Source organism: Rhodoflexus caldus, assembly GCF_021206925.1.
Lineage (GTDB): Bacteria > Bacteroidota > Bacteroidia > Cytophagales > Thermoflexibacteraceae > Rhodoflexus > Rhodoflexus caldus.
This window is the reverse complement of sequence record NZ_JAJPRF010000010.1, coordinates 1-57,671: the sequence shown is the minus strand read 5'-3', so window position 1 is coordinate 57,671 and position 57,671 is coordinate 1. Positions and strand designations below refer to the sequence as shown.

General features: G+C 47.7%; 41 protein-coding genes and 1 tRNA gene (1 of these 42 running past the window's edge). 10 read left to right on the top strand and 32 right to left on the bottom strand.

The window, feature by feature from the left end:
* The 3 genes from NDK19_RS11545 to NDK19_RS11535 form a co-directional block, all read right to left on the bottom strand.
* Positions 1 to 377, bottom strand: the 5' portion of a protein-coding gene (locus tag NDK19_RS11545; RefSeq protein ID WP_250632041.1) for a hypothetical protein. The gene continues 253 nt to the left of window position 1, outside the view; 377 of the gene's 630 nt are visible here — the first part of the coding sequence; its start codon is at positions 375 to 377; its stop codon lies beyond the left edge, outside the window.
* 12 nt (positions 378 to 389) lie between these two features.
* Complete coding sequence (locus NDK19_RS11540; RefSeq protein WP_250632040.1) at positions 390 to 1,562, bottom strand: site-specific integrase; 1,173 nt, start codon at positions 1,560 to 1,562, stop codon at positions 390 to 392.
* A 120-nt stretch (positions 1,563 to 1,682) separates the two neighbouring features.
* Positions 1,683 to 1,755, bottom strand: a tRNA-Met gene (locus tag NDK19_RS11535).
* Positions 1,756 to 1,859: 104 nt separating this feature from the next.
* On the opposite strand from NDK19_RS11535, the gene era reads away from it, so the two are divergent.
* Together era and NDK19_RS11525 are read left to right on the top strand one after the other, a co-directional pair.
* The gene (gene era, locus NDK19_RS11530) at positions 1,860 to 2,738 is read left to right on the top strand and encodes a GTPase Era (RefSeq protein ID WP_250632039.1); all 879 of its coding nucleotides are present in this window, start codon (positions 1,860 to 1,862) and stop codon (positions 2,736 to 2,738) included.
* A 56-nt stretch (positions 2,739 to 2,794) separates the two neighbouring features.
* On the top strand, positions 2,795 to 4,354 hold the full coding sequence (locus tag NDK19_RS11525; RefSeq protein ID WP_250632038.1) for a S8 family serine peptidase: 1,560 nt from the start codon (positions 2,795 to 2,797) through the stop codon (positions 4,352 to 4,354).
* Here NDK19_RS11525 and NDK19_RS11520 read toward each other — a convergent pair.
* Genes NDK19_RS11520 through NDK19_RS11510 form a run of 3 tightly spaced genes read right to left on the bottom strand, consistent with a single transcriptional unit; the run spans position 4,317 to position 6,963 of the window.
* The gene (locus tag NDK19_RS11520; RefSeq protein ID WP_250632037.1) at positions 4,317 to 5,318 is read right to left on the bottom strand and encodes a glycosyltransferase family 9 protein; all 1,002 of its coding nucleotides are present in this window, start codon (positions 5,316 to 5,318) and stop codon (positions 4,317 to 4,319) included. The two genes, NDK19_RS11525 and NDK19_RS11520, sit on opposite strands and share 38 nt — an antisense overlap.
* A gap of 2 nt (positions 5,319 to 5,320) precedes the next feature.
* Positions 5,321 to 5,629, bottom strand: coding sequence for a hypothetical protein (locus NDK19_RS11515; RefSeq protein WP_250632036.1), 309 nt, complete (start codon positions 5,627 to 5,629; stop codon positions 5,321 to 5,323).
* A complete protein-coding gene (locus NDK19_RS11510; protein WP_250632035.1) occupies positions 5,629 to 6,963 on the bottom strand; it encodes a TolC family protein in 1,335 nt (444 codons plus the stop codon). The genes NDK19_RS11515 and NDK19_RS11510 overlap by 1 nt, the downstream gene beginning before the upstream one ends.
* 140 nt (positions 6,964 to 7,103) lie before the next feature.
* Here NDK19_RS11510 and NDK19_RS11505 point away from each other — a divergent pair, with 140 nt between their 5' ends.
* On the top strand, positions 7,104 to 7,700 hold the full coding sequence (locus NDK19_RS11505; RefSeq protein ID WP_250632034.1) for a 2'-5' RNA ligase family protein: 597 nt from the start codon (positions 7,104 to 7,106) through the stop codon (positions 7,698 to 7,700).
* A gap of 13 nt (positions 7,701 to 7,713) precedes the next feature.
* Here NDK19_RS11505 and NDK19_RS11500 read toward each other — a convergent pair whose 3' ends face one another.
* The 15 genes from NDK19_RS11500 to NDK19_RS11430 form a co-directional block, all read right to left on the bottom strand.
* A complete protein-coding gene (locus NDK19_RS11500) occupies positions 7,714 to 8,208 on the bottom strand; it encodes a DUF2231 domain-containing protein (protein ID WP_250632033.1) in 495 nt (164 codons plus the stop codon).
* Between the two features lie 41 nt (positions 8,209 to 8,249).
* Complete coding sequence (locus NDK19_RS11495; protein ID WP_250632032.1) at positions 8,250 to 10,127, bottom strand: proton-conducting transporter transmembrane domain-containing protein; 1,878 nt, start codon at positions 10,125 to 10,127, stop codon at positions 8,250 to 8,252.
* Positions 10,128 to 10,131: 4 nt separating this feature from the next.
* Positions 10,132 to 12,627, bottom strand: coding sequence for a YbcC family protein (locus NDK19_RS11490; protein WP_250632031.1), 2,496 nt, complete (start codon positions 12,625 to 12,627; stop codon positions 10,132 to 10,134).
* A gap of 88 nt (positions 12,628 to 12,715) precedes the next feature.
* On the bottom strand, positions 12,716 to 13,087 hold the full coding sequence (locus NDK19_RS11485) for a hypothetical protein (RefSeq protein WP_250632030.1): 372 nt from the start codon (positions 13,085 to 13,087) through the stop codon (positions 12,716 to 12,718).
* Positions 13,088 to 13,216: 129 nt separating this feature from the next.
* On the bottom strand, positions 13,217 to 13,657 hold the full coding sequence (locus NDK19_RS11480; protein ID WP_250632029.1) for an Hsp20/alpha crystallin family protein: 441 nt from the start codon (positions 13,655 to 13,657) through the stop codon (positions 13,217 to 13,219).
* Between the two features lie 117 nt (positions 13,658 to 13,774).
* A complete protein-coding gene (locus tag NDK19_RS11475; protein WP_250632028.1) occupies positions 13,775 to 14,458 on the bottom strand; it encodes a DUF3592 domain-containing protein in 684 nt (227 codons plus the stop codon).
* A gap of 81 nt (positions 14,459 to 14,539) precedes the next feature.
* Positions 14,540 to 16,078: a 2-oxoglutarate dehydrogenase complex dihydrolipoyllysine-residue succinyltransferase gene (gene odhB, locus NDK19_RS11470; protein WP_250632027.1), complete on the bottom strand. Its 1,539-nt coding sequence runs from the start codon at positions 16,076 to 16,078 to the stop codon at positions 14,540 to 14,542.
* A 29-nt stretch (positions 16,079 to 16,107) separates the two neighbouring features.
* Positions 16,108 to 18,885, bottom strand: a complete 2,778-nt coding sequence (locus NDK19_RS11465) for a 2-oxoglutarate dehydrogenase E1 component (RefSeq protein WP_250632026.1) — start codon at positions 18,883 to 18,885, stop codon at positions 16,108 to 16,110.
* A 95-nt stretch (positions 18,886 to 18,980) separates the two neighbouring features.
* Entirely contained in the window at positions 18,981 to 19,127 is a 147-nt protein-coding gene (locus tag NDK19_RS11460) for a DUF2256 domain-containing protein (RefSeq protein ID WP_394801685.1), read from the bottom strand.
* A 51-nt stretch (positions 19,128 to 19,178) separates the two neighbouring features.
* Positions 19,179 to 20,132, bottom strand: coding sequence for a lytic transglycosylase domain-containing protein (locus tag NDK19_RS11455; protein ID WP_250632024.1), 954 nt, complete (start codon positions 20,130 to 20,132; stop codon positions 19,179 to 19,181).
* 66 nt (positions 20,133 to 20,198) lie between these two features.
* Positions 20,199 to 20,927 (bottom strand): LOG family protein, encoded by a 729-nt coding sequence (locus NDK19_RS11450; RefSeq protein ID WP_250632023.1) that lies wholly within the window; start codon positions 20,925 to 20,927, stop codon positions 20,199 to 20,201.
* Positions 20,928 to 21,036: 109 nt separating this feature from the next.
* The gene (locus tag NDK19_RS11445; RefSeq protein WP_250632022.1) at positions 21,037 to 22,023 is read right to left on the bottom strand and encodes a Smr/MutS family protein; all 987 of its coding nucleotides are present in this window, start codon (positions 22,021 to 22,023) and stop codon (positions 21,037 to 21,039) included.
* A 312-nt stretch (positions 22,024 to 22,335) separates the two neighbouring features.
* On the bottom strand, positions 22,336 to 22,530 hold the full coding sequence (locus NDK19_RS11440; protein ID WP_250632021.1) for a hypothetical protein: 195 nt from the start codon (positions 22,528 to 22,530) through the stop codon (positions 22,336 to 22,338).
* Between the two features lie 38 nt (positions 22,531 to 22,568).
* The gene (locus NDK19_RS11435; protein WP_250632020.1) at positions 22,569 to 23,519 is read right to left on the bottom strand and encodes a carboxypeptidase-like regulatory domain-containing protein; all 951 of its coding nucleotides are present in this window, start codon (positions 23,517 to 23,519) and stop codon (positions 22,569 to 22,571) included.
* 364 nt (positions 23,520 to 23,883) lie between these two features.
* Positions 23,884 to 24,972: an Ldh family oxidoreductase gene (locus NDK19_RS11430; protein ID WP_250632019.1), complete on the bottom strand. Its 1,089-nt coding sequence runs from the start codon at positions 24,970 to 24,972 to the stop codon at positions 23,884 to 23,886.
* 138 nt (positions 24,973 to 25,110) lie between these two features.
* Between NDK19_RS11430 and NDK19_RS11425 the strand changes: the two genes are divergently transcribed.
* From NDK19_RS11425 to NDK19_RS11415, 3 genes are read left to right on the top strand one after another with little or no spacing between them, the layout of a single operon-like run.
* A complete protein-coding gene (locus NDK19_RS11425; RefSeq protein WP_250632018.1) occupies positions 25,111 to 26,016 on the top strand; it encodes a DUF58 domain-containing protein in 906 nt (301 codons plus the stop codon).
* Positions 26,017 to 26,025: 9 nt separating this feature from the next.
* Positions 26,026 to 28,278: an APC family permease gene (locus tag NDK19_RS11420; protein ID WP_250632017.1), complete on the top strand. Its 2,253-nt coding sequence runs from the start codon at positions 26,026 to 26,028 to the stop codon at positions 28,276 to 28,278.
* Complete coding sequence (locus NDK19_RS11415; protein WP_250632016.1) at positions 28,278 to 29,039, top strand: SGNH/GDSL hydrolase family protein; 762 nt, start codon at positions 28,278 to 28,280, stop codon at positions 29,037 to 29,039. The genes NDK19_RS11420 and NDK19_RS11415 overlap by 1 nt, the downstream gene beginning before the upstream one ends.
* Here the strand turns inward: NDK19_RS11415 and NDK19_RS11410 are convergent.
* The 10 genes from NDK19_RS11410 to gcvP form a co-directional block, all read right to left on the bottom strand.
* A complete protein-coding gene (locus NDK19_RS11410; protein ID WP_250632015.1) occupies positions 29,029 to 30,270 on the bottom strand; it encodes a DUF4350 domain-containing protein in 1,242 nt (413 codons plus the stop codon). The genes NDK19_RS11415 and NDK19_RS11410 overlap by 11 nt on opposite strands.
* Positions 30,267 to 31,079 carry a DUF4129 domain-containing protein gene (locus NDK19_RS11405; protein WP_250632014.1) on the bottom strand — a complete coding sequence of 271 codons (813 nt, stop codon included), beginning with the start codon at positions 31,077 to 31,079 and terminating at the stop codon, positions 30,267 to 30,269. The genes NDK19_RS11410 and NDK19_RS11405 overlap by 4 nt, the downstream gene beginning before the upstream one ends.
* Positions 31,079 to 31,975, bottom strand: coding sequence for a hypothetical protein (locus tag NDK19_RS11400; protein WP_250632013.1), 897 nt, complete (start codon positions 31,973 to 31,975; stop codon positions 31,079 to 31,081). Before NDK19_RS11400 ends, NDK19_RS11405 begins: the two co-directional genes overlap by 1 nt.
* The gene (locus tag NDK19_RS11395; protein ID WP_317207169.1) at positions 31,972 to 32,982 is read right to left on the bottom strand and encodes a stage II sporulation protein M; all 1,011 of its coding nucleotides are present in this window, start codon (positions 32,980 to 32,982) and stop codon (positions 31,972 to 31,974) included. Before NDK19_RS11395 ends, NDK19_RS11400 begins: the two co-directional genes overlap by 4 nt.
* Positions 32,983 to 32,996: 14 nt before the next feature.
* Positions 32,997 to 33,533, bottom strand: coding sequence for a D-glycero-alpha-D-manno-heptose-1,7-bisphosphate 7-phosphatase (locus NDK19_RS11390; RefSeq protein ID WP_250632012.1), 537 nt, complete (start codon positions 33,531 to 33,533; stop codon positions 32,997 to 32,999).
* 35 nt (positions 33,534 to 33,568) lie between these two features.
* On the bottom strand, positions 33,569 to 34,348 hold the full coding sequence (locus tag NDK19_RS11385) for a PmeII family type II restriction endonuclease (protein ID WP_250632011.1): 780 nt from the start codon (positions 34,346 to 34,348) through the stop codon (positions 33,569 to 33,571).
* The gene (locus tag NDK19_RS11380) at positions 34,348 to 35,175 is read right to left on the bottom strand and encodes a DNA-methyltransferase (RefSeq protein WP_250632010.1); all 828 of its coding nucleotides are present in this window, start codon (positions 35,173 to 35,175) and stop codon (positions 34,348 to 34,350) included. Before NDK19_RS11380 ends, NDK19_RS11385 begins: the two co-directional genes overlap by 1 nt.
* A gap of 174 nt (positions 35,176 to 35,349) precedes the next feature.
* Entirely contained in the window at positions 35,350 to 38,166 is a 2,817-nt protein-coding gene (carB, locus tag NDK19_RS11375; protein ID WP_250632009.1) for a carbamoyl-phosphate synthase large subunit, read from the bottom strand.
* 217 nt (positions 38,167 to 38,383) lie between these two features.
* Positions 38,384 to 49,036 carry a beta strand repeat-containing protein gene (locus NDK19_RS11370; protein WP_250632008.1) on the bottom strand — a complete coding sequence of 3,551 codons (10,653 nt, stop codon included), beginning with the start codon at positions 49,034 to 49,036 and terminating at the stop codon, positions 38,384 to 38,386.
* A gap of 598 nt (positions 49,037 to 49,634) precedes the next feature.
* Positions 49,635 to 52,532 (bottom strand): aminomethyl-transferring glycine dehydrogenase, encoded by a 2,898-nt coding sequence (gcvP, locus tag NDK19_RS11365; RefSeq protein WP_250632007.1) that lies wholly within the window; start codon positions 52,530 to 52,532, stop codon positions 49,635 to 49,637.
* 174 nt (positions 52,533 to 52,706) lie between these two features.
* Here gcvP and NDK19_RS11360 point away from each other — a divergent pair, with 174 nt between their 5' ends.
* The 4 genes from NDK19_RS11360 to NDK19_RS11345 all read left to right on the top strand — a co-directional run bounded on the left by NDK19_RS11360 (position 52,707) and on the right by NDK19_RS11345 (position 57,446).
* Positions 52,707 to 54,611 carry a T9SS type B sorting domain-containing protein gene (locus NDK19_RS11360; protein WP_250632006.1) on the top strand — a complete coding sequence of 635 codons (1,905 nt, stop codon included), beginning with the start codon at positions 52,707 to 52,709 and terminating at the stop codon, positions 54,609 to 54,611.
* Positions 54,612 to 54,694: 83 nt separating this feature from the next.
* Positions 54,695 to 55,510 carry an energy transducer TonB gene (locus NDK19_RS11355; RefSeq protein ID WP_250632005.1) on the top strand — a complete coding sequence of 272 codons (816 nt, stop codon included), beginning with the start codon at positions 54,695 to 54,697 and terminating at the stop codon, positions 55,508 to 55,510.
* Between the two features lie 89 nt (positions 55,511 to 55,599).
* Entirely contained in the window at positions 55,600 to 56,481 is an 882-nt protein-coding gene (locus tag NDK19_RS11350; protein ID WP_250632004.1) for an alpha/beta fold hydrolase, read from the top strand.
* A gap of 2 nt (positions 56,482 to 56,483) precedes the next feature.
* Positions 56,484 to 57,446, top strand: coding sequence for an alpha/beta fold hydrolase (locus NDK19_RS11345; protein ID WP_250632003.1), 963 nt, complete (start codon positions 56,484 to 56,486; stop codon positions 57,444 to 57,446).
* Here the strand turns inward: NDK19_RS11345 and NDK19_RS11340 are convergent.
* Positions 57,447 to 57,671, bottom strand: a 225-nt coding sequence (locus tag NDK19_RS11340; protein WP_250632002.1) for a hypothetical protein, incomplete at its 5' end; no start/stop codon positions are given.

Here is a 57,671-nt window from a genome sequence, read left to right as displayed (position 1 = left end):
AATTCTTCCACATACGCTTTCCTCATTTTAGGCAACTCTCTTTTTTGCATGGCAACTGTTTTTTGTTCCATTACCTCTGCCAAGCTGTCTGTTTCCTGATTTTTAAACTTCTCAGCTTTATTAAATAGATCACCATAGCGTTTAAAAAGCTCAGTGCGCATCACTACGCTATTATGCGTATGCTTATAAATAGTTTGCTCGAGCAACTCATTCAATTTCTCATCTGCTATCGCCGCTTTCAACAGTTCATTAATTACCAATATTTCGTGTACACTGTCCTGTTGTATAGCATCAGCCTTCTTTTGTTGGCTTGGAGTTGAGCAGGAAAAAGCCGCCGCCACGCAGGCAACGCCAAAACTCCAGAGTACAATTTTCATATGTGAGAGGGTTTAAAAGGTTTCAAAGTTGGCAGCTTCGCGCCAGATAGTTTCAGGCGAAAGTTTAGCGTATCGCTTTTGTGTAATGAGTGTGCTTGCGTGGCCAAGCATGCGGCTGACTACTTCCAGCCTGATGCCTGAATTTAGCCACATCATAGCCGCGCTGCGTCGGGCAACGTGGCTGCTTAGTTTAATCCTGAAAGACAGTATCCCGCCAATTTCGCCGAGTAATCGGTTATAATACTGTTGCACCACTACTGGCAACTGCTGATTGTATTTATCCAGTATAGCCTTTGCCGTCGGGTAGAGCGGCACCATCGCCGGTACCTCTGTTTTTTGGCGCGGCTTGCAGATGAACAGCTTGTTGCCGTTGCGCAGAATGTGCTGCTTCGGGTCGAATGCAGCCATGTCCGCATAGGCAAACCCGGTATAGATTTGAAATAAAAACAAGTCTCTTGCTGTTGCAAGTGGCTGCGCCGCAAAGGCGTAATTGCGCAGCTTGTCTATTTCTGCTTTGTCCAGGTAGTCGAAGTGGCGGCGGTTGTTATAGTCAAAGCTGAGCCTGAATGCTTTGGTAGGATTACTTTTACAAAGCTCATTGAGCTGCCCAAAGCTGTACACCTGTCGCAAAAACTGAATATTCTTACATACATAATCATTGCTCAGTTTACAGGTGACAGCCATCCATTCATAATATTGCTGAATGTGCCTGTACCCTACCGCGTCAGCTCCGGTCTGTTCCAGTTTGTTAGCTGTCAGAAACTGCCGCAAACATGTAAAACGTGTCAGATAAGTTTCATAGGTACGCTTTACAATGCGACCCGCCATAAACTCCGCTTTTTTGTTGCTGATATACTGTTCTGCCAACGCCAGCAGGCTGATGTATGGAATACGGTTAAGGCTTGCCAGATATTCCTGCAAAACCGATTCTGGATGCAGCGCAATATTTTCAGACAAATGCCGCGCCGCTACCGCGCGAATGCGGTAAACAATATCATCAAGTGCTTGATTGACAAGTTCATTGTTTGTGCGCTGCGTCACAGGGTCCCAGTCGCGCACATAGATGCGCTGCCTGGTAGTTTGCGGGGTTTTGTTGCGTACACCGCCACAGGTAACGTAGTAATAAATCGTTGCCGTTTGCGGATTTTTCGGGTTTTTTCGTAACCAGAATGATACGTTTATCATACTGTTAGCAAGAGATTGAAAGTGTGAGCAGGATGTAATTGTTGTAATAAAAAAACGTGCAACTAATAATGAATCAGTTGCACGTCTCTGCTTGTTAGGGTGTACAAAACACCGTCTGAGTAGCGAGGGCAGGACTCGAACCTACGACCTTCGGGTTATGAGCCCGACGAGCTACCAACTGCTCCACCTCGCGATTTTTGTGGCACAAAGGTAGAACAATAAAAAACAACATCCAATACCCCTCGCCAAAAAAATTAAAAATTCCTTCGTTCGCCTTAAAAAAACTACCTTTGTGCCATGACTCATAAAGCAGGTTTTGTTAATATCATCGGGAAACCCAATGTGGGCAAATCAACCCTGATGAACGCTCTGGTGGGCGAACAATTATCCATCATCTCCTCCAAAGCCCAAACTACGCGCCAGCGCATCATGGGCATTATCAGCGGAGAGGACTTTCAAATTATCTATTCCGACACTCCGGGGATTCTGACACCTGCCTACGAGTTGCACAAGGTAATGATGCAGTATGTGCAAACTGCATTAGAAGATGCCGATATTGTGGTTTTTGTAACCGACCTTGCCGATACCTTAGACGACCATCCGCTACTAACGCGGCTGACACATCTGGAAATACCCTTGCTGGTAGCCATCAATAAAATAGACCTCTGCAAACAGGACGATATTATTGCCAAAATGCAATATTGGCAGGAAAAACTCCCCAAAGCCGAAATCATTCCTGTTTCGGCACTGGAAAAGTTCAATTTGGAACGCTTTTTCGCGGCTATTATGGAGCGCCTGCCCGAGCATCCCCCCTATTTTGACAAAGACGAACTCACCGATAAATCGGAGCGCTTTTTTGCAGCCGAAATCATTCGCGAAAAAATATTTTTGAACTACTCCCAAGAAATCCCCTACTGTTGCGATGTAGGCATCGTTTCGTTTAAAGAATCGGATGATATTATTCGCATCAGTGCGGAAATTTATGTGGAACGCGAGTCACAAAAGGGCATTATCATTGGCAAAGCCGGCAGTATGCTCAAAAAAGTAGGCACACAGGCGCGCACCGATATGGAGCAGTTTTTCCGCAAAAAAGTATTTCTCGAGCAGCACGTTAAAGTAGTTCCCGACTGGCGCAACCAAAAAAACAAACTGGAGAAGTTAGGCTACGTGGCGTAGCATTGCACGTTTTTTGAACAGGGTACGTTATCTTTAAACAAACTGTTTTTCGGATAATGTCTATGTTCAAACCATTGCTCGCTCTTCTGGCGCTTTCGTGGCTGATACAATCGGCCGATGCCCAAAGCAATAAATACTGGGTTTATTTCAAGGATAAGCCGCTGGCTGCAGTGCATGAGCCTGAAAAGGCACTCAGCCCTGCCGCCATTCAAAAACGCGACCTGCTGGCTGTCAGTCGCTGGCAATGGACAGATGTAGCCGTTTCGCCGGACTATTTGCAGGCACTCGCGGCAGCCGGTGCATCGGTGGAGGTAGCCTCCAAATGGCTCAATGCTGCCAGTTGCCATGCAGACGAGGCAACCATAGCACGCATCCGCGCTTTGCCCTTTGTTGCGCAGGTTACGCCTCTGGGTCAGCCGCTCGTAGCAGCCCGAAAACCAACCACTCCCGAAAACAATCGGAAAGAGTTTGGCTTGGCAGTTAAGCAAATGAATGCGACCACACTCATAGACCGCCAACTGACAGCCAAAGATGTGCTGATTGGTGTGATAGATGCGGGGTTTTACGGGGCTTCTTCCAATGAGTTTTTGAGATATCTTTTTGAGCAAAATCGCATTTTGGGCATTCGCGATATGGTTTCGCCCCGACGCCGCACCGATTTTTTCAATGTCAGTGAAACATCGTCGGACGACCACGGCACTACGGTTTTGCAGATGATTGCCGGACTTTCCCCCGATAAAAAACAATACGGGCTGGCAACGGAAGCCAAATTCTACCTCGCCCGCACCGACCACGGCGACCGCGAATTTCGCGCCGAAGAGGACTACTGGATTGCCTCTATGGAGTGGATGGACAGCCTCGGCGTGCGCATCATCAATACATCGCTTGGCTATGCACAAGGGTTTGACAATCCGAACGAAAACTACAGCCCCGAGCAAATGGATGGCAAAACAACCGCTATCAGCCGCGCTGCACACATTGCCACCGAAGAAAAAGGTCTGTTGCTTGTGGTTGCGGCAGGCAATGAAGGCAGCACTTACAACTGGAAAATAGTTTCTGCACCGGCAGACGTACAAGGCGTACTCTCAGTGGGTGCAACGACACCCAACGGCATCAAAACTTTTTACAGCAGCACAGGGCCTGATTTCCTGCCCTACCTGAAACCCAACGTATCTTGTGTGCCACAAGTTTCGGCGGGCACTTCCTTTTCAGCACCCATGATTACGGGCTTTGCTGCCTGCCTGATTCAGGCTGCCCCTGACAAATCCGCCAAAGAAATCATCAAAGCCATTGAGCAAAGTGGAAATTTATACCCGTTGGGCAATAATTTTATCGGATATGGTATTCCTAATGCAGCACATGCCCTCAAAATTTTACAGGGCGAAGCCGCAGGTAAAACACATCAAACCGTTAAAGCCAAAGAAAGCTATCTGATTGCAAAACAGGCAAAAAATGATGAACTCACCGCTGTTTTCCATAAAAGCAACGAAACCAAAGTTGTTGCACAAGAAGTACCATCGGGCAACAAAAACGGCTTTCTGATTAAAAAACACAAAGATGCCGCTCGCACAACGGTGCTCATTGGCGATGAATTATGGGAAATTCTGTGGGAATAGGCAGCTCGTTCATGCACTTGAAGTGCTTTTGGGGGCAGCTTTTCGCTCCTGATTTGGAACAAGGGCGACAGTCTAAGTTATTGTTTTCCAGCACAATGGAGTTGGCGCAATAAGGCTTGAATCCCATGGGCGTTGTTGTACCCCAAATGGAATAAACCGTCGGGTGGAATGCAGCGGCAATGTGCGTCAGTCCGGTATCATGACCGATGACCATTGCTGCCTGCGCTACTACGGAGGCCGAACGGCTAATGTTCATTTTTCCGCAAAGGTTGATAATTTTTTTATCGGATTGCCGAAATTCGTCAAGCAGTTGCTCGGCAGCGGTTGCATCTTCTTTGCCGCCAATCAGTACAATTTGCCGATAGGGCAACTTCTGACAAAGTTCAACCATTTTGTGCAGCGGCAGTTTTTTGGTTGGTTCGCTTCCTCCTATCACATAAGCACAGAAGGGCATATGATTTAACTCCGGCACATCCTGTTGTAAATCAATCTGATATTCAGGTGCTATAAAATAGTCTAAACCTTTGCCGTCGTTATGTATGCCAAGCGGCTCAACGGCCTTCATGTAGCGCTCAACTATGTGCAGCGGTTCGCCATCGGGTTTTCGGGGGAAAAGGTCTATTTGAAACCTTGTCAGCAGGAAACGCTGCCAAGTGAGTTTGTCATAGGTAAAACTCTTCTTGCGCAATGCCCAACGAATGCGAGTGCTGCGCAGATTTTTATGCAAATCAATTACGTAATCAAAATTTTCTTGTCGCAACTCGTCAATCAGTTTGCCCAAATTATCGTGGAGCAAGTGGATTTTGTCCACATAAGGATTGGCCTGCCACATTTCCGCATAGTTGCTTTTGGTACACATATGCAACTCGCAATCGGGCAATTGCTGTTTGAGACAGCGCACCACGGGGCTTACCCACACAATATCGCCAATGGCAGAAAAACGAATGACTAATACTTTGGGCACAATCAGGCAGTTTTGCGCAAAACAGGACGCAGCAGGCGCGTTATCCAATAGAACACAACAAAAGCCGTCATTTCGGCAGCACAAAACCCAAGCAGTGCTCTGCCAAAGTCGGGCACGCCGACTTCAATACCAAAAGGCATCATAATCAGCCAAATGGGGGTAAGAATGCAGCCGAAAACAGTAATTGCCATCAAATTGCCGGCCAAGCCTATCAATAGTGCTTTTCCGAAAGGCACATCGTCTGTTTTCAACCCGTAAAAAATACCGAATCCTACAAAGCAGATATAGCCGAAAATTTCTTCAATACCCATTATTTTTCCGTCAAAATAGTTCCCGTTAAACGCATCAGCAGCGTTTTGGCTTCCAGCAAATTAAAAATTGCCTGCACCTCGCCAAAGGCAATGTCTGCAAAAGTATTTTGTAAAATGCGATACTCAAAAGCATTGATACTGCCGGTTCGGTAGCGCTCGGCTGAGAGGTTCAAATTGGTTTCGGCAGCAATCTTGTTCTCGCGCGCAATTTTTACCTGTTGGCGGCGCAAGTTGTACAAATCATAAGCATCGGCAAGGTCGCGCTCTAAGCTCAATTTCAGGTTGTCTACGGCAAATTGTCCGGCCTGTTCTTGCATTTGTGCCGTTTCTACGGCGCGGCGCAGTTGTCCGCCATTAAAGATAGGCATGGTGAATGTGATACCTCCGTTCAGCGTGCGGGTAGAGGCCGTATTGCTGGGGCGCGGTCTGCCGTCAATAAATGTTGCCGATTCCAGATTCTGACGGTTGCGGTTGTAGGTAAAACCGGTAAAGAGGCTCAAATTGGGCAACAGTTCGGCTTTGGCAAGCCCTACGCTGTTGTGCAGCAGTTCCTGATTGCGCAATTGCGCCTCCAAATTGCTGTTAGAGGCCAACATCTTGTCTTTCAGCGCCTCATAGCCGTAGTCAATATCTTCAAACAGCAGCGAATCAGTCAGCGAATACTGTTTATTAATTTCAGGCACGGCCATTAGTACATTCAGGTTGCGAATCGCATTTTTGAACTGTACCTGCTGGGTAAGCAACGCGCTGCTGTCGGCTAAGTAGTTGTTTTTTTCCAGCAATACTTCTGTAATAACCGCTTTGCCAAGTTCTTGCTTCAAAAGGCTGTACTCGTAAATTTCGCGCGATGTTTTCAGTACTTTTTCGGAGATTTTGATGCGCTCGCGCAGGCGAACGGCATCATAGTAGGCCACAATAACCGCCTGAATGGTATTTTCTACTACCACCCGCGCATTGCCTTGCGACAATCTTTCCAACTCTTCTAACCGCTGTTTGGTCAAATTCACGCGGAAACCGTCAAAAATTACCCAGTTTACATTGGCGGTAGGCTGAATGCTGAAGTTGCGGATATCGCCCTGAATAAAGGCTGCCGGGTTTACTACATTATTGAAAACATTGTTCTGGTTCAGGCTGAGGGAAATATTAGGGTAGCGCCCCGCCTGACCTTGTGTGTTATTGAGTTGTGCAACAGCCACATTTTGGTTCTGAATCCGAATCCCGAAGTTTTGGTTCAGTGCTCGGGCAATCGCATCGGAAAGAGAGAGGGACTCCTGCGCATAAGCAACCAAGCACCAGCAAGAGACAAGCCAAAGGGTGGTAAATAATTTTTTCATTACAATCTGAATCAATGAGTAAAAAACCGTTTCACGCAAAAAAGCGTAACAGAAAAATGCTTGTATGGTTGATAGTTGCGCTTCCGGAAGAGGCTCTCAAAATTACATGTAAAAATCGTAATAAGCATTGCTCCGCATAAATGCTTAATTTTACCCGCCCGATAGATACGCCTCAAAAAAATCTGATGACTCCCAACTGGTTTGTAGCCCTGCCCGTGCGCGGCACGGAAACTCTGCTTGAAACATTGGCTGCCACTGCCCCGCCCGAAGTGCGGCTGTTTGCTCCTGAGGATACACACTTGACTATCGCCTTTATGGGTGCAATGCCCAAGGAGCGTGCCGCCGAGGTGCTAAAAATTATGCAAAAAATTGATTTTGAGCCTTTTCAAATCTCATTGGCAAATCTTATTCCGCTGCCTTCGGCTAAGCACACAAGTGCTTTTTCTTACAAGTTAGACCAAGGCCATTGGCAGGTGGTAACTCTTATGGAAGAATGGCGCAGTGCCTTGTTGCAGGCAGGAGGAGCACCGCCCGACAATCGGCCACCCCTACCCCATCTAACAATCGGCAGGCCGCAGCGCAAATGGGGCAGACAAGGGGTAGAACAAGGCATTCGGTGGGCAAACAATCTTCCGCCTGTTGGCTTTGAAGCACTGATTGACAGCGTGGCACTCTACACATGGTCAGATGACCGCCGACGCAATCAGTTCAAAATTGTGGAAGAGTTCGTGGTTTAGTGCTCCCCTTCTGTTAATCATCGTGTTCTTTTTCGGAAGAACTGCCGTCGTTTGCAGGTGCATTGCTGCCATCGCGGATTTCGGTATGCCTGATTTCACCGCCGGTAGTGCCTGTTTGCTTGGCAAAAAACAACACCACAAAGGCAAAAATCAGCACAATGACGGATGCAGCAGCGGCAAAAGGTTTTTGCTTCCAACTTGCCCAAAGACTTGCCAAAGACAACCCGCCCAAAATGTAAGACAAAATTGCAAATAGTTCTGCTGCCTCTTCGTGTCTGTGAATGAAATTTTCAGCTATGCCGCCGATTTTTTCCACTACTTCTTCTGCTCCTTCGCCGCTTGCCATAGCTACTCCCGCGCTTATTGCGCCAATGATAAACAACAAATAAGATGTCCGCTTGACTGCCTCCGATTGTGTAAAAAATCCCACCAAAAGGACAATAATGCCCGCCATCGGAAAAATAATGGGCAGGTGATTCACCACCAAATGAAAATGTGCACCGTTCATAATTGAAGATGTTTAGTTGAGTTGATAATTGAAAATTGTTGTCAGGCGCTCCTAAGCGGTGTGGCATGGTAACGCTTCGCGTGTATGCCCATAAACAGGCGCGCATACAACCGCAGCAGCGCTACGCAATCTACCACAAAACCGAGTGCAATAAAAAACGCGAGAAAATATTGGTCTTCATGTACGTGGCTAAGCAACAAGTCCTCGCCGATGAATGTGAGCGTAATCGGGAAGCCCATCATACCCAGCGTGGCAAGGAAAAACACAAAACCGAGCGTTTTGTATTCATACACATGCCCGTAGTATTCCTCCAAATCAAAATAATCGGGTTCTTGCCGTTTCAGTATTTGCAAACAAACCAGTCCAATCAACCCCGATACAACCACTCCGCTGAGGTAAAATGCAGTGTGCATGATGTCAAAAGCCTCGTTGAAAGAAACCGCCAACGCTGTCCAAAAATGGTTGAGCACTACCAGCCCCCACGCTAACCGCGGATATTTTCGCTCGGAGAACGCTTTAAAAACCATCACCAGCCCCACGAAGGCAACCAATGCCGGAACAGAAGGGCGCAACAAGTCGGGAATCCACTCGCGCTGCCAAAGGAACAACAACGCCAGCAAGTAAGAAGGCACTACATACAGCAACACATTGCCCGGTGTGAGAAAATCTAACTGATGCCCCAGCTTGCGAATGGGTTTAAACAACAAATTGTTAATCAGTTTATCCAAATTCCACTCTTTCAGCGACAGCAAGTACAAAGTATTTTGCAGTTTATGCGAAATCCCTTTGTAAAAACGGAAACGATGAGGCACATAGTGATAAAACTGGTCGCGAATCAGGTAGCTGACCATTGAAGGAGACACCAACAACTGATAGGTACGCAAAAATGCATTCCCTGCAAAGTGAATCAGCACGAGGGTGTTCCAACCTAATGCCAACTCTATAAACATCAACCCGATTTGGGTAATGGAAGCATAGGCTATCTGCGTTTTAATATTGGACTGCACTCGTGCAACAAAGTAACCAACCACTGCCGTTACAAGTCCTGTTGTGCCAATAAGCAGGCGTACCAATGGTTGATGTTCCCAAAAATGCTCCATGCGCAACATCAGGTAAACACCAAGATGCACCGAAAGCGACCCGTAGAAAATAGCACTGGAAGGTGTCGGGCCTTCCATCGCTCGCGGCAACCACGAAGAAAACGGGAATTGTGCCGATTTGGCAGCAGCAGCCACCAACAAAGCAACAGAGATAAAAACACCGATACCGCTGTGAGCCAGCAGGTGTTCGTGCACCAAATGGTAGTTGTTGAGCTTAAAGAAGGTGATGTTTTCATGCCACAAGTGGTGGCTTGCCCATGCTGCCAGCAAAATCCCCACATCCCCAATCCGATAAATGGAAAACACTTTCAACGCATTACGAACGGGCAAATATCGCTCTCTGTAAAAAGAAATTAACAAGAACGATGATATACCCAACATTTCCCAGCCAATAAATAGCGTTTCAAAATTTCCTGCCAAAATGGTCGCATTATATGCCGTAAAAAAGAACAAGACCGTATTAAAAAATCGCTTATAGCCGCCCTCCATATGCAGATAATAGCTGCAATAGCGCACAATCAGCAGCGAGATAAAACTGCCTATCCACAGATAAAAGGCCGTAATATGGTCAAAGCAAAAGTCTATCAAGAAAGTATAGTCGGGCGAATCATAGATGGTAATTTCCTTAACATTGATATATGGCGCACCCCTATACAGCCAGAATCCAATAAAAAAGGTAACAGTCAGCAAATGAAAAAGCACACCATAGTAAGAAATATTGGCAATTGCAAACTCCTGTTTCTCCGCAATGAACACACTGATGATGAAGGTCAGCAACGGAAGGAGTACAAGACTCACAATGAAATAGTTCGTTTCCATCGGATTACTGAATGAGGTAAACAGGTAAATTGTCGTTGATAGATTCAAATTCGGGCATGAGATTTTGCCTGAACTCAAGCCCCGCCGTCAGCGGCTGATAAGGAATTAAATCCTCATCTTCAAAGCGATAAACCTGCTTGGTTTGTGGATGAATTACAGCCAAATGTACCCACTCGTTTACAAACCATTCATAGGTCGGCGGATGTTGCCGGAGCACACGCATGACGGTTTCCGGCTCCTGCTCTACAATCACCATCAGGCGCAGCGGCTGATGAATGTTAATCATTTGTCGCGGCAGCCCCGTCCGCAAGTCGCCTTCCAAGCCATTGGAAACACCAATCAGCCCGACAACATTATGGGGCAGTTTGCTGCCTGCGCCCAGCCGTTCGTTATCAACCCGCGAAAAATAGTATTCCAGATTGATGCCGCCACAAACAGGCACCACCGCTTTCAAAATATTCAACAAATATTTACCATCAGGGTCAATGGAATAATCATAGGAGTTCAAAAAAGCACGTCTGTCCAAAAAAAGGTGTTTGTTGGAAGCTCTTCTGCCTACAATACAAAGGGCGTTGGTTGCATGATTCCACTCGGGGCGCGGCTCAAACAAAGACATTGCGCGACGCTGCACTTGCTCGTGTACTTTTTTGGCATCACCATCCGAATCAATCAGCAGAAAACGGCGCGAACGTTCTTTGGCATTCAAATCCAATACCTTGTTAATCAACTCTTTGTACTCCTGATGCAGAGATTGCAAAGCAGGAGGCAAGGCCGACTCATCAAAAAAATCGGCAAGGTCGCGAGTAGTATCGTGCAAACCACCGACAAAACGTGTGGTATCGGGTATATGAATGCCGCGCGCTGCCAACAGGGCGCGAACCTCGGGCATGTTTGCCATAGCAGCGGCTGCTCGTGCATTAACCGAACCCGCCCTGCCGCTACATGCACCGCAGTCATAACCCGCATAATGCGTATTGTTTACACTGCTCGCCCCGTGCCCAATGATGTATATCAAAGGGGCAAAGTCGGCTATCAGACCGATGCTGCGCAGCAAACCTTCTATGCGGTCGGCCATTTCGGGAACAGTAAACCCAAATTGATAGCCTTCGCTGCTTGGTGCATCGTTGGCACAGTGGATATCCAGCACCCCGTTTCTGTCCATGTGATTAAAAGAAGAAACCATGGCAGGGGTTTCCATCGGTCTGAATATGCTGAGTGCCAATTTACCTGCTGCCAGCAAGCCTACTGTTGCAGAAGCAATCAACCCGCTGAGAAAACCATGAGAGCGATTGCTCAAATGGGCATCTTTGCGATGGCGCTTTTGTGCTTCCCGCTCGCGAATGATGTGGCGCGGGTGCATAGGTGCAGGACAAGACTTAGTGATAAATGCACCATGTGCAGGCCGGAAGAAAAATTCAACATTAAAAAAACCGGCAATACCGAAAGTTTGGCAACGCGGGGCGAGGTTTTCTATGTGTCGGCGAATGGAACACTCGCGGTCGTCAATGCAAAAAATTGCCTGAAAGCTACTCTCCGACGCATGATGCACGCCATTCACCGCCGTAAGTTGCATTCCGCGAAGCACTTGGTCGTAATAACTCCACTCCATCGCTTCCTGCCAAAGTGCACACACCTCAAAGTAATCATTGGGCACGGGCGGAGCAAACAAATCAACTTGCAGCAACTGTGTCGCTTCGGCAAATGGTTTCCAATTGCTGCCCAATTTGCATTCCAATGCATCTATTTCCAGCAATAGTTCAAAAGCAATCAACTCGCGCAGCGTAATTTTTCGCTTATCAAACAATGTATCGGGATGTTCTTCCAATACGGCCACCATACCCGACCACCCCGGATGTGCAAACTGTTGGTCAAACAGATATTGCGCATAGTATCGCTCATCGCCCACAACCAATTGCAGCAAATCGGGCAGCGCACATTCGGTAGAAAGTAACAACCTGCGCGCCGTAGGCTTGCGGAAAATACTGCTGAAATTATTGCGTTCCAATTGACGGAGCGATGCCAGAAAACCGTGGCGGCTCATCGGGAACTTTTGCAGGGCTATCCCTTGGTCGAGGTAAGCCGCCAACATCCGAAAAAGCAGCGGATTAACTTCTTTGTCTAAATTGATGTTGTATAAATCTTTCCAGTAGCGGCGCAATTTGCCGATACGCTGATGCAAAGTAGCATTTAAGGGCTGTCGGTGCATTTTGTCTGACCACTGCACCAGTTGGTTGGCTCCCTTGCGGTCAATAATGACGCGCTGTATCATCGCATCGCTGATTTTACCGGCTTTGTACAAAGCGCGGTATTCTTCCAATGGCAAATAGGTCTGATAACCAAATATTTCTGATGCCAAATGCAACGCTTCGTGAAATTTTTGCTGCTGAAAAGCATGAAGCGTATTATGGTGTATAAAATCTTTTAAGGGAGCCTGTGAGGGCAAAAAGTGCTTCAACTCGTGCAATACGTGCGCTTCGCTGAAAAAATGGGAGGATTCCATTGGATATCAATAAAAAACTTTGCATCTAAAAAAACAAATTTGACGGCTTTATAAGAACCGTTGCAATAAAAACAGGCAAAGCGTTTATCTATAAGCGCAGGCTGCAATACAGCCGAAACCAAGCAACCGACGGCACTACCCGTCGCACACCTTCCGACAACAAGCAGCCGTTTGATACCGCAACAAACAGCGTGGAAAACCATTGAGCCGCATCGCAAAAAAAGTTTACGGAAGTATCGGGTGCAGATCGCTCGCTTGTAAGCCACTCATATACACCACTATTCCGCAAAACGATATCCCATGTGTTGCAAGGAGCAGCAATTGAGGGTTGCAGGTAAGAAGTTTCTTCTGAAATCGCGCTGTGATGTATGCGGGCGGAGCGACTGACAATAGTGTTGCTATTGGCCAGAAACAGTACAGCCATTGCAAAAATCACCCATCGTTCCAAGTTTGCATACATAATGCTGCTAATTAAGCAATTTATTTGCTGAAATAACGAAATTTTACCAATGTAGTTACCTCAATAAACAAAAAATCCGGTGCATCTTGCTACCGGATTTTTTGTGCTTTCATGCGCGACTGTTGCTACCTACGCAACATCAATGCTTTTGCCCTTCGGCGCACTTTCCTTTTTCATTTTGGGAATGGTCAGGTGCAATATGCCGTTGTTGTATTCAGCCTTGATGTTGTCTTGGTCTACGTTTTCAGGCAAAGCAAATGACCTGCGGAAAGAAGAATAGTTAAACTCGCGGCGAGTAAAATTCTTTTCTTCCTCTTTCTTTTCGGTTTTCTTTTCTGCGGAAATAAGCAGTACGTTGTCTCTTACATTAATTTTGAAGTCACTCTTTTCCATACCCGGAGAAGCTACTTCCATGCGAAAACTGGTTTCATCCTCATGCACGTTTACTGCGGGCATTGTGCTTGGCATGTCCCACAGTTGCAGCGCATCACTGAAAAATTTTTCAATGTTAAACAGGTCGGAAACGGTTGAGGGAAAAGTCCTCACCGGAGATTTTGTGAGCAGTGACATAGTTTTGTCCTCCTATTGGTAAGATTAGTTTAGTGAAACATTACTCAACAAATGTAGGAGATTTTGCAAGTAGAAAAGATGATATTTGTCATCTTTTGCGATTTTTTTGGCAAAAAACTATATCAGTATGTGCGGAGGCAGCCATTCGGTATTCACCCAATAATCGCTTTCGCGGCTGACGTTGATATGCACTTTAACCATTTTTCCCTGCCAATAGGGGGCGGGGTCTGCCATGAACCATTCACTGGTAAAATGCAGTGTCTGCTCCTGAGGGTAGCTAATTTGTGCGGTTAATTTGGCACGGTAGAAGTGCAAACCGGCTATGGCAAAAGTTTCGGTAGTGTCATACGCAGCCTGTACCGTTCTTCCCGATGCCTGCAACAATTGCCTGTGATTGTGTTGCTGCCATTGTCGGAATAAAACAGCTAAGCCTACCACTAACAGTACGGCCGCAAAACTCATCCATTGGCTGTTGTGCTGTATCGGGTGCTGGTGCACAGGCAGCATATCATCAGGGTTGACAATGTCGTACAGCACCTGCACCGAATCGCCAACCTGCACGGAAGCATCCGGCCGGCGGGAACGAATCCGCAGTTTCTGGTTATCCATCGCCCGAAAACTGATGACGGGAAAAAACTGTGTACTGTCTGCATTGGGCACAACCTCTGCAACAACACCTTGGGCAATTTCATAAATTTTAATGCGCTCGTTCCAGTCATAAACGTAATAGCCTGCCCGGGCAAGTAGAAAAACACCGCCCGCAACCAATATCCATGCAAAAATGCGGAAGTAATGCCTCATAGTTTAGCGAAATGAAGCCCTAAGAAACGCTACATTTTCTTAGGGCCTCCAATACTGAAAGTTCAAGAAATAAGTATGCTGCTAAACACCGAGCAAAATACGTGCAGGGTCTTCTAACAACTGTTTCACACGCACCAAGAAGCTAACCGATTCGCGGCCGTCAATGATGCGGTGGTCGTAAGACAAGGCAATGTACATCATTGGGCGGATAACAACCTGACCATTTTCGGCAACAGGGCGCTCCACAATGTTGTGCATACCCAAAATGGCAACCTGTGGCGCATTGATAATCGGTGTGGACATCAGCGAACCGAATACGCCACCGTTGGTAATGGTAAACGTACCGCCTGTCATTTCCGGAATGCTCAGTTTGTTTTCGCGTGCGCGAGTTGCCAAACGAACAATTTCTTTTTCAATTTCGGCAAACGACATCTTCTCGGCATTGCGCACCACAGGTACTACCAAACCTTTCGGCGCAGAAACCGCAATGGAAATGTCGCAAAAGTCGTGATAGATGATTTCATCACCGTCAATCTGGGCATTTACCGCAGGGAATTCTTTCAGGGCAATGCACACTGCTTTCACAAAGAAAGACATGAAACCAAGCCCGATTTCGTGTTTTTCTTTGAAGGAATCTTTGTATTTGGCGCGCAAGTCCATGATAGGCTTCATGTTCACCTCGTTAAATGTGGTGAGCATGGCGGTTTCGTTTTTCACGGAAACCAAACGGCGGGCAACTGTTTTGCGCAAAGAACTCATCTTTTCGCGACGAGTACCGCGTTCGCCTTCGGCTACGGGCTGCACCGACGACGGTGCGGATACGGCAGGAGATGAAGCAGTTACTACGGGTTGAGATTGAACCGTTTTCTGCGCATTCATCGCATCTTCTTTGGTAATACGCCCTTCTTTGCCGCTGCCTTTCACCTCTTCGGGACTGATGCCTTTTTCCGCAAGAATTTTGGAAGCCGCCGGCGAAGCATGACCTGTGGCGTAAGAAGATGTACTCGCGGCAACTGTTGTTTGCGTTTGCGGAGCAGTGGCAGCAACCGCAACAGGTTGAGTTGTGTCTTCCGTTACCACAATCTCGCAAATAGGCTCGCCAATGGCAAGTGTTTTCTTGTCTAAAGCTATGATTTTCAGGATACCCGATGCCTTAGCGGCCACTTCAAAAGTAGCTTTATCCGACTCGATTTCGCAAATTGGCTCATCCATCTTTACGAAGTCGCCATCGCGTTTCAACCACTGTGCTAGTGTTACTTCCGTGATTGACTCACCCAACTGCGGCACATCCATCACAACAACTTGCTGCTTGCCGCCTGTTTGTGCCATTTGCTGCACTGCTACGGCCGAAGCATCTGCTGCTTTGCTGGCGGTGGCTTCCTCTGCCGTAGTGGCAATGCGACAGATAACGTCGCCGATATTTAAGGTTGTTCCCGTAGGTGCGACAATGTGCAGAATGCCGTCTGCCTCGGCGGGCAATTCAAAAGTGGCTTTGTCCGACTCTAATTCGCACAGAATCTCATCTGTTTTTACATGCTCGCCTTCTTTCTTAATCCAGTTGGCAATCGTTACCTGCGTTACCGATTCGCCAACGGCAGGCACTTTAATGTCTATGGTCATAAACGTATGTGTTTCAAGTGGTTAGCAAATTATTCAAAAACGCGTTTTACCAGATTTTCCTGCTCGGTGTTGTGGACTTTGTAGTAGCCCGTTGCAGGCGATGCTGCCGGACGGCGTGCAATCAGTTCGGCCTGATGGTCATATTTGAAGTATGTGCGCAACAGGTACGCCCAGTAGCCCATGTTTTCGGGTTCTTCCTGCGCCCAGAACAACTTGGCGTTTTTATACTTTTTCAGCAACTCATCTACCTGCACGGCAGGGAACGGATGCAGCTGCTCAATGCGAACCAGTGCCACATCTTTGCGTTTATGTTCCAGTTGATATTCCAGCAAGTCGTAGTACAGTTTGCCTGTGCAAAGCACTACTTTTTTCACTTTGCTGTCCGGCTTGGCGTAATCATCGCCGATAACCTCGCGGAAACCGCCTGTGGTAAACTCTTCCATTTTAGACACCACGCGCGGATGGCGCAGCAATGACTTAGGCGACATTACTACCAGCGGCTTGCGGAAAGGCCATGCCAATTGGCGACGCAACAGGTGGAAGAAGTTGGCAGGCGTAGTAACGTTGGCAACAATCATGTTGTACTCGGCACTCAGTTGCAGGAATCGCTCAGGGCGTGCGCTGGAATGTTCCGGCCCTTGGCCTTCGTAGCCGTGTGGCAGCAGCATCACAACGCCGCTTTGACGCCCCCACTTTGTTTCCGTGCTGCTGATAAACTGGTCTATCATCACCTGTGCACCGTTAGCAAAGTCGCCAAACTGCGCTTCCCAAACTACCAATGCGTGCGGATTACACATGGCGTATCCAAATTCAAAACCCAATACGCCATACTCCGACAGCAGGGAATTGTAAATCTGGAAATCGGCTTGTCTGCCTTCCATGTAGTCCAATGATGAATACGGCTGACTGGTAACTGCATCGTGCAGCACAGCATGGCGATGCGAGAAAGTGCCGCGCTTCACGTCCTGCCCTGAAATGCGGACGGGCTTGCCTTCCAGCAAAAGTGAACCGTATGCCAGTAATTCGGCGCTTGCCCAGTTGAGTTCTTTGTCTTCAAAGAACATTTTCTGGCGGTCTTTCAACAGTTTTTCAATTTGCTTCAGCGGCTTGAAACCCTCCGGAATAGTCGTCAATGCCTTGCCGATGGCATTAATGGCATCTTCGGAAATGGCAGTTGTCGGGGACTGCAAAAAGTCTTCGGCAGTAGAGGGGCGCATGGCTGCCCATTCGCGCTCAAACTTGCGCATGGTGTAGCTCAAAGGCTGTTGCTTCACCTCGTTCAGGCGCTCCTGCAACAAGTTGCGGAACTCCTGATCCATTGCGTCGGCCAGCGAAGCATCCACAAAGCCCCGCTCAATCAGGGTTTGGTTGTAGATTTCACGCGGGTTGGGGTGTTTGCTGATGATATTGTAAAGTGTGGGCTGGGTGAATTTCGGTTCGTCGGACTCGTTGTGCCCGTGGCGACGGTAGCAAACCATGTCCACAAAAACATCGCGCTTGAACTTCTGGCGGAACTCGGTAGCAAGTTCTACGGCAAATACTACGGCTTCGGGGTTGTCGCCATTGACGTGGAATACAGGGCAATCAATCATTTTGGCAACATCGGTGCAGTAGATGCTCGAGCGCGCATCCTCAAAGTCGGTAGTAAAGCCCACCTGATTGTTTATGACAAAGTGGATGGTACCGCCCGTATGATAGCCTGCCAGTTGCGACATTTGGGCTACTTCGTAAACAATCCCTTGGCCGGCAACTGCCGCATCACCGTGAATCAGAATCGGGAGCACTTTGGAGTTGTCTTTTCCGTGCTGGTCTATCAGTGCGCGGGAGAAACCTTCCACCACAGGGTTGATTGCCTCCAAGTGGGAAGGGTTCGGAGTCAGTTGCAGACGCACTTTACGGCCTGATTGCGTAGTTACTTCGCTGCTATAACCCAAGTGATATTTTACGTCGCCGTCCCCCATCGTATTCATCATGTCTTCGGGCACTTTACCTTCAAACTCTGTGAATACCTGCTCATAGGTTTTGCCGATAATATTGGTCAATACGTTCAGGCGGCCTCTGTGCGCCATGCCAATTACAACCTCTGCTACGCCAAGGTCGGCAGCTTTGTTGATGATGGCATCTAATGCCGGAATGGTTGATTCTCCGCCTTCTAACGAAAAGCGCTTTTGCCCCAAAAACTTGGTGTGCAGGAAGTTTTCAAAAACAACCGCTTCGTTCAATTTGGCAAGAATCCGCTTCTTGTGTTCAATGGAAGGAGAATAGCGGGGGTAGTCCTGTTCGATTTTTTGTTTCAGCCAATCGTAGGTCTCCGGCTCGCGAATGTAGGTAAACTCAAAGCCAATGGGGCCTAAGTAAATTTTTTCCAAGCGGGCAATAATTTCTCGTAAAGTAGCCTCGCTGCCTAAACCCAATGCTCGGCCTGCCATGAATTTGGTGTCCAAATCTGCCTCGCTCAACTTGAAATCTTTCAGGTCGAGCAGCGCACGGCGGTCGCGGCGCGGACGCACAGGGTTGGTTTTTGATTTCAGGTGGCCGCGCTGGCGGTATGCCTGAATCAAATTGCGAACACGCAGTTCTTTGTCGGTATTGCCGTCGCTTGCGGAAACCGCAGTTGCAGCCTTGTTGTTGCCGTTCGTGCTTGCCTCGGGCAATACGGGTGCATTGGCATAGCGCAACGAAAACTCAAAACCATCAAAAAACTGCTGCCATGTAGCATCTACCGAGTTGCGGTCTGCTTTGTATGACTGATACAATGCCTCTATAACAGACACATCAGCATTGGCTATGTACGAGAATTGATCCATAAATAATTGCTGAAACAAAGGTTATTTCAGCAAAAATAGGGTTTTAATTAAATTTTCAAAATCTGCATATTTGCATAAGCAAATACAATTGATTTTCAGGAAGATTTTTGCTTTTTCTCTGCCCTGCAACGGTCGCTGCAATATTTAACCTCATCCCAGCATTTTTCCCATTTTTTACGCCAACTGAAAGGCCTGCCGCAAGTTTGGCATATCTTCTCGGGCAGGTCAGATTTTTTGCGCATTTTAGGCATGGCTCTTTGCGGATAGATAGTTGATTTTTTCGTATGCTGACGCTATTTCCCCGCGTTACCTGTCATAACAGTTTTTTCCTCGTTGCTTCCGGCAGTGCCTGCCGCAGCGGGCGCAGGAATTTTCAACCGATAGGTTTTGCCTTTGGCCACCTCGAGTCGGTCGCCAACCAGCCACTCGTTCATGTTGCGGAACGTACGGTAATTGACACCTTTTGAGGAGGCAAATTGTACTAAATCAGGAATATCTGCTTTAACTTCTTCTACCTGAAAAGGAGGCGCAGGTTTGGGCGGATGATAACTCAATTCATATTTTTCAGGATTCACCATAATTTCTTTCAGCGCCATGGTGCGATAGACAAATCGGGTGGTTTGGGTACTAAGGTCGAGGTCGTAGAAGTTACGGCTTTTCTGGCGGCTCATGCTTTTCATAAAAGCCCCTGCGCCGGTGTTGTAAGCCGCCAATACGTTCGTCCAACTGCCCAAATCTTTGTATAACTGTTTCAAATATTTACAGGCAGCACGGGTACTTTTTTCAACGTCTAAGCGTTCATCTACCAAATTATTGACTTCTAACCCCATCGCCTGTGCCGTTACGGGCATCAGTTGCCAAAAACCAGCCGCTCCCATATTGGAAACGGAGTTGGTCAGCGAACTTTCCACTACGGCAATGTATTTTAAGTCGTCGGGCAAATTTTCTTCTTTCAAAATTTGGCTGATTATTGGCAGCCAAGTAGAGGCGCGACGCATCAGCAGTTCGTTATTGGCGTGCCAATAGGCGTTAATGTGCAGTTCACGGTCAAAATATTCGCGAACTTCGCGCCGATGGAGGGGTACTTTTTCCCCGCAATATTCAAAAAAATCAGGGACGTGTACGTTAAAAGCCTTTTCTGTGCGACGGTAACCAAATGAACGTCCTAAGTTTGAAAGTTCGTAAGTTGCCAGCCCTATCAGCACCAGCAGCGAAACGATGAGCAAAAAACCTTGGAACTTTTTCATACAATTACCTGCAAAATAAAAAACCCTTAGTGCAAGCCATGCACCAAGGGGCTGAAAACAAGCAAATTAGAAATTCGGCGATAACAAGTATTTAGAGTAAAATTCTTCCACCACTGCTACGGCTTCATCGGCCGTATCTACCAGGGTAATCAGGTTGAGGTCGTCGGGGCTGATGTTGCGCTCTTGACCTAATACAACCTCTTTAATCCAGTCTAACAAACCCGACCAGTATTTTTTGCCAACCAGCACAATCGGGAAACGGCCTATCTTGTGTGTCTGAATCAGCGTGTAAGCCTCAAACAGTTCGTCTAATGTTCCCAAGCCGCCCGGCATTACGATGAAGCCTTGCGAATACTTGACAAACATTACTTTGCGGACAAAGAAATAGTCAAAATTGATGACCTTGTCGGGGTCTATGTATGGGTTGTGCGACTGCTCGAAAGGCAGTTCAATATTCAAACCTACGGAAGTGCCGCCGGCAAAATGTGCCCCTTTATTACCCGCCTCCATAATACCCGGCCCGCCGCCCGTAATTACGCCATAGCCTTTCCGCACCAATTTGGCCGCAATTTCTTCGGCCAGTTGATAGTACGGATTTTCGGGTTTGGTACGTGCCGAGCCAAAAATGCTGACGCAAGGCCCTATTTTCGCCATCTTTTCCAGCCCTTCCACAAATTCTGCCATGATTTTAAAAATCATCCAAGAATTTACACTCTTTATCTCACTCCAAGTTTTTTGGGTAAAGGCCTTGCGGATGCGCTCTTCATTAATCAGTTGTTGTTCAAAATTTTCCATGTTTTGCTGCTTGGTTTATTCACCGCCGACAAATGCCGCAACCATTGACGGCCATATTTTGTCGGAACGGATTGTATTATACGAAACTAAGGTTGAAATGTTTCCGTGCCTACTTAATTTTTGCCTGCGTAGCACCGTAACCGAATTTTTCTTTGCGAGCATCTTTGTAATAGGCAATATTGGGATGTTTGCTCAACTGTCTGTGAATTTCGTTGCGCAATGTGCCGTTTCCGACACCGTGAATGAAAATAATTTCGTCGTAGGCTTCCAAAATGGCTCTGTCTAAGGCTGTTTCAAATGCTTTCAACTGCAATTCAAGCATTTGTGCGGCGTTCATCTTGCCGTAGTCTTTGGTGAGCTGTTCTATGTGAAGGTCTATTTCCATCTGGCGCGGTTGCTTGGGAAGGCCTGCCGGAGCAATGTTTTTGGCCGCAGGAGCACTCACATTGGCCGGTGCGGTTGCTGTCTGGCGCTCGGCAATGCTTTCCTTGATTTGCTCGGGATTGACGCTGACAATTTTCTGGTCTATCTGGAACAGGTGGCACTCTTTGTCTAACAGCGGAGCTTTGCCTTTGCTTTTAAAGAAAGTGGCTGCCGAAAAGGTAAACTTGCGAATCAATGGCTCTTTGAGGCTCGTAAAACCTGCCTTGAAGAAAATTGCCTGCACCAGCAAGGGCGACCATTTGTCAAACTTATCTAAGTTGGCTTCAGTTACTTTTTGGCTGCTGCGCTTGGTCAAGTGGCCTGCTGCCAGCCCGTAGTAGTTGGTATCGCGCACTTCGCCAAAGTTGAAGAGTATGTCAATGTCGGTATTGTTAATCAGGTAAACACTGAGTTGCTTGTCGTTAATCGGCAAAAATGCCAGAAAAAAGCCCGTTTCCGCCGATACAACAGGTGTGGCGCTGACTTCTTCTTCTTTGCGCCTTTCGCGGAAAACGATTTTTTCTTCTTTGGCAATCAGCACTACTTCTTGTTTGAGCACGGGAATTTTAAAACCATCCTCTATCTCAATTTCTACCAGATTGTCGGGCAAAAAATTGGTAATGATGCCTTCCTGCGTGTAGTGCAACAAACGAACGCGGTCGCCTATGTTCATAAGTGTATGGCTTGTGTTACTGAATACTGTCTTCCGTTTTGCGTGAAAGAAACCCTTAGCGGCAGACAAAACCTGCGGCTAAGGGCTGATGTTTAACAAAGTTAGGCAAAAACAAGGGAAAACCAGCCGACACCAACTTGTAACCGTATAAAAAGGCGGCTTATATGCGGCTAAACACAACGGCATTGCGGATTTGGAATTTGGGATTTCGGATTAAAAAACAGCATTTGCAATACGCTGATGTATTATAAACGCAACAAAAAACCCGACAGATTAAAAAGCCTGTCGGGTTGAGAAGAGTATCAAAAACTTTTATTCAGAACAATGGTTGGCATCAATCCATCTACCGATAGCACCTGCGGCCTGCCCTGCGGCAGTAGATTGAGGTGTTTTAGGCAGCGAATTCAGTTGCAGGAACGAATTGCCGTTAGGTCTGGTTACAGTAGTTACCGTAAGTTTGCCCACGCTGCTCAGGTAGTTTTCAATAGTGGCAGCGTGTGCCTGCAACGCATCGGGAACACCTGAAAGATTACCATTGCGAATGCTCAGGTAGATGGTTGAGAGTTGGAGGAAAGCACGCTTGGTATCGGCGTTCCAAACTGTCCGTTGTCGGTGCGGGCATCAAAAATGGCGCGCCCTTCGGCCTTGGTGTAGGTGTGTCCGCCAATGGTTACGGTTTCATCACCCGGCCAAACTACATTAGGCTTGGAAAACCAATAACCTTGTGAAAATGAGCAACCGTCAACCGGCGGCTCTTCGGGGTCTCCGCAGTTTTCGGATATGTCGTTAATGATTTCGCCCAAATCGACAGATGGGGAAACGGAAATATCAAACTCTTGACCAAATACAGACAAGGTATAATCGCCTGCCGCCACATTATTGAAAGCAAACTCACCAATATCATTGCTTGTAACGGTAGAGCCGTCGGAGAGCACTACTTCCTGTGAACCTACGGGGATTGTTTCATCGCAGTCCTTTTGAAGCAATATTCCTTTGATAATATAGCAGCCCGGGCCGGTAATGCCGCCTTCATCGCAGCCTCTGCCGGTTTTAGACCAGTTGGTTGTCAGCGAGGTGCTTACTATCTGATTGACTGTGAAGGTAAAGGTATGTATTTTACCGTCTTTGAATTTGTCGCTGTCAAGGTCATCAAATTTGAGGATGTTGCCGTAGGTATTGCAACCTGTGCCGCCACCTTCGCTGTCTGTAATTTTACTGAACCAATCCACTGTTACGCCGTCGGAGTCGGTAATGGATGCCCCGATGACGTTAGAAAATGATAAGCAATCTCCCAAACCAATGACCCAATGGCTTAAACCACCTCGCCGCGGGTCTGTGTCGATATATTGAATATGATAGGTAAATACGGTGCGGTTGTTTTCCCAATCCTGAACAGCGCTTACAAACGTGATTCTGTAAGGCCCTAACTCAACACTGACAATAGGGATTAAATCACTGTCATTAGCTGACATCGGAGTTACTCCTTCCGGGTTCACATCGTGCATTGCTGTTTGACATTGCACTAAAAAAAGGGCTGTTACAACAAGCAACATGCGCCATAAAGTTTGCATGTAAGTTTTCATAATAGTATTTTTAGTATTAGTAAAAAAAAGAGCTTAAAAACATCTTTTACTTGCTTTCAAAATTTCTATCTCTTTACTTGTACAAAAATACTATACAAACTTTTAAAGCAAACAAATCTTCATTTTTTTGAAAAAATCAATAAAAAATACTAATAAACCTTGTTAAAGCTCAAATAAATATACCCACTCTAATCAACAAGAGAGTAGGTATATTTTAAAAATATTGTTTTTAGAATAAAATATTACATAAAATATTAAAAAATCAATAAATGGCTAATCACAACGAAATACCCGTTTGTCGGGAAATATCCAGCAGGTCATCTACCACTGCCTGAATGAGCGGAATACCTTCTTTGCTTCGGATGGCTTCTGCTTCGCGCTCGGGGTCGCCGGGGATGAGCACGCCGCCTGTACCGGGGGCAGGTTTAGTAGCGCGGAAGGTGCGAATCCAATCGTCAATCTGGCGTTTAAATTCGGTTACATCCATAAATCCGTCAATCTGCATGGCGCCGAAAAAGTGGCCGATGCCTTTGCCAACCGACCGTGCGGGAATTTCCTGACGCAAGGCAAAGGGCGGAGCAAAAGGCCCCCAGTTGGCACCGCTCAGCACGCAGCACAAAATATCCACCATTGCAGAGAGGGCATACCCCTTGTGGCCGCCGTGCTCGCGGTCTGAACCAAGTGGCAGCAATGCACCGCCGTTAATCATATCCATGGGGTTGGTGCTCATATTCCCCTGATTATCAATAATCCAGCCTTCGGGAACGGGTTTGCCTGCACGTCTGGCAATTTCAATTTTCCCGTATGCGGCGGCACTTGTGGCAAGGTCAATTACGATGGGGGGTTCTTCAAGGCCGGGGAATGCAATTGCAATCGGGTTGGTGCCCAACATGCGCTCTGCCCCCCACAGCGGCGCTACAAGTTTGGTAGAGTTGGTCATAGACCAGCCAATCATATCGCGTTTGAGCGCCTCGAGCACATAGTATCCTGCAATGCCGTAGTGATTGGTATTGCAAACACTCACCCAGCCCGAGCCGGCTTTTTCGGCTTTTTCCATGGCAATTTCATTGGCTTTCGGGCCAACTACCAAGCCCAGCCCGTTGTCGCCGTCCACTGTGGCGGTAGAGATTTTCTCGCGCACAATACGGATGTTGGGTTTAGGGTTAATTCTGCCCAATTGCAGCATATCAAAATAGGTGTGCAGGCGTGCTACGCCGTGCGAATCGATACCGCGCAAATCGGCAGCGGCCAGCACCTCGGCGGCCAGTTCGGCATCGGCCAAAGGCACGCCGAAGTACAAAAAGGTTTCAATGGTGAATGCCCGCAAGCGTTCCGCAGGGAAAAGGTGATATTGAGGTTCTGTCATCGTTTGGGTAGTTTTGCCGCAAAGTTAGGGGGAATCGCCGCCAAAGTTTTGAGAAGTAACCTATTGAAAAATGACAAGCAGCAGGGCTAATCTGCAAAGGATTGTGTACCTTAGTGTTCGGTTTCTGACCATACGCTCATGCCCATAGACTTAGGAATAGTTAAACAATACGGCAACTTAGAACTGCTTGCCAAGCAAATGGTAGAGGGTTTTATTACGGGTTTGCACAAATCGCCCTATCATGGTTTTTCGGTAGAGTTTGCCGAACACCGCCTCTACAACACGGGGGAAGGCACTCGGCACATTGACTGGAAAGTATTTGCCAAAACCGACCGCCTTTATACCAAGCGCTACGAAGAAGAAACCAACCTGCGTTGTCAGATTCTGATAGACAATTCTTCTTCCATGTACTATCCCGAAAAGGATTGGGGCAAAATCCGATTCAGCATTGTGGCTGCAGCCTGCCTTGCCTATATGCTCCAACGCCAGCGCGATGCCGTAGGGGTGGCGGCTTTTTCCGATACCATTGAGTGGGAAACCCCCATCAAGTCCACACCTACGCACATTCACAATGTTTTTTTGCGTTTGCAGCAAATGCTCGACCAACCTGTTCCGAACAAAAAGACGGACGCAGCAAAAATTATTCACCAAGTAGCGGATAAAATACATCGCCGTTCGCTAATCATCATTTTCAGCGATATGTTGGAAAATTCGGAACATCAACAGGAGTTGTTCTCGGCGCTTCAACATCTGAAACACAACCGACATGAGGTGCTGCTGTTCCATACCATCGACAAAAAAACGGAAGACGCATTTGAATTTGCCGACCGTCCTTACATTTTTGTTGATTTGGAAAGCGGAGAGCGGGTTAAGTTACAACCCTCGCAAGTACGGGAGTATTACAGAGAACAAATTGCGCGGCAGTTTCAAGACCTGAAACTCAAATGCGGACAGTATAAAATTGACTTTATTGAGGCAGATATTGCCCAATCCATAGACCAGATTTTGCTTGCTTATCTGATTAAGCGCGCCAAAATGAAATAAACACGCATTATGCCTGTTTCCCACACTCGTTTACTCAAACAAAAACACGGCTTCGGTTCTCTTCCGGTTTTCTTTTTGTCGCTCTGTACGTTGCAGGGCGCCCTGATGATTCTTTGGCTCGGCCATGCGGTCGGCAACCTCGGCATGGTGGCAGCCATTGGCATGGTTGCGGTAGCTCATGCCATCACTATTCCAACGGCAATGGCATTTTCGGAAATTGCCACCAACCAAAAGGTAGAAGGCGGCGGCGAATATTTTATTATTTCGCGCTCATTCGGCATTACGGTAGGTGTGCCTATCGGCATTACGCTTTACATGGCGCAAACTATTTTGACAGCCTTGTATCTGATTGCCTTCTCGCGTGCCTTTCAACCCTTTTTTGACTACCTGCTGGCTTCTCCGCTGAGCATCTACGTGTACGATTACCGCGTGGCAAGCATACCCGCTTTCTTGTTGCTAACCTTGCTGTTGCTGCGCTTTGGCTCAGAAATACTGATTAAACTACTCTATCTGGCAGTGCCGCTGATGGTTTTCGGTTACGGGCTTTTTCTGGGCAGCCCTCCTACACATCGCGAAGAGTTGCTGCTCAGCGATTTGACCCAACACGTAGAGCAGCCGCTGAGTTTCTTTGGCGTACTTGCGCTCAGTTTTCCCATGTTTGGCGGCATGACTGCGGGGCTTGGCTTTTCCAAAAAACTCCGCGAACCGCGTCGCTCGCTGCCGCGCGGCATCATTGGCGCTGCCATTGCAGGTTTTTTTACCTACATCATTTTTATTTTCAAACTGCACATGATTGCCTCGCCGGACGAATTGGTGCAAAACCCGCTGGTGATGGCAGACAATACACCTTTCGGTATTGAAATCATCATTGTGCTGGGTGTGGCAAGTCTGCTGTCGGCGGCAGGCTCTTTTCTGATGGCAAGCCGCACCTTGCAGGCACTCGCAGCCGACCGCGTATTGCCCAATCTGGCATGGGACAGGTGGCTTTCGCGCATGAATCGCGATGACGTAAACAACCCGCTGCCCATCCATGCCATCCAAGCAACGGCTGTGCTGGTGCTGATAGCACTGATTTACGACAACATGCCTTACATGCTGGAAGCGGTATCGGTATTGCTTTGCCTCACTTTCGGCTCTATCTGCCTTATTTCATTTCTGGAACATTTTGCAGCCGACCCTGCCTATCGGCCTGTATTCCGCACCCGCTGGTATATTTCGCTAACAGGTGCGGTGTCCTGCGTAATCGTTATGATTAACATCAATCTCCGATTTTCGCTGCTGGTGCTGGTGCTGATGATTTTCACCTACTTGCTGGTGAGCCGCTATCAGCATCGCAAACAGGGCTTATCGGCTATTTTTCAGGGGGTTATCTTCCAATTGAGCCGCACACTGCAAATTTTTCTGCAAAAAGTGCGCAAAGAGCCCGAAGCAGAACATTGGCGACCTTCCATTATCTGTATTTCAACCCACTCTTTTGACCGCGTATCGGGCTTTCAGTTTCTGCGCTGGATTTCCTACAAATACGGTTTCGGCACTTATATCCACCTGATTGAAGGGTATTTGTCCAAAGAAACGCACCGACAGTCTAAGGAATGCTACAAGCAACTGATTCAAATTTCGGATGCTACGCACAGCAATGTGTACATAGATACGCTGGTGAGCCCTTCGGCAACTTCGGCCATTTCGCAAGTTATTCAGTTGCCGGGTATTTCGGGCAAAGAAAATAACGTTATCATGTTTGAGTTTTCCAAAGCGAACCCCGAGGGTTTGGAAAACATCGCCGCCAACTTCCAATTGGTACGTGCCACCGACTTTGATGCCATCGTGCTGGGCAGTTCCGACCGCAACTTTGGCTATCACAGCGAAATAGACATTTGGATTACTTCCAACGACTACGAAAACGCCACACTGATGATTTTGCTTGGCTATATCATTCTGGGACATCCCGAGTGGAGCAATGCCAGCATCAAGATTTTTGCCATTTACCCCGAAGATGAGTTGGTAGAACAAAAACAAAACCTGATGGAGTTGATTAACTCCGGAAGGCTGCCCATTTCCCCTTCCAACATAGAGTTGATACCGCAAAAAGAAAACGTGGATACCAAAACCATCATCAACCAAAAGTCCAAACGTGCCGACCTGACCATTATCGGTGTGCGCTCCGAAGCGGTTAAACACAGCGGCGAGGCCGTTTTTATGGGTTATGACGGCATCGGCGACGTACTTTTCGTGAATACCAAAACCATGAAATCGCTGCGCTGATGCTGTTGCCAAGTCCTTCGGTTCTCAATTGGCGCTCTATGGCGCTGTTGGGCAAAGTAGCCGCCCATTTTCCAAAACTGATGCGGCAGGGCAATGCCATCCGTGCCAATACTGTACGCCTGCCCTTGCCGCAAGACAAGCCGCAAGGCAGTTTCGGCAACGGCAAACATCCTTTCAAACTGCTGGCCTTTGGCGAATCTACGGTGGCAGGCATGGGCATTGCGTCTTATACCGATACGCTGGGAGGAGTTTTTGCACAATCTTTTGCCACACAAAACCCTGATTTACAGGTAGATTGGTTATCTATCGGGAAAAACGGCCTGAGAGTGGGCGAGGCAATCTCTTACTTTCGGGAGCAAGTCCCCCCTACCCGGTTTGACCTGTTGCTAATCGGCTTGGGCGCAAACGATATTTTCAAGTTTACGCCTGTTTGGCAATGGCGCAAACAGGTGCGGGCTTTGCTGCAAACAGCATCAGGATACAGCACGCGTATCATCTGGGCAACGCTGCCTCCCGTAGGTCGTTTCCCGATTTTCAATACGCCGGACAGGCAACTGCTGAGGCAACTGTTTGACCATCAGCGGCTTTTGCTTGAAAGTGCCATCCATCGGGAAGAACAATGCTCGCCCGTTCCTTTCATTTATCCCAAAGTAACTTTTGAGCTTTCGGAAGATATGTTCGTATCCGACGGAGTGCATCCGTCTGCAAAAGGTTATCGGATATGGGTCAATGCCATGATGCAATACATGGCTACGCTTTAACGGATTGCGCCGAGTGTTTGTAAAAATCTTCCATTAGTCGGCTGAGTTGCAGCAAGTCGCTGTCGGCAATTTCTTCCAATTGTGTGGATTCTATCCATGCAATTTGCTGAAATAATTGGCGCACCGCAGTTTCCTCTACTCCTGCCTTGCGTGATATGTAGTTCAGCCAGTTGTCGTCAAATGTAGCACGCTTGGGCGGCAACGGAAAATGACCTGCCGTTGTGATGCCGTATCTGTTGCGCAATTGTTCCATAAAGAAACGGATTTTGCGCTTGGCCATTGCCTTGTGATTGGGATTGAGGAAATACAGCCGCCCCACGGCCTTGACAAATTCCAGCGATGTATTGGCGGGCGAACGAATGATAGGAATAGCCTTTTGACGGCGCTTAATGCCAAAAACGGCAAAAACAAACAAAGTAAACAGCAGCAGTCGCCATGCCCATGCCAAAGGCGGCTGACTTAATAAAAAACGCACCGGAGAGCGACTCTCAATTTGCCCCGATTTGTAGTGCTCATCCCAAAACGTTTTTCGCTTGGGCAAATAGGAAAACGCCGCGGCAATGTAGTCCCGATGCTGTTCATACAACATGTAGTAGTTGGTAAACATCAGCGGTACGCTGTGCAGCCAAAAATTTCCCTTGCCGTAAGGCACTTTAATAAATACCGGTGCGCGGTAGGTATTCAGCCCCAAAATGGTAGCGGATTTTGCGCTTGCAAAATGATAAGGCGCACTTCCTTTTTTCAAAAAATAGGGAGTCGGGGATTTCAGTTGCGGATTTACCATAAACAGCCCTACGGAATCGGTCAGTTCTTTGAGTAAGGGTTCCCTGTCTAAGGAATAGTTGTCGTACAGCTCCAATTGCAGACTGTCGCGGAGTTTGGCATCTACATAGCGGGCGGCGATGAAAACATCACTCCCCGCATTGACCAATTTCAGCAATGCCTGTACGTCCAGCGAATCCATATTCAGGTCGTCTTGTATGAGCAGGTAATTGGCGGCAGCCGTGTCGTTTACTAATTGGCGTTCATAGAAGGTCTGCGTATTTTCAACCACAGGCTGTTGTAAAAGGCGGGGCAGTTCTCTATAAAGTATGTAATTGCCGTAAGGAATTTTATCTTCCCGCCGATAGGTCTGACTCCAATTAATCGGCTTGGGTGTCAGATACTCTATCAGCAGCAACAAAGCGAAACTTCCGAGCACAATGACGATATATCGGGTATTTCCTTTCATACTTTAACCGTTTGTTGTTTAGCTACACCGGCAAGCATGGCCTGTTGTTTTTCCTTAAATGTACCGTAAACCGTCGGCGTTACCTCAAAGTGGCCGTACCAAGTATAGGCAAAGGAACGGGTAAGTGCCGCAAAATCGTCTTTAAAAGGGGTTTGCGACACCTCGGCCACATATTGCATATTGGTTTTTTGCGGCTCCCAGCGAATCATACCACTGTCGGCCAGTGCTTTAAGCAATTGGAGGTAGTGCAAGCGAACGGCATAGCGGAAATCTCCCTTGGCTTCGGCTTTTGCAATGGCCTTTTCAAACTCAATCGCATGGATATTTTCATCGCCGATAATAAACTCCTGAGGCACTTGTCCTTTTTTGCGTATGAACAATTGGGGTTGCAGCCCCATCAGGCGCGCTATGACAAAGGCAATAATGATGACCGCCAGCGCATAAAACAGATTATCTGTCCATGACTCCCCATCACTGTCGCCGAGCAAGTCTCTGAGCCAATTGCGCAGCCATCGCCTGAAACGGTACAATATGCTTTCGGAGGTAATTTGAGGCCTGTCATAAAGAAATTCGCTGTCGGCCAGATAGTCATTGATGGCGGCAGTGTCAAATTTCAGCACCTCTATTTTGCTGTTGTCCTGCTTTTTCGGGTCAATCGGAGCACTGACTTTATCGGAAGAATAAGCGGATTGAGAAGCAGGCAATTGTTTCCAAATGTCATCATCCTCTTTTTGCGCATAACTGCCCGCAGCGGAAATTGTAAGTAATATTCCGCTGATTATCAGCCTATAAAACCAATAGCGATTCATCAGAAAGTTTCCTCGTCGTCAATGTCGGCTGTGCGCTGCCGAGCTGTGGCGTTGCCCAAATTGGCGATGCGTCCCATCATACCCGTACCCTCTTTTATCTCCACTAAATGGTGATAATGAACGGCGTAAATGGTTAATGGAATGGCCTGTACGATAAAGTTGCCTACCATGTAAATCACGGCCGATAAAATCCCCCAAAAACCCAGTGCCGTAAAATCGCCGGAGTCGGTAATAAACGGCGATGCACCCACAAGAATCGTAAACGGCAGTTGGAACACATAGCTGAACAACGAACCGATGATGGCAGCCACAATAATAATCCCGAAGGTTTCCCACCAGTTGTCGCGCACCATTTTGAAGGCGCGGGACATCGCATCAAAGAATGACAAATCCTCCGCTATTATGATATAAGGAATAAAAGCCATCGGTACGGCAAGGTAAACGCCGGGAATAACGAACAATATAAAGGCGGGTATCAGTATGATATAGATTAGTATCATAGCCCCCAGTAGCCTCAACCAGTACTTTTTCAGTTCGCCCAGCACTTGCTCTACCGTAAATACCGACTCAGGTCGTTCACGATAGAGTTTTATGTAAGAATAAACAACCGTTGCAGGTAAAAAACTTATCACCAGCAGATAAAAAACAAAAACACTCAGCCCTACAATGACCATCCCCATGCTTTCGCCGGAATCAGCGGAAATATCATTGGCTTGCAGGTAGCGGTAAAAAATCAGCCCAAGTGCACCGCCAAGAGCCAGCAAGGGCATTAAAATAACTAACATGGCGGTTATCAGCGGCACAAAGTTGCGGCGGATAAAGTCAAAGGCAACATTGAGGCGGCTTCCGAAGTCGCGCTCTGCCTGAAATTCTATTTTATCGGTCGGGTAGGTCATATATTGCTTTCCTGATATTCTTCTTCGCTGTTGTAGCCAAATTTTTTAACTAATTGCATGGGATAAATCACAAAATACCATGCAATAAATGCAGCAGAAGCCAAAATAATTGCTACTTTGAACCAATCCGGCATTTCGGTTAAGCGGGTGATGTAGCTTTCCAGAAAGCCTGCCGCAATAAAAACGGGTACCAGCCCCACAATAATTTTCAAGCCTTTTTTTGCCCCTATTTTAAAAGCCTCGCGGCGCGGATAGGTGCCGGGAAACAGAAAACTGCTCCCCATCACAATACCGGCCGTTCCTGCAATAATGATTGCCGATATTTCAAGCGTTCCGTGTATCCAAATTGTTAAAAAAGAGGTCAAAAAAAGCCCCCTTTCGTAAAAAAAGTATTGGAAAGCACCCAACATGATGCCGTTTTGCAACAATACCCAAAGGGTCATGACAGGGGTCATCAGCCCGCCCGCAAATGCGTAGAACGATACCCGCACATTGTTGAAAGTTATCGCCATCAACATATCAGCCCGCCCCATGCTTTTGTAAACAGCCATCGGGTCATTCTTTTGGATGTTGTTCAGCGTCATGTTTACGTAGGCATCGCCCAAAATCAGTCGGCAAAAATTTTCATCATGTGCCGATGAAATAACACCGATACCGACGGCAAGTCCAAAAAAAACGGCAGCCAACAACAATTGCTTGTGGACACTCTGAAACAACAGCGGCAACTCGGTTTTCCAAAATCGGATAATTCTGCCTGCATCTTCGCGCTTGTTGCGATACAACAGGCGGTGCGCCCGACCGGCCATTTGGTTCAGATAGGCAGTCGTGCGGCTTTCGGGATAGAACGTGCGGGCATACGCCAAATCGTCGGTCAGTTGGATGAACATTTCGGCAAGTGCGTCAGGATTAGCCGCGGCTTTTTCCGCACCTAACTGTGCATCCAACTCTTGCTCAAATTTTTGCCATCGGGCGGTATTTCGCTGAATAAAAACGGCTTCACGCAACATAATGGCGTAAAATGCTATTTTTTCAGAGCATTTGCAAACAGCGCAGCCACTTGTTGCCAGTCGGCAGCGAAGAAATCGGGTCGTAAATCGGTGGGCAGTTTTTCGTTGCCAAACAACAGGGTGCGCATACCCGCATTTTTACCGAAACGAATATCGCCTTCGGTATCTCCTATCATCAACGAATCGGCCAGAGAGATTTCGGGGAAATCGCGTGCAGCGCGCAGTGCCATTCCTATGGCAGGTTTGCGGTCGGGGTGATTGTCGGCAGCCAATGCCGGGCAATGATAAACACGGTCTATCATCGGCAGTTGTTGCAACATCAGGGCATGTATGGCTGCCAAATCCGCTTCGGTCATCAGCCCTTTGCCAATCCCTTGCTGATTGGTAACAACTATGATGCGGGCAAACAAGGGACGCAACCGCGCAAGCACCTCTGCCACATCGGGCAACAAGACAAATTCGTCAATCTTTTTGACATAATCGCCCACAATGCGGCGGTTGATGACACCGTCGCGGTCGAGAAAAAGGGCACTTTGGGTTGGGTGGAACATTTAGTACATTAATAAAGAGGCATTATTACTTCTTTTTACTTGTTTTTCTTTGCTTGTGGCTTCGTCGTTTTCGCTACTTTCGGTTTTCTTTTTGAGTTGAACTCCACAATTTTTTGCCAATTTATCACGCCTTCATCACAAAAATCTTGAGCAAATTTCAAAGTAAATTGATTGACAACTTTGGCGTAAGCCTTCAAAAATTCTTCGTTTTTCTCTTTGGCTTGATGTCCAAGTGGCTCAATAATGTCTGTATAAAGTGTGTCGCTGTCTGAAATGAGTTGCCAAAATTCTTGTCCGCAAATTTTCTGATAACCGTCTTTGTTAGCTTGATTTTCAATACCGTAACAACAACCGTTTATGGCAACAACTTTCAAGTTTTTGTTCTGTTTTAGCAAAGCCTTTTCAGCATTTTTAAAGTTGTCCTTCATCTTTTTGATTTGGCTACTATTGCCCCAATTCGGACCCGACTTGATTTCAATGATATAGTAATTTCCGTTTTTAGGAAACTCTAAATCAATGCCTTCCAAAACTCGTGATTTCACACCGCCAAATACTTTTTGGCAAACGAAAATAGCCACACCTTCCAAAAAGTCGCCAAATAGAGTTTCTTCTTGCGATTGTAGGTAAGCATCAAGTAAATTTTTGACTAAATCTTGTGCAGTCAAGATGTTTTTAGCCTTAAACAAATAGGGGTTTTTGCGTTTCAAAACTTCCCTGAAATTCAACTTTTTAAGTTTTTCTAATCGTTTGGCGTGAAAAGTTCCTATATTTTGTTCAACATATTCAGTAACGTCTTTTAGATTTAAAGTTGGCATCAGAACAAGAAGTGTTTAACGGTTTCAATTTCTTTCAACATCATTTCGTGATATTCAGGCAAAATTTCTATACCTATTGAGTTGCGTTTCATTCTTTGTGCAACCGTTAGCGTAGTTCCTGAACCCGCGAAAGGGTCAAGCACCATATCACCTTCTTTCGTGAAAAGTTTAATAAACCATTCGGGCAAATTTTCAGGAAATGCCGCAGGGTGATTCTTATTTTGGCACTCTGTCGCAAAATACAGTACATTGGTTGGATAAACAGTTTCCTTGCCTACCCAATTAGAAATATTTTTACCAAAACCACTGCCATTTTTCGCATTATCGCGAATTTTATCAGTTTCGCTTAGATTTTTCAAACGACCTTTTGCCCAATCACCAATCGGTACTTTTACTGCGTCTTGGTACATATTAAATTTTTTGTCCTTATTGAACTGCAAAAGCCTTTCCCAACTATCCCGAAAACGGTTTGACCATTTACCAGGATATGAATTTTTTTTGTGCCAAATAAATTCTTCTGTCCAAAACCAACCTTGTTTACGAAGTGCCAAAATTAATTCCATTACGTAGGTACTTCTTTCACCTTCCACTACTTTTTCTTTGATGTTCAAAATAAAAGTTCCTGTCGGTTTCAGCACGCGCAAAAGTTCTTGGGCAATCGGCAAAAACCAATCAACATACTCATTAGGAGTAATCCCACCGTAAGTATTTTTGCGTTGGTCGGCATAAGGCGGAGAAGTAAAAATAAGGTCTATGCTGTTATCGGGAATTTGTTTTAGCACGTCTTTACAGTCGCCCAAGAGTATTTCAGTTCTTATCTCTACCATTTTTTAGTTGATATCCTCACTTTAAGTGTAAAATTAATCCATTTTTTGAATTTTGGATTTAAGCAGGTATAGCACTTGAACAATTCTTTTAGGCACACGGATTTTTTGAATTTCAATCCTTGTTTATCGGCGAAATCCGCCCTGATCCGTGTGCTTATGTAATGTACTTATTACCTATCGGCTCAAATATAAATTTCGCTCGGCGTAGAGTTGTAGGAATTTATCGTCGTCCAAATCCTCAATGAAGTAAATGGCCTCTCCCGTGGACTTCATTTCAGGGCCTAACTCCTTGTTTACACCCGGGAACTTATTGAATGAGAATACCGGAATTTTGATCGCATAACCTTCGCGGTGCGGATTGAACGTAAAATCTTTGATTTTTTTCGTTCCCAGCATCACCTTGGTTGCATAGTTCACGTAAGGCTCGCGGTAGGCTTTGCAGATGAACGGCACGGTGCGGCTGGCACGCGGGTTGGCCTCAATCACATACACAATGTCATTTTTAATGGCAAACTGAATATTAATCAGTCCGACGGTTTTCAGTGCCAACGCAATGGTGCGCGTATGGTCGCGGATTTGCTTCATCACCAAGTCGCCGAGGTTGAACGGCGGCAGCACGGCGTTGGAATCGCCCGAGTGGATGCCCGCAGGCTCAATGTGCTCCATGATGCCAATGATGTACACATCTTCGCCGTCGCAAATGGCATCGGCTTCGGCTTCAATGGCGCCGTCTAAGAAGTGGTCGAGCAGTACGCGATTGTCGGGGTCTTGGTTCAAAATATTAACTACGTGTTGCTCTAACTCTTGGTCGTTGATAACAATTTTCATGCTCTGCCCGCCCAATACGTAGCTGGGGCGCACCAACAGCGGATAGCCTAACTCCTTGGCAAGGTCGGAGGCTTGGTCGGCATCTTCAATTACGCCGTAGGCAGGGTAAGGAATTTTGTGTGCTTTCAGCAAATCGGAAAACTTGCCGCGGTCTTCGGCCAAATCGAGGCTTTCAAAGTCCGTTCCGATGATTTTGATGCCGTAGCGGTGCAGTTTTTCGGCTAATTTAAGCGCAGTTTGACCACCCAACTGCACAATTACGCCTTCGGGTTTTTCGTGCTCAATCAGGTCAATCAGATGCTCCCAGAAAACCGGCTCAAAATAGAGTTTGTCGGAAATATCGGGGTCTGTGGAAACCGTTTCGGGGTTACAGTTCATCATGATGGTTTCGTAGCCTTCCTCGCGGGCAGCCAACACGCCGTGCACGCAAGAGTAGTCAAACTCAATACCCTGCCCGATGCGGTTAGGCCCTGAACCCAGCACGATGATTTTCTTGCGGTCGGAAGCAACCGATTCGTTTTCGCCCTCTTCAAAAGTGCTGTAATAATACGGCGTTTTGGCCTCAAATTCAGCGGCACAAGTATCTACGCACTTATATACGCGATTGATATTCAGCGCTTTGCGATGCGCCCGCACTTCGCTTTCCAAACATCTCAAAATATGCCCCAACTGGCGGTCGGAGTAGCCTTTTTGTTTAGCTGAAAGCAAAAGGTGGCGCGGCAAGGTTTCCAGCGTATATTTCTGTATTTCTTTTTCCAGCAGTACCAACTCTTCAATTTGACTCAGGAACCAGCGGTCAATTTTGGTCAGCTTTTGAATGGTTTTGAAGGCGATACCCATTTTAAAGGCATCGTAGATATGGAACAAGCGATTCCAGCTCGGATGCTCGAGGCTTTTCAGAATAGCCTCTTGGTCGGTGAGTTCCTTTCCGTCGGCACCTAAGCCATTGCGGCGGATTTCCAACGACTGACAGGCTTTTTGCAGTGCTTCCTGAAAGTTTCTGCCGATGCCCATGGCCTCGCCTACGGACTTCATTTGCAGGCCAAGCTCGGTGTTGGCGCCACGGAATTTATCAAAGTTCCAGCGCGGGATTTTTACGATGACGTAGTCCAGCGCAGGTTCAAAGTATGCAGAGGTGGTCTTGGTAATCGGGTTGATGAGCTCATCCAAATTGTAGCCGATGGCGAGCTTGGCGGCAATTTTGGCAATCGGGTAGCCTGTTGCTTTGGAAGCCAGCGCAGAGGAGCGGCTCACACGCGGGTTAATTTCAATGGCTACAATGGTATCGTCCACAGGGTTCACGGCAAACTGCACGTTACAGCCTCCGGCAAACTGACCGATGCCGTTCATCATTTTGATGGCCAAGTCGCGCATTTGCTGATAGACCGTATCGGGCAGCGTCATGGCAGGGGCAACGGTGATGGAGTCGCCCGTGTGTATGCCCATTGGGTCAAAGTTCTCGATAGAACAGATGATGATGATGTTCTGGTTGTTATCGCGGAGAAGTTCTAACTCATACTCGCGCCAGCCAAGAATACTTTGCTCTACCAGCACCTCATGAACAGGCGAAGTTTGCAAACCGTGTTGCAGGGCTTTGTCAAATTCTTCGGGGCTGTTTACAAAACCACCACCCGAGCCGCCTAATGTAAAAGACGGACGAATTACCAGCGGAAAGCCGATTTCCTGTGCAATTTCCTTGCCCTCCAAAAACGACTTTGCGGTTCGGCCTTTGCAGACATTCACATTGAGTTCCAGCATTTTTTTACGGAACAGTTCGCGGTCTTCGGTAGTGTTGATGGCGTTGATATCTACGCCAATAATTTTCACGCCGTATTTTTTCCAGATACCTGCCTTATCGCATTCAATAGCCAAATTGAGGGCAGTTTGTCCGCCCATTGTGGGCAATACTGCATCAATTTTGTGCTTTTCAAGAATTTTGACAATGGATTTTTTTTCTAAGGGCATCAAATACACATTGTCGGCTGTAACCGGGTCGGTCATGATGGTCGCCGGGTTAGAGTTAATCAGCGTAACCTCGATTCCCTCTTCACGCAGCGAGCGTGCTGCCTGCGAACCGGAGTAGTCAAATTCGCAAGCCTGTCCGATGACAATAGGCCCACTACCGATAATGAGCACGGATTTGATGTCTTGATTTTTCGGCATCTCAAATCAGATTTTTACTTGGAAAAATGGATGAAAAGGAACTTTCTCGGGCAGGAAAAACAGGCGCTGCTGATACAAGCCCAAAAATTGGGCGAAATTAAACCATAATCGGGTGGTTTGTGCGGTTTGGCAGATTAAATTTTGTTGAAGTCCGCAAAAACAAAACTCCTGTCAGGCTTTGGCAACCCGACAGGAGTTTACAAGCAAGAGAATTGATTTACTCCACCACCACTTTGGCAGTAAAGGCTTTATCCCTGCCAATAGCGCGGATGATGTACGCCCCGTTGGTCAGTTTGCCCTGTGTTTCTTCGGGAATGATTTCCAACTGAGTCTGCCCTTCTTCTATCCGCTCGCGGTACATCTCACGGCCTGCCATGTCCCAAAGCACTAACCAGCCTGCCCCTACGCCACCCGCAGGAAGTACTACTTTCAGGCTTTGGCTGTTGCTTGCAAACGGATTGGGGTAAACTTCCATTTTACCTGCCGTCGGTGCAAGTGCGCTCCGCTCAAAAATGACTACTTCTATTTTTGAATAGGTCGTCGTGCCGTCAAAATCTACCTGCTTCAAGCGGTAATAGTTTTTGCCCAACCACGGCTGCTCGTCGTAGTGTACGTAGTTTTGGATACTGTTGCTGAAGCCGTTGTTGCCTTTGGGTAATACGCGGGCGATGCTTTGGAAGTTTACGCCGTCGCGGCTCTTTTCTACCTCAAAGTAGTCGTTATCGCGCTCCCATGCCGTCTGCCAAGTGATTTCCACTTTTCCAAGGTCGCCTTCCGCATCTACCGCACGTGCCTTGAAGCTCACCAATTCTATCGGCAGGATGGAGACTGCATCGTCGGCATTGTTGAACGGCCCGTTGTAGGTAGTGGAGAGCGACACCTGCACTCCTCTGCCGTCTGCCTCTGTGCCCAAGGCTGCCGAACGGCCTTCATCGTACCACATCAGGCCGCTGCCTTTGTTTGTCCAGTGCGCCACTTTCAGCGGTGCAGAGGAGAAACTTGTATTCACGGCCGTGCGGTTCGGGCTGCTGTCCCAACTCAATTTCGCACGGAATGCAAGACCTGATGGCGTGGCAGGGCCTGTTTTGTTGCTGTAATCAATTGTCCAGAACTCACTCTCATTGATAAAGCGGAGCGATGGCTGCTTCACATTGGTCGGGTAGTGGCTGCCTGCACCCGCATTGGTCAAGTCCTGCGGACGGATGCCTGCCGGAATCGTCGTTCCTGCCAAATTCGCATTGGTGCCGTAGTAACGCCCTACAAAATCGTGATTGGCGGTCAGGTCTAACACGCCCGATGGAGCGTAGTAGTAGCCTCTGCCCAACCATGTATCGGGCAGTGCACCTGTTACAAACGGAGTGTGACCTATCGGGAAGTCAAAGGTATTGGCACCGCCTACCGCGCTGGCTGCCGTGGCCGACGTACCGATTTTGCGAACCGCCCCTACCACATAGCTGTTGTTATGAGGCCCTTGCGCGCCTGCAAAAGTGCCCGGCCCCAGTACCTGTATCACCCCCGGATTGTTCAGGAAGGTAATTTGGTTGTCATCGTCCTGACGGTTTGGCGTGCCGCTGTTTTCTGTCCCGTCGGCATTGCTCCAGAAGAAACCGTTGGTAAAGGTTGCGGTTTGTTGGATGAGCATGGGGTCTTCGCGCAGATATACTGTGCGGCCATTAACTGAGCCTGCCGTGCCTTTATTTATCACTACATTATGGAATCGGTTAGACACGGTTTGCGTAAAGCCTGTACCCGTACCGCTCACCACGCTACCGGAGGCTAATATCTGTGCACGATTACCACCTTCAAACGTTACAGTGCCTGTTCCGACAGTAAACAGGTTATTGATGGTGTTCGCCGTTCCCGAAAAATCAAAAGTACTGTTCAGCGTATTGCGATTGCCGGTGCTGAATACTATCCAATTGCCCTGAATATTGATGTTGTTATTAGCCGTCGCGAGTTCATTGGGCTGTCCAAAAGATGCGTAGTTGATAGTTGTCAAAAAGCGGTTCCCTGCTACTCTGCCACCTACCATCAGATTGCCGCGGATGCGCATGTCGCCATTCAGGGTTTTTACTGCCGTGCCCGTTGCCGCAGGATTCACCAATTCAACATTAGCATAGTTGTTCAATGCGCCTAAGGTTGCACCAAACAAACCGCGGATGGTTTGAGCAACGCCCGCATTGTAGCGCACATAGGTATCCGCGTCCATCTGGATGTTTGCATCTACAAAACCATTCGCGCCCGTAAAGGTTGGGAACAGGGTAGCCGTGGTCGGATTGCCCAAGGTCAGCGCCGATGCACCGTCGGAGGCTGCTGTGGGTGCGCTGCCTGCCCCGTATAAGATACTGCCAGTGCCATAGGCAATGGATTCAAACACGGCAGTAGGTGCATAGCTGGCAGGCAAGGATGGAAGCCCGTGAGCCGCCGCGGTGTTCATATAAGCAATAGTTGAGGCAGTAGTGGCAAACATACGGAAGTCCTGCGCCGCGCTGCCTGTGCCGTTGATTTGGATGCCTCCATCTACCAGATTGACCAGTGGCGCTATTACCAATGAGCCGCGCACACGGTTTTGCGTAAAGCCCGTAGCACCACCACCTGTTACTGTACCTGCTACTATGGTTTTGGAAACCACTTCGTTCGGACGATTCGCGACAGTCTGCGGCGCGGTCAGCCACAAGTTGGCATACGTTGCCTGCGCATCGGCGGCGTTGCCCAATGCCTGTACGTTCTGGTTGGCAGGTGAGGCCACCGTGCTTGCATTATTGCTAAAGTTATAGGCAATGGTAGTACCCTGCTCTAAAAACAAGTGCGTGGCATTGTAGGCAGGGAATACAGGGAAAATTCCATTCCCATTATCTCTGTTGCCAAGCGTAAAAATGGCAGGCCCATTGACCGCGCCCGCGCCGCCGATGTTCTGGTCGTTGTGGGCGATGGCTGTACCGCTTGTCGCTGTGGCCACTGCTGAAAACATGTGCAGGCGCGGCACACTGGAAGATACTACCGTTGGTGTAATCACATGCCCATTGACCAATCGCAGGTTATTATTGGGATTGATGGTAATAGTACCCCGCACACGGAATGAACCGCCTGAAGTTTTTGGTACAGGGCCATTGGGAACATCGCTTGGATTGGTCAGCGTCAGGTTGGCATAGGTGCGAACACTTCCCCCTGTATTGTCATTTAACGCTCTAATAGTCTGGCGGCGGCCGCTGTTATACACCACATTGCCATAAAGGCCACTGGCGGGAGCTATTTCAAAGTTAATCTCTGCATCAACAAAATTAGCAGGAAACTGCGTGGCAATTGTAGCTGTGCCCAGTATAATGCGGCTCACCCCATTGACACCCGTGGTATTACTGCCGCCTGCCAGCGTGGTGCGCCCGCCCGTAGGCGTAATCGCATCGGCAGTAGCTTTCAGTACCGGCATACGGAAAAGGCCTTCGTTATTCACGTTCTTTGCATCGCGTACCTGATAACCATTGTCCACAAAGCTGTTATTGGGCGCGATAATCAAATCGCCTTTCATTTGAAAATTGACGGTAGCATCACCTGCCGCATTAGCTGCCTGTGCAGCAGCACCGGAATCTGTTTCTTGTACGGCAGTTTTATTGATGGGAGCCGTAGCACTCGCAGCGGGGTTTACCAGTACCAAATTGGAATAGATGCGGGTACTATCCGAAGCATCGGTAAAGGTGCGGATATTTTGCGGTATGCCTGCATTGTAAACAATAGTTGTACGCCCCTGTAAAAACACATTGGTGTTGGGCACGTTCGCAGGGAAAGTCGTAGCAGTAGTGGCGTTGCCCAACGTTAAGCGGCTTTCGCTGTTTATCATTGTAAAATGGCTTCCGGTAGTAACGCCATTGTTTGTAGGCAGTGTACGTAAATCGTATAAGTCCAAAAGACCGTTGATATTAGCTGCCACAGTTCCGTTGTTCACAGCGGGCAATACGCGGTACATGTGCAATCTGCCTCCTGCCGTCATTGTAATCTGATTGCCATTATCCATCAGATGTGCATTGGGATATATACGTAACTGACCGCGCACATTGACCGCTGCATCCAGCGTTTTGCGAACCAATGAAGGCAGTGGCGCAGCAGTTGAGCGGTCGCGGTTGGCTATCAACAAATGACCATAGTCAGCATTTCCACCGCCATTTAATCCTTTGACTGTTTGGTCTGCCCCAGCATTGTAATTCACAATACTGTTGTCATCAAGCACAAGTGTTGGCGTGCCCGTAGGGAAAGTAGTTGCATGGTTTACCAAAGGCACCGTTCTGTTCAAAGCATCCAGAGACAACGCGTCTAAGCCGGAACCTAAGGTCAGAATTGCCCACGCGCCTACGGTGAATGTAGGGTTAGCGCCTGTCAGGTTAATCTGATTGCCGTTATCAAGAAAATCAATGCCACCGTTTTGTGCCCAATTGCCTTGTACGGTCAAAGTACCGCCATTGGTTGGTGTAAATACAGGCACAGATGCTGCACCGGGCGAGTGGTTGCCGCCTGCATAGTTTACATTGCCTGTAACATTTTCCCGCATCAGATGGCGCTTGCGCAGATTATCCCAGTTAGTTCCGAAGTCTGTCGGAGCTGTATGGCCAAAAAACTCAATATTGCCATAATCGGGCACAATAGAAACATTCTGATGACCATTTTGCCAGTATCGCACGTTGCTGGTAGCTGCCAACGTAATATCGGCTTTTGTGTAACCCAACGGGAAGGTGGTCGGATAACCATTGACCGCCGCAGGGAATTCTGTTCCCCAATTGTAGGCAGGTGCGCCGTACCGATTGTTTACTCCCGCCCACGTGCTGCTGCCCAGATTCAACGTAGTGCCTCCATCCATGCGGAAAGTACCTGTACCGCTGATTTTGCCTTTAATCTGCATGGGAACAGAACCGCCTTCGTCATTGTCCCACAAGCGACCTTGTTGCACGTAGATGTTGCGCAATACTGACACGGGAGAGTTTAATACGCGCACGTCCCAGTCGTTTTGGCGCTTATTAATGGTTAAGTCATAAAAACGACGACGAGTAGGGTCGTAATCTCTGTTGGGGTCATTGGTAGGGCTATTGACGGGTTGAGCAGGTGCAGGTATGCGAATATTTTCGTTCATGATAATGTTGGCATTATTGGCATTGGCTGCCCCATTTGCCGAGCCGTCAAATACTACCTCACTGGTGGATGCGTCAAAATGCGCATGCTCAAACAGCGCGCTGATTGTCCAATCGCCTTCCAAATTAATTCTGCGTGGAGTACCTGCTTTGTAAGCAGCACTGCCCATATCCAAAGCCCCCTGATTGATAATAATGCTGGCACGCGACCACGGTGTTGCAGCTCCCGGTACGGTTGCAGGTGGAACGGGGTATGACGTTTGATGACGATGGCTGTTTAAATCCATCGGGTCTATGGGTGTCCAAGTGCTGTAACGGTTGTCAAACAATACTTCGCCTGCAAAACGCTGACCGTTAGACTCTATGGTGTGGACGGTTGGGCCTGTACCCGGGCCTGATTGTGGCGTACCACTACCAATAAAACTGAAACGGGCAATAAAATCGTTGCGAAGCACAGTTTCTGATATCGGTAATACATCTGTACTGAGTGTACCACCAGGCGCAACCCAGCGCAAATTACCGGCAATCTGTATTTCGGTAGTAGGCAGAATGGGCTGTTGTTCGTTTGTGAATCGGGCGGGGCCACCGCAGACAGTGCAGTTGGCTATAAAACCTGCACCCGTGTTGCCTGAAGGAGTAAAAGCAGCGGCGGTGATGTACCACTCAAAATTGCGTGCCTGTGCCTGCGGAATATCTACCAGCACGTTGCGGCGATTTTGGAAAATACTACCCGTGTTATTGCCTCCTTTGAATGAGTCGTCTAAGAAGTAAACGTTGTCAATAATGGTCGGAATACACTGGTTGTCTGCCGCAATCATGGCAGCAGTCAAGGTAGTGCGGCGCGGCAGCGTACCATCTTCCGAATACCAGTTGGCAGGATTGCTCCACAGCACATTGTCGCCGTTGTCATCAGGTATGCCATCGTAGTTGGTATCACTGATTTTGCGGAAGGTATTCAGCGTTTTGTTTTTATTTGTACCGCCTACCCAGTAGAAGTTGCGCCCTAAGCGTGCACCCGTGAATAGCAAGCTGCTTGTCCCCGAGTTATTACCCGCATCAGCACCTGCATTAACGGTCAAATCTATGCCCGGCACATTTTCTACCACTTTTACATCTTTTACTACCAGCGCATTGATTGTCTGGGCACTGTTCACAATCAGGTCGGCTTGCTTGCCGTCCACTATTGACCGCAGGGTTGCCCAGCTTGAACATGCACCGCTGAAACTGGCCGACATCGTTCCCGTAATGCGGGTCTGCGGATTGGAAGAACCGTTGGTTAAGTTCACTTCCGTATTTAGTTCTACTACCGAGAACTCGCCAAAAGTAAGGTTTGCAATGATGTTATTTTCTACGTTTACACCGCCTCCTTCACCGTTGTTTAATATAAGCCTGCCCTGATGCCCCAGCACTATATTTTGCCAAGTGTTATTGCCATATTCTGTCGGGAAGGTAATGGTAGAAGGTACATCGCCTACATAAGCCAATGCATCTTCGCCAATGGAAAGCGTTTTACCGGCTATCGGCCACTCTATTCTGCCGTAGAAGTAAGCAATAGAGGCCTTACCCAAAGTAACATTATCGTTAAAGCGATAGCGGTTACCCAAAGGAGCAGTTAACTCCCCTCCGTTATTTCTGGAAAACCACACACGGGAAAGTTCGCCAACGGTAATGGGGCCATCAAAGCGGTAGTTGCCCCAGAAAGGCACTTGCGAATTATTGCCGATAATCACCTGTTTTTCAAAACGGCTGATATTGCTCCACGCCGCATCGGCAGGGGGGAGATGCGGCCCCCTGATAACCGTACCGACATTATTATTGGGGTTTACGTTGGTATTGTTGCCAAAATCTACCAAACCCTTGAAAATTAACTGCGGAGAGTTATCATTCCATGTTTGGATGTATATCTGGCGGTTCGGAGGTGCGGGGGTATTGCTTAAACGCAGCTCACGGAAATAGAAAGGGGTAAGTTGGTTATCTACATGAAAATCAATGTCTGTATGGCGATAGCCTACCCCGATATTGGGTACTTCACGCGCCACGTTGGCACTCCTTGCTAAGTTAATTTCTACCCACTGGCCTTCTGTATTGGCAGTGCTGTCATTATTAGCACCTGAGAAATACCAGTAGGACGCAGGAGAAGGCGTATTGAATACAAACCCGTTGCCGCGCAAGTCCATTGCCGGATTGTCCGGTACAGAGCCGGCTGTAATGCCTCCGGTACGTCCTTGTATTGTCCAACGCGAATTACCGCTGATAATTAGTTCGCGCGGAGACGTAAAGTCTGTATTGACATAAGGTGCTCCGGTGCTGCCAAAACGGTTAGCATTAAATCTACCCAATATTAAATTCTGTCCGTTGGTATCAAATACGCCGCGCTGCAAATACACTGAACCGTTATTAACAGGGTTTGCCCCTGCATCTATGCGCGCACTGAAATTGTCAATTAACCGCCAGCGAGTGTTATTGGCGTTGCCGTTGAACACTACTTCGCGAGGGAAATTCACTCCGCCGCTCCTAATTTCGTTCCAACCGTTGGCAGGTGTTCTTCTTGCTCCCGTAAAGGTAAAGTTCAAGCGATTGGCCGCACTTTCATTCTGGAAAGTAACCGCACCGGCTGCGCGGTAACAGTCAAATGCACCGGCGATGGTCAGCGCGCGGGTAGTTCCGCCTATACTGCGCAAAATCGGATTAGCAGGTGTTACGTCGGTAGCAGACCAGCGCATACCTGCTACGGCATAGTTGCCGTCCACATCTACCGTTGCACGGGCAGGCGAAAATGAAATATCGTGATGCCCGAATACCACCGAATCGGCCACCGTCGGGATACATACGGCAGGAATAAATTCATCCGGCTCAAACGACCAGTTGTTGGCATTGCTCCAAAGCGTGTTAGTAGTAGCTGTTCGGGCAGGGTCACCTGCTACCCAGTAGAGCGTGCGGTTAGCTGAGGTACTGTTGTTTTTAAAGTCAATGCCGCTGTTGCCGCCGCCATCGGTGTAGGCATAAGCACGGATATTGTTGGCAATTGAAGAGGCATCAATATTTGACACACTCACACGCACCCAGTTGCGATGCGGTGGAACGGCGGTCAGGTTAAGTAGCGCACTGCCCGAACCTGTTCTGCCCAGAGTAATTAAGTTGTCGCAAGCTCCGGTAGCCGTAAAATCGGCACTGATATTGGCTGTTTGGCTGCCGGCAAAAAGATATGTGATGCTGTTTCCCGGGCCGGCAGCGGTAGTAAGAGTTACTGCGTCGTTATAGGCCGTGCTGCCACCGTTGGCAAAAGTTACGGCAAGCGTGCCCGTAATACCCGTACCTGTTACTGTTCCGCCGAAATCAACCGTGCCGCCATTGTTGTATTGAATATTGCTACCGCCGCCATTGTAAGTTACGTCTCCATAGATTTCAACATTTCCTGCATTGCCAAACGTTGCTTTGTTGTTGCTTCCTAAACTCAAATTACTGGAAAGCACCGCATTGGTAACAGTTCCTCCAAAATTGATATTGGCATTATTGCCGAAAGTAGTATTCTGACCAATGGTAAAAGCACCGTTATTGTTCATGGTGAAAGTTGCATCCGTACCGAAAGTTACATCTCTTCCGATGGATACATTTTTCACACTGGCATTGGTAGTAAACGACACTGTATTACCCACTAACACATCTTGGTCAATTTGCAAATCACCGATTTGCTGAAAGTTAAATGTGGTGTTGTTGTCCCCTGCACCAATAATATTGCCCCAGAATCGCACATTTTGAACAGTGGCATTTACATTTAAGGTTGAAGTAGCCTGTAAACGGAAAGTTTCAACAGCAGCATCGCTGTCGCCAAAGTCTACATTGCCCGTATTGTTGCAAGTAAGGACGCTGCCTGTGCCAAAATCAACGTTGCCTGAGACAATGAAGTTATTCGTATTGTTTAAATTAACTTGGGTATTTGCTCCTGCATTAAAATTGATACCTGATGTGGGTGCCGTTGTTCTCACCTGAACAATGCCACTGTTATTGTAATTGACAAGCGCGCGGTTGTTGAATGATACGTTGCCTCTGTGAGAAACCGTAGTTACGCTATTCGCAAAAGTCAGATTATTAGAGTTAGGCGCATTAGCACTGGTCAGGGTAGTATTACCACTAAATAATACTGAACCTGTATTGCTGTATTGCACAGTGCTACCTGCGGTTCCTCCAAAGGTTGCAGCACCTGTATGCGTTACGTTAGTAACTGTGGCGGCAAAAGTAACTGATGTGGCAGGTACGGCACCACTGGCAAAATTCGTTGTACCTGTTACGGTTACTGTACCTGCATTATTAAACTGTACGGTATTGGAGTTACCACCTATCAGGTTATTATTAAAAGCCACATTACCCGTATTATTGTACGTTACATTGGCTCTGGCACCATAATTTACCACCTGATTATGAGTAACATTGGTTACGCTATTGGCAAAAGTCAATGTGTTAAAGTTCGGCGCATTGGCACCGGTCAGATTGGTTTGCCCTGAAAAAGTTACCGTTCCTGTGTTATTGTACTGAATCGTACTTCCCGCAACACCGCCCAGCGTTACAGTTCCCGTATGCGTTACGTTAGTAACCGTATTGGCAAAAGTTAGCGTAGATGGTGGCGTAGTTGCTGCGGTGGCAGTCAATGTAGCGGTATTACCAAAAACAACCGTACCCGTATTTTGAAAAGACACCGTGTTACCGTTCCCGAAAGAAACAGCACCCGTCAGAGAGGTATTTCCTCCTTTGAAAGTAACGGCATTGAGGTTGCCAACGGTAGTAGTGCCTGTTACGGCAGTCGTTGATTCAAAATTTACACCTGCACCGGCTACAGTAGATGCTGCTACGGTAATGCTGTTATAAGTATAATTAAATCCGGGAGTACTTTGAGAGAAATTCACATTGCTGCCAATATTCAAAGCCACTATCTGGTGGTTTTCAGAACCTTCCATGATAACATTTTTCAAAGCGGCAGCCCCTGCAATGGCGATATTGCCATTATTGCGGGCATTGTCGCCCAATACAAGTCGGGTGGTTGTTCCTCCCGTTGTATTACTGAAATTCAAGGTAGCCGTTGCAAGGGTAATAGTGCCGCCGCCTGATAAATCAAGGCTTGGCGGCGTATTGGAAGCACCGGTAATATTAATGGTACTCGTACCCATATTGGCCGTGCCTACATTTACCATCTCAAAACGCTGGCAGGTAATGTTTTGGCTGGCACTGGCAAAATCACCGTCTTGTTGCAAAATAAACGCTCCGTTGGTGGCAAAGGCATCGGCAAGTGTAGCAGTTGAGCCGGTGTCTTTTGTCCAAAACACATCGCCGCCAAAAGTTCGGCCTGCCATTGTAATCGTTTGCGGGTTAGCCCCGGTAAATGTTACTACTCCTGTACCGCTTACCGTCATGCCCGTAATAAAGGTCAGATTACCATGGATAGTAAGCGGATTGTTGATAGCAAACGTAGGGGCATTGGTTGCACCTGTCCACACCATATTGGCACAAACAGCGGCTACGTTTACAACAACGGTTCTGCCTGCTACCGCAAATGAATTGGCATCAAAAAACACATTGTCTGCTGCGGTGGGCGGCGTAGCATGAGCAGTTCCCCCTCCCGAAGTGGTGCGCCAGTTGGCCGCATCGCCCCAATTGGCTGATGCAGTGCCCGGATGAACCCAATAATAATCAGCGGCTGATATTTGATTTGCCAGAAATAAAACGGCAAATAACAGCATACTTGAAAGTGCTGTACTTTTCATGGTATGAGCAGTAATGGTATAGTCAATAGCAAGTAGTGGCAAGTAAACTAAAGTGTGTTACCTAAGGAGTTTTCCTGTACAATACTAACGTAAAAATATGCAATCAGATATACTGATAGAGAGGCATTATTGGTGTTTTAAAAACATATGTACTTTAAAAAAGTAAAATTCGCTTTTTTAGCAAAAAATTGGTTTTTACAATCAAATCACACACTGTATTATGCCTGTAAAAAAGCTCTTTTTCAAGCTAAAAAAGCGCATATGCATTGTTAAACGCGAAAAAAGCATGTAAACTTTACGCTTTCATACAAAGTTTGAAAAGGTTGTAAAAATCAAATAAAGCACCGGATTTTATTTAAAAAGGGTTTTTTAAACAGGATTCAGTACATAGCTCTATGCCGCATGAAGGCATTTGCACCACCAATGGGCAACCAAAACAAGCCTCTTTTTACAACTAATTGATTAGCAGGACAATAATTAGAATAACATCAAAACTGCCTAATCTTAAAACTTTGCAATCAAATACAGTAATAGAAACAAAAAAATAACGTCGGTTGAAAAATAGTTCAACCGACGTTGCGCTTATTCTGTGAATGGTTTATACCGCCTGCGTTTCATACATTTCAACAGGCAAGCAACTGCATACCAAGTTTCTGTCGCCAAAGGCATTGTCTATACGGCTGACTGACGGCCAGAATTTCGCCGTGCGGATATACGGCAGCGGATAGGCGGCTTTTTCACGTGAATAAGGTCTGTCCCAACTGTCGGACATGATAACTTCCGCCGTATGCGGTGCGTGGTGCAACACGTTATTGGTGCGGTCGGCTTTGCCCGATTCTATTTCAGCAATCTCGGCACGAATGGCTATCATCGCATCACAGAAACGGTCAAGTTCTTCCTGTGTTTCACTTTCTGTCGGCTCTATCATCATTGTGCCTGCCACAGGGAAAGATACCGTAGGAGCGTGGAAACCATAATCCATTAAGCGCTTGGCTATGTCTTCCACTTCTACGCCTGCCTGCTTAAACGGACGGCAATCAATAATCATTTCATGTGCACAGCGACCGTTTTTGCCCAGATACAAGATAGGATAGTGCTCTGCCAAACGGTCTTTGATATAGTTAGCATTCAGAATGGCAATTTCTGTTGAACGAGTGATGCCTTCCGCGCCCATCATGGCAATATAGGCGTAGGATATAGCCAAAATGCTGGCACTGCCAAAAGGTGCGGCTGAAACTGCGGTAATGGCTTTTTCCCCACCTGTTTTTACAAATACATGACCGGGCAGGTAAGGTGCTAAATGTTTTGCCACACCAATAGGCCCCATGCCGGGACCGCCGCCGCCGTGTGGAATGCAGAATGTTTTGTGGAGGTTCAGGTGGCAAACGTCCGCACCAATATTGGCAGGGCTTGTCAGGCCTACCTGTGCGTTCATGTTAGCTCCATCCATATAAACCTGTCCGCCATTGCGGTGAATAATATCGCAAATTTGCTTAATTTCTTCTTCAAACACACCGTGCGTAGAAGGATACGTAACCATCAGGCAGGCAAGTTCCTTGCTGTGTGCCGCTGCCTTTTCTTTCAAGTCTTCTACGTCAATGTTGCCGTTTTCATCGCACTTCACCAGCACCACTTTCATACCGGCCATTACGGCGCTGGCAGGGTTTGTTCCATGTGCCGAAGTTGGGATGAGGGCTACGTTGCGGTGATAGTCGCCCCTGTCGTGGTGATAAGCGCGAATCACCATCAGACCGGCATACTCGCCCTGTGCACCTGAATTGGGCTGCAAAGAAACTGCATCAAAGCCTGTTACTTCGCACAGCCACTTTTCAAGGTCTTTAAAGATTTGCGCATAGCCCTGTGCTTGCTCTACGGGCGCAAACGGGTGCAGGCTGCCCATTTCGGGCCATGTTACGGGTATCATTTCAGCCGTAGCGTTCAACTTCATGGTGCATGAACCCAGCGGAATCATGGAGTGCACCAACGATAAGTCCTTGTTTTCCAGCATTTTCAGATAGCGCAACATCTCATGCTCCGAGTGGTACGTATTAAACACCGGATGGGTCAGGTAAGGCGTATGGCGCAGCAATTCGGGCCTTATGGGCGAATACATTTCGTCTTGCTTACTCTCAATGTCGTAGATATAGCTTAAATCGCGAGAGCCCGAGAAAATGCGAATCAGGTCGGCAACGTCTTCTATGGTAGTCGTCTCATTCAAGGAAATACCGATATGAGGCGGTGCTAAGTCGTACTGCAAATTGATGTGCAGTTTTTCGGCAAACTCCCGAATGCTCTCCGTAAAGCCGGGGGTACTGGTAATTTGCAGCGTATCAAAAAACTGGTCATGCTTCACCTGAAAACCAATGGAGCGAAGCGCATCGGCAAGCAGTACGGTCAGCCCATGAATACGGGTTGCAATTGCTTTCAGACCTTCGGGGCCATGGTAAATCGCATAAGCTGCCGACATAACGGCCAGCAATACTTGCGCGGTACAAATATTGGAGGTGGCTTTTTCGCGGCGGATGTGCTGCTCGCGGGTTTGCAGCGCCATGCGGTAGGCAACTTTACCGTTGGCATCTTTGGAAACCCCGATGATGCGTCCCGGAATCTGGCGCTTGTATTCTTCTTTCGTAGCAAAGAAGGCCGCATGAGGGCCGCCGTAGCCCATAGGTACGCCAAAGCGTTGGGCAGAGCCCACAACCACATCAGCACCCATTTCGCCCGGGGATTTCAGCAGCGTGAGCGCCATTAAATCGGCTGCAACGGCAACGTTCACATGCTGCTCGTGCAAGGCGGTGATGAAGTCGGTATAGTCTTCTACCTTGCCGTTTGCACCCGGGTATTGCAACAAAACCCCAAACAGCAGCGGGTCGGTAATATCGTAAGTAGAATGGTCGCCAATCACCAACTCAATACCCAGCGGATACGCACGGGTTTTCAACACATCAATGGTTTGCGGCAGACAATTGTCGGACACAAAAAATTTATGCGCATCTTTCTTTTCTTTGGGGCGAACCGCATGGAGCAATGCCATGGCCTCTGCTGCTGCCGTAGCCTCATCCAGCAATGACGCATTGGCTATTTCCATGCCTGTCAGGTCAATCACCATGGTTTGGAAATTGAGCAGCATCTCCAAACGCCCCTGTGCAATTTCGGCCTGATAGGGCGTGTAAGCCGTGTACCATGCCGGATTTTCCAAAATATTCCGCAAAATCACATTAGGAGTGATGCAAGGATGATACCCCAAACCGATAAACGATTTGAAAATGCGGTTTTTGGAGGCAATCTCTTTGAACGATGCCAGAAACTCTGCCTCGGTTTGCGGCTGCGGCAAATTCATTGCCTTACGGCTGCGAATGCCTCCGGGAATGGTTTCATTTATCAAAGCATCTACCGAAGGTGCTTTAATCACACGCAGCATACTCTCGATTTGTGCCGCATCGGGTCCAATATGACGACTGCTGAACGACTCTTTGTGTTGTAAATTGAGTTTCATGAAAAGTGGTAAAGAAGGACTTCACAAAATTACGTTACATTTAATAATTTGCTATGAAGCATTTTTGTTTTACCCGCCCGATAAATGATGTGCACTATTTTTGCAAAAGGCTGTAAGTTGCGGGAGGCGACTGCTTTTGCCGCACCCGTTACTTCCTGAATGATACCATCACTCATGCAAAAAATCTATCAGCGTTTGTTATTAGCGGCAGCCGCCTCAGCAGGCTGCCTATGGTTATCGGCAGTTGCTTATGCGCAAACAGGTGTGCAGCCTTGCTTCCGACTACCTGCAACAGTTGTTTGTGCCCCTGCTACCGTTACACCAACCGACTGCTCGGGTGCGCCTCCCAATCTTGTGGTTTATGACTACGGCGACGGGCAACTGCGGCTCGATAAAAGTTTCACGTTCACTCGTCCGGGTAAATACCTCATCAGGCAAGGATTAAACACGCTTGGTTCCGGCGGCAATATTTCGCAACCCATCGAGCTGACTGTTATTGAACCGCGCAATCCTACTTTCCGCGTAAGTACTTGCAGCAATCGGAGCGTCAGCGTAGAAATTACCGATACGGTTTTCCCTGATTATGAAATTGAATGGGGCGACGGCGCAACAACCAACGCCAAAGGCGGCGATACAAAACAACACAGTTACAGCGCGGAGGGTAGCTTCAACATAACCGTTAAAGGCATTACAGGGCAAAATATTACTTGCGGAAGCGCTTCGCAACGCGTCAATGTGGTAACACAAATACCCGCACCTACGCTCAGTGCCGTAACCGTACTGCCCGATGGGCGCGCCCGCGTCAATTATACACTGCCGGCAGGGTTCAATTACAGGCTGCGGCAGGTTAATTCGTCAGACAACAGCGTTAAAACCTTTAATCTGGCAGCAGGCAGCACTTCCTTTACTTCTCCGGATATTACTTCAGCTTTTGACCGCTACACTTATGCCATAGAAGCCGTCAATCCCTGCACACCTAATACGCCGGTCAATTATTTTAACCTCTTGGGTACACATACGGTGCGGGTAACGCCGCTGCGCGAACTGAACCGCATCAATTGGAGTGCACCGCTGCACGTAGGCTTTACCTCTTACACGCTGTTCAGAAACGGCGTGAAAATTGGTGAGTGGACAGGACAAAACACCTTGCAATTTGAAGACCGCGACATCACCTGCGGCACGCAATATTGCTATCGCTTAGAAGCCCGTTACTACAATGGCGCAGCCTTGTCGGTATCGCAGGAGGTCTGCATTACTACCAGCCGCGACTCCGACCCGAAAAGGTTTACTGAAACACTGGCTACGGTTGCCAACGAACAGGTGTTGATTACCTGGCGACAGCCCGAACGCACCCGTATAGCAAGCGTACTGTTGCGCAAAATTGCGCCCGGGCAACCGACACAACAAATCACCCTCAATCAAACCAGCCCGCCCTACATAGACAACAACGTGTTTACTGCCGGCGATGCTTATTGTTACCAATTGTCCTATGTAGATAATTGCGGCAATCAAGCCCCTTGGACAGAGCTTTTCTGTACCACCGTTCTCAACGGAAAAATCAGCGGCGACAGCGTTTTATTCAACTGGCAGGAACTGCTCGGCTATGGCACGGTAAACTATATTATTGAACAGTTGGACGAAAACGACAGAACCGTTAATATTTTTCGCCCTACCTCACGCACTTCCATGTTCCTGCCCGTCAGCAATTTCAGCGACCAAGTGCTGCGTTTTCGCCTGATTGCGTTGGTCAATACGCGAGGGGGCGTTGTGGCATTATACACCAATATTGTACGACTGCGCATTAATGCAATCCTCACCTATCCTACGGCCTTCAGCCCCAATAGCGACGGCCTGAACGACACCTTCGGTGTAACTGCCCGATTCATAGACAAGTTTCATCTCCAAATTTTCAACCGCTGGGGCGAACTGATTTACTACTCCGAAAACCCCGACGAGCGATGGGACGGCACCTACAAAGGCGTTACGGTACCCACCGGAACCTATGCCCTTGTAATTCAGGCAGAAGACAAAACCGGCAGGAAAATAGAGCAAAAAGCCATGCTGCTGATTACAAAATAGTCCAAAAAAAATTTGGAACTTCTTCGGCAGAACCTTAGTTTTGGGATTGAAGGCTATTATTTACTGTTTAACACCGAAAAAACATGTCTGTAGTACTCATTATCGGAGTATTAATCGCCGCGCTCATTGCGGGATTGATATTCTTGTTCAACAGAATCATGGACAATAACAGGCGGGAAATTATCACCTCCAATATTGTGCATGATGGCATCACCAAGAAGTATGAAGATGTGGACATCCACAAATCTTACGCCGGCCCGATTTTCACCATCGGCATGGCTATCAGCCTTGGTATCATTTTGACCGCTTTTGAGTGGAAAACCTACGATGAAGCTAAGGTTGCAAGCCTTGGTACATTGCAGGACGTAGCGGAAGAAGTAATGGAAATCCCTCCTACCGAGCAAAAACCACCTCCACCACCTAAAATCGTTGCCCCTGAAATCGTGGAAGTTCCCGATGAAGAGGACATCAAGCAGGATTTGGAAGTGGATTTGAACGTAGAGGTGAACCAAAACACCGTTGTTCAAAAGCAAGAAGTAGTGAAAGTTGTTGAAGCGGCTCCCGTAAAAGAGGAGGAAGTGGAAGAAATTTTCACTATCGTAGAAGAAGGTGCCGAGCCTATTGGCGGTATGGAAGCCTTCCTCAAGTATGTTAGTAAAAACCTCAAATACCCTGCACAAGCTCGTCGTATGGGTGTGGAAGGTAAAGTATTTGTACAGTTCGTTGTAGAAAAAGACGGCAGCATCACCGACGTTAAAGCCGTAAAAGGCATTGGCGCAGGTTGCGACGAAGAAGCCGTTCGCGTACTCGAAAATGCACCCAAATGGAAGCCCGGCAAGCAGCGCGGCCGCCCCGTGAAGCAGCGTATCGTACTTCCGATTGTTTTCAAATTGGGATAATTTAAGCCTTCTTTATGCAAAGCGCCGATGTTATTGTTTCATCGGCGCTTTTTTTATATCCTTGCTCTCCATGAAAATGAAACAACTGTATGAACAATCAACTCTTACTGACACCAAGAGGCCATTTCTTCGTGCGGGATACAAACGAACCTGATAAGCCTGTCGTTATACTTTTACATGGATGGCCGGAAACTTCTTACACGTGGGAAGCCCTGTTGCCTCAACTCAGCACCTACCGCGTCATACGCCCCGACCTGCGCGGAATGGGCGAATCGGAGCGCACTATGGAACTTTCGGCTTACAGCAAAGAAAACCTTGCACAGGATGTACTTGCCATTGCGGACGCACTTAACGTTGATAATTTTTTCCTTGCAGGGCACGATTGGGGAGGCGTAATAGCACAAGAAGTCGCACTGGCAGCCCCCGAACGTGTGGCAGCCCTCTGCTTGATGAACATTAATATCATCAACAATGCCATCGGCAACAATGCCGCCCGCGAGGCCATCAAGGAAAAAGGCATGACTTTTTACTGGTATCAATCCTTCATGCAGCAGCCCCAACTACCCGAAGCCATGATTACGGGCAATGAAGAAATCTGGCTGCGACACTTTTTGCGGCTGGCACATCGCCAACCTTTCCCTGAAGATGTGTTGCAAGAATATGTGCGTACTTTCAAAATCCCGGGAACAGCCGCCACAAGCTCGAACTACTACCGCACAATGTACGCCCACGACCTGCCGCGCTGGCAGCAACTTATGGAATCGCGCACGATTATTCCCATGGACTGCCTCTATATCCACGGCAGCCGCGATATTGTCATTATAGCCGACTACCTGAAAGGTGCAGAACAATGTTTTCAATCTTTTGAGTTGGTAAGTTTAGATGCCGGACACTTTATTCAGGCAGAAATGCCGTCGGAAGTCGGTATGCGCATGGCAGAATTTTTCCACGAACAATCATTTCTTCTCTGACAATGAAAACACTTCTGAAATGGCTTCTCCGTCTGATTGGCGGATTGGCAGTTCTTATCTTGCTGTTGCTGGCGTGGTTTTGGAAAAACGACTTGCCCAAAGAAACGCTGCGACAAAAATATGCACAGCCGCCTTCAGCCTTTGTTGAAGTACAGGGCATGGAAGTGCACTACCGCACCGAAGGGAATGCGCAAGACACTACGCCCATTGTATTGTTGCATGGAACGGGTGCAAGCCTGCACACATGGGATGGTTGGGCGACAATGCTTGCAGCCAATCGTCGGGTGGTGCGTTTAGACTTACCGGCCTACGGGCTCACAGGGCCTCATCCCAAAGGTGATTATTCCATGGCTGCCTATGTGTCTTTCCTCAATGATTTTTTAAATCAACTCCGCATTGATAAATGTATTTTGGGCGGTAATTCGCTTGGTGGAAGCATTGCATGGAATTATGCCTTGCAACACCCCAACCGTGTAGCTGCTTTGATTCTGGTAGATGCTGGCGGCTATCCGGCAAGCAAAACTACCCGCAGAGAATCGCCCGTAGCTTTCAGGCTGGCAACCGTGCCCGTAGTAAAAGACCTTGTCCGCTATGTACTGCCGCGTTCGGTCATTGAAAAAAGTGTAGCCAATGTTTACGGCGACCCTTCCTTAGTTACCGATGAAGTAATTGACCGCTATTATGAACTGAGCCTGCACCCGGGCAACCGCCGCGCTTTTGTTGATAGAATGAGCAGCATGAGTAAACCTACCGATACACTGTTAGTGAAAAAATTAAACATGCCAACGCTGATTATGTGGGGCGACCGCGATTTGCTGATTCCCGTTGAGTGCGCCTACAAATTCCACCGCGACTTACCAAACGATACGCTTGTTATATTCAAAGGGCTGGGGCATGTACCTATGGAAGAAAACCCAACCATAACCGTTGAGGCGGTGAAAAAATTTTTGACAGAAATTAAGTAATCAATTTACAGCAGATTTTTTTGGGGAATACGGATTCAGGCGGATTAGGCAGGTCTGTGCAAATTTATCTCCAAAAGCCGTGTGCTGATGTATCCCTAAAAAAATAAAGAGGCTGTCCAAAAAGTCTGGATAGCCTCTAATTAATTGATTATCTTTGCTTTGCAAGCAGTATATAAGTGCATGGGCAAAGTAGTCTTTAAGCAGCGACCGGGCAAAAGTCCCGAA

Coding starts and splice junctions, on each gene's coding strand:
- NDK19_RS11385 (WP_250632011.1), bottom strand. CDS start 34,348: ATGCCAACTTTAAATCTAAAAGACGTTACTGAATATGTTGAACAAAAT.
- NDK19_RS11525 (WP_250632038.1), top strand. CDS start 2,795: ATGTCTATGTTCAAACCATTGCTCGCTCTTCTGGCGCTTTCGTGGCTG.
- NDK19_RS11455 (WP_250632024.1), bottom strand. CDS start 20,132: ATGAAAAAGTTCCAAGGTTTTTTGCTCATCGTTTCGCTGCTGGTGCTG.
- NDK19_RS11415 (WP_250632016.1), top strand. CDS start 28,278: ATGCTGTTGCCAAGTCCTTCGGTTCTCAATTGGCGCTCTATGGCGCTG.
- NDK19_RS11395 (WP_317207169.1), bottom strand. CDS start 32,982: ATGTTGCGTGAAGCCGTTTTTATTCAGCGAAATACCGCCCGATGGCAA.
- NDK19_RS11510 (WP_250632035.1), bottom strand. CDS start 6,963: ATGAAAAAATTATTTACCACCCTTTGGCTTGTCTCTTGCTGGTGCTTG.
- NDK19_RS11500 (WP_250632033.1), bottom strand. CDS start 8,208: ATGAACGGTGCACATTTTCATTTGGTGGTGAATCACCTGCCCATTATT.
- NDK19_RS11425 (WP_250632018.1), top strand. CDS start 25,111: ATGCCCATAGACTTAGGAATAGTTAAACAATACGGCAACTTAGAACTG.
- NDK19_RS11390 (WP_250632012.1), bottom strand. CDS start 33,533: ATGTTCCACCCAACCCAAAGTGCCCTTTTTCTCGACCGCGACGGTGTC.
- NDK19_RS11420 (WP_250632017.1), top strand. CDS start 26,026: ATGCCTGTTTCCCACACTCGTTTACTCAAACAAAAACACGGCTTCGGT.
- NDK19_RS11495 (WP_250632032.1), bottom strand. CDS start 10,127: ATGGAAACGAACTATTTCATTGTGAGTCTTGTACTCCTTCCGTTGCTG.
- NDK19_RS11380 (WP_250632010.1), bottom strand. CDS start 35,175: ATGGTAGAGATAAGAACTGAAATACTCTTGGGCGACTGTAAAGACGTG.
- NDK19_RS11515 (WP_250632036.1), bottom strand. CDS start 5,629: ATGGGTATTGAAGAAATTTTCGGCTATATCTGCTTTGTAGGATTCGGT.
- NDK19_RS11480 (WP_250632029.1), bottom strand. CDS start 13,657: ATGTCACTGCTCACAAAATCTCCGGTGAGGACTTTTCCCTCAACCGTT.
- NDK19_RS11490 (WP_250632031.1), bottom strand. CDS start 12,627: ATGGAATCCTCCCATTTTTTCAGCGAAGCGCACGTATTGCACGAGTTG.
- NDK19_RS11400 (WP_250632013.1), bottom strand. CDS start 31,975: ATGACCTACCCGACCGATAAAATAGAATTTCAGGCAGAGCGCGACTTC.
- NDK19_RS11370 (WP_250632008.1), bottom strand. CDS start 49,036: ATGAAAAGTACAGCACTTTCAAGTATGCTGTTATTTGCCGTTTTATTT.
- NDK19_RS11475 (WP_250632028.1), bottom strand. CDS start 14,458: ATGAGGCATTACTTCCGCATTTTTGCATGGATATTGGTTGCGGGCGGT.
- NDK19_RS11355 (WP_250632005.1), top strand. CDS start 54,695: ATGTCTGTAGTACTCATTATCGGAGTATTAATCGCCGCGCTCATTGCG.
- NDK19_RS11345 (WP_250632003.1), top strand. CDS start 56,484: ATGAAAACACTTCTGAAATGGCTTCTCCGTCTGATTGGCGGATTGGCA.
- NDK19_RS11360 (WP_250632006.1), top strand. CDS start 52,707: ATGCAAAAAATCTATCAGCGTTTGTTATTAGCGGCAGCCGCCTCAGCA.
- NDK19_RS11430 (WP_250632019.1), bottom strand. CDS start 24,972: ATGACAGAACCTCAATATCACCTTTTCCCTGCGGAACGCTTGCGGGCA.
- odhB (WP_250632027.1), bottom strand. CDS start 16,078: ATGACCATAGACATTAAAGTGCCTGCCGTTGGCGAATCGGTAACGCAG.
- NDK19_RS11445 (WP_250632022.1), bottom strand. CDS start 22,023: ATGAACATAGGCGACCGCGTTCGTTTGTTGCACTACACGCAGGAAGGC.
- gcvP (WP_250632007.1), bottom strand. CDS start 52,532: ATGAAACTCAATTTACAACACAAAGAGTCGTTCAGCAGTCGTCATATT.
- carB (WP_250632009.1), bottom strand. CDS start 38,166: ATGCCGAAAAATCAAGACATCAAATCCGTGCTCATTATCGGTAGTGGG.
- era (WP_250632039.1), top strand. CDS start 1,860: ATGACTCATAAAGCAGGTTTTGTTAATATCATCGGGAAACCCAATGTG.
- NDK19_RS11405 (WP_250632014.1), bottom strand. CDS start 31,079: ATGAATCGCTATTGGTTTTATAGGCTGATAATCAGCGGAATATTACTT.
- NDK19_RS11450 (WP_250632023.1), bottom strand. CDS start 20,927: ATGGAAAATTTTGAACAACAACTGATTAATGAAGAGCGCATCCGCAAG.
- NDK19_RS11540 (WP_250632040.1), bottom strand. CDS start 1,562: ATGATAAACGTATCATTCTGGTTACGAAAAAACCCGAAAAATCCGCAA.
- NDK19_RS11460 (WP_394801685.1), bottom strand. CDS start 19,127: ATGCGCAAAAAATCTGACCTGCCCGAGAAGATATGCCAAACTTGCGGC.
- NDK19_RS11485 (WP_250632030.1), bottom strand. CDS start 13,087: ATGTATGCAAACTTGGAACGATGGGTGATTTTTGCAATGGCTGTACTG.
- NDK19_RS11465 (WP_250632026.1), bottom strand. CDS start 18,885: ATGGATCAATTCTCGTACATAGCCAATGCTGATGTGTCTGTTATAGAG.
- NDK19_RS11350 (WP_250632004.1), top strand. CDS start 55,600: ATGAACAATCAACTCTTACTGACACCAAGAGGCCATTTCTTCGTGCGG.
- NDK19_RS11410 (WP_250632015.1), bottom strand. CDS start 30,270: ATGAAAGGAAATACCCGATATATCGTCATTGTGCTCGGAAGTTTCGCT.
- NDK19_RS11505 (WP_250632034.1), top strand. CDS start 7,104: ATGCTTAATTTTACCCGCCCGATAGATACGCCTCAAAAAAATCTGATG.